At 71.0% G+C, this 49962-nt stretch carries 47 protein-coding genes and 2 tRNA genes; 27 read left to right on the top strand and 22 right to left on the bottom strand.

Translation table 11 applies throughout. The annotated features are described in order from the left end of the window. Positions 1 to 145: 145 nt before the first annotated feature. Positions 146 to 775: a single-stranded DNA-binding protein gene (locus tag ACNQOV_RS12870; protein WP_416394896.1), complete on the top strand. Its 630-nt coding sequence runs from the start codon at positions 146 to 148 to the stop codon at positions 773 to 775. Between the two features lie 28 nt (positions 776 to 803). On the opposite strand, the gene ACNQOV_RS12875 is transcribed toward ACNQOV_RS12870, so the two are convergent. Next, positions 804 to 1526 (bottom strand): hypothetical protein, encoded by a 723-nt coding sequence (locus ACNQOV_RS12875; RefSeq protein WP_022907447.1) that lies wholly within the window; start codon positions 1524 to 1526, stop codon positions 804 to 806. Between the two features lie 157 nt (positions 1527 to 1683). Between ACNQOV_RS12875 and ettA the strand changes: the two genes are divergently transcribed. Together ettA and ACNQOV_RS12885 are read left to right on the top strand one after the other, a co-directional pair. Continuing rightward, a complete protein-coding gene (ettA, locus tag ACNQOV_RS12880; protein WP_416394899.1) occupies positions 1684 to 3369 on the top strand; it encodes an energy-dependent translational throttle protein EttA in 1686 nt (561 codons plus the stop codon). A 29-nt stretch (positions 3370 to 3398) separates the two neighbouring features. Then, positions 3399 to 3854: an acyl-CoA thioesterase gene (locus ACNQOV_RS12885; protein ID WP_031262723.1), complete on the top strand. Its 456-nt coding sequence runs from the start codon at positions 3399 to 3401 to the stop codon at positions 3852 to 3854. Between the two features lie 113 nt (positions 3855 to 3967). On the opposite strand, the gene ACNQOV_RS12890 is transcribed toward ACNQOV_RS12885, so the two are convergent. Continuing rightward, a complete protein-coding gene (locus tag ACNQOV_RS12890) occupies positions 3968 to 4825 on the bottom strand; it encodes an acyl-CoA thioesterase (protein ID WP_402264206.1) in 858 nt (285 codons plus the stop codon). 57 nt (positions 4826 to 4882) lie between these two features. Between ACNQOV_RS12890 and ACNQOV_RS12895 the strand changes: the two genes are divergently transcribed. Together ACNQOV_RS12895 and ACNQOV_RS12900 are read left to right on the top strand one after the other, a co-directional pair. After that, entirely contained in the window at positions 4883 to 5584 is a 702-nt protein-coding gene (locus ACNQOV_RS12895) for a hypothetical protein (protein WP_402264203.1), read from the top strand. Positions 5585 to 5621: 37 nt separating this feature from the next. Further along, a complete protein-coding gene (locus ACNQOV_RS12900) occupies positions 5622 to 6464 on the top strand; it encodes an NAD(P)H-binding protein (RefSeq protein WP_416394902.1) in 843 nt (280 codons plus the stop codon). A gap of 2 nt (positions 6465 to 6466) precedes the next feature. Here the strand turns inward: ACNQOV_RS12900 and ACNQOV_RS12905 are convergent, their stop codons facing one another. From ACNQOV_RS12905 to pepN, 3 genes are all read right to left on the bottom strand, one after another. Beyond that, on the bottom strand, positions 6467 to 6907 hold the full coding sequence (locus ACNQOV_RS12905; RefSeq protein ID WP_022907453.1) for a globin: 441 nt from the start codon (positions 6905 to 6907) through the stop codon (positions 6467 to 6469). Then, positions 6904 to 7977, bottom strand: a complete 1074-nt coding sequence (locus tag ACNQOV_RS12910; protein WP_022907454.1) for a mechanosensitive ion channel family protein — start codon at positions 7975 to 7977, stop codon at positions 6904 to 6906. Before ACNQOV_RS12910 ends, ACNQOV_RS12905 begins: the two co-directional genes overlap by 4 nt. A gap of 77 nt (positions 7978 to 8054) precedes the next feature. Next, positions 8055 to 10634 (bottom strand): aminopeptidase N, encoded by a 2580-nt coding sequence (gene pepN, locus ACNQOV_RS12915; protein ID WP_416394905.1) that lies wholly within the window; start codon positions 10632 to 10634, stop codon positions 8055 to 8057. 125 nt (positions 10635 to 10759) lie between these two features. Between pepN and ACNQOV_RS12920 the strand changes: the two genes are divergently transcribed. Continuing rightward, the gene (locus ACNQOV_RS12920) at positions 10760 to 11404 is read left to right on the top strand and encodes a DsbA family protein (protein WP_416394907.1); all 645 of its coding nucleotides are present in this window, start codon (positions 10760 to 10762) and stop codon (positions 11402 to 11404) included. A gap of 36 nt (positions 11405 to 11440) precedes the next feature. On the opposite strand, the gene ACNQOV_RS12925 is transcribed toward ACNQOV_RS12920, so the two are convergent. Then, the gene (locus tag ACNQOV_RS12925; RefSeq protein ID WP_416394909.1) at positions 11441 to 11968 is read right to left on the bottom strand and encodes a GNAT family N-acetyltransferase; all 528 of its coding nucleotides are present in this window, start codon (positions 11966 to 11968) and stop codon (positions 11441 to 11443) included. On the opposite strand from ACNQOV_RS12925, the gene ACNQOV_RS12930 reads away from it, so the two are divergent. Genes ACNQOV_RS12930 through ACNQOV_RS12940 form a run of 3 tightly spaced genes read left to right on the top strand, consistent with a single transcriptional unit; the run spans position 11967 to position 14055 of the window. Next, positions 11967 to 12596, top strand: a complete 630-nt coding sequence (locus ACNQOV_RS12930) for a helix-turn-helix domain-containing protein (protein WP_416394911.1) — start codon at positions 11967 to 11969, stop codon at positions 12594 to 12596. The genes ACNQOV_RS12925 and ACNQOV_RS12930 overlap by 2 nt on opposite strands. 22 nt (positions 12597 to 12618) lie before the next feature. After that, complete coding sequence (locus ACNQOV_RS12935; protein WP_022907460.1) at positions 12619 to 13116, top strand: ribose-5-phosphate isomerase; 498 nt, start codon at positions 12619 to 12621, stop codon at positions 13114 to 13116. Positions 13117 to 13125: 9 nt separating this feature from the next. Next, on the top strand, positions 13126 to 14055 hold the full coding sequence (locus tag ACNQOV_RS12940) for an Fpg/Nei family DNA glycosylase (RefSeq protein WP_402264186.1): 930 nt from the start codon (positions 13126 to 13128) through the stop codon (positions 14053 to 14055). Positions 14056 to 14061: 6 nt separating this feature from the next. Here the strand turns inward: ACNQOV_RS12940 and ACNQOV_RS12945 are convergent, their stop codons facing one another. Both ACNQOV_RS12945 and ACNQOV_RS12950 read right to left on the bottom strand, forming a co-directional pair. Next, entirely contained in the window at positions 14062 to 15537 is a 1476-nt protein-coding gene (locus ACNQOV_RS12945; protein WP_416394913.1) for an amidohydrolase, read from the bottom strand. Continuing rightward, positions 15534 to 16187 (bottom strand): FMN-binding negative transcriptional regulator, encoded by a 654-nt coding sequence (locus ACNQOV_RS12950; protein ID WP_416394915.1) that lies wholly within the window; start codon positions 16185 to 16187, stop codon positions 15534 to 15536. Before ACNQOV_RS12950 ends, ACNQOV_RS12945 begins: the two co-directional genes overlap by 4 nt. A gap of 34 nt (positions 16188 to 16221) precedes the next feature. Here ACNQOV_RS12950 and ACNQOV_RS12955 point away from each other — a divergent pair, with 34 nt between their 5' ends. Beyond that, on the top strand, positions 16222 to 17625 hold the full coding sequence (locus ACNQOV_RS12955) for a serine hydrolase domain-containing protein (protein WP_416394917.1): 1404 nt from the start codon (positions 16222 to 16224) through the stop codon (positions 17623 to 17625). 74 nt (positions 17626 to 17699) lie between these two features. On the opposite strand, the gene ACNQOV_RS12960 is transcribed toward ACNQOV_RS12955, so the two are convergent. Both ACNQOV_RS12960 and ACNQOV_RS12965 read right to left on the bottom strand, forming a co-directional pair. Then, the gene (locus ACNQOV_RS12960; RefSeq protein WP_416394918.1) at positions 17700 to 18527 is read right to left on the bottom strand and encodes a helix-turn-helix domain-containing protein; all 828 of its coding nucleotides are present in this window, start codon (positions 18525 to 18527) and stop codon (positions 17700 to 17702) included. Between the two features lie 66 nt (positions 18528 to 18593). Beyond that, positions 18594 to 19172, bottom strand: coding sequence for a hypothetical protein (locus ACNQOV_RS12965; RefSeq protein WP_402264161.1), 579 nt, complete (start codon positions 19170 to 19172; stop codon positions 18594 to 18596). A gap of 96 nt (positions 19173 to 19268) precedes the next feature. Between ACNQOV_RS12965 and ACNQOV_RS12970 the strand changes: the two genes are divergently transcribed. Genes ACNQOV_RS12970 through ACNQOV_RS12980 form a run of 3 tightly spaced genes read left to right on the top strand, consistent with a single transcriptional unit; the run spans position 19269 to position 22454 of the window. Further along, the gene (locus ACNQOV_RS12970; RefSeq protein ID WP_416394921.1) at positions 19269 to 20780 is read left to right on the top strand and encodes a sensor histidine kinase; all 1512 of its coding nucleotides are present in this window, start codon (positions 19269 to 19271) and stop codon (positions 20778 to 20780) included. A 40-nt stretch (positions 20781 to 20820) separates the two neighbouring features. Further along, positions 20821 to 21483 (top strand): response regulator, encoded by a 663-nt coding sequence (locus tag ACNQOV_RS12975; RefSeq protein ID WP_416394923.1) that lies wholly within the window; start codon positions 20821 to 20823, stop codon positions 21481 to 21483. Beyond that, positions 21480 to 22454, top strand: coding sequence for an EamA family transporter (locus tag ACNQOV_RS12980; RefSeq protein WP_022907475.1), 975 nt, complete (start codon positions 21480 to 21482; stop codon positions 22452 to 22454). Before ACNQOV_RS12975 ends, ACNQOV_RS12980 begins: the two co-directional genes overlap by 4 nt. A gap of 36 nt (positions 22455 to 22490) precedes the next feature. On the opposite strand, the gene ACNQOV_RS12985 is transcribed toward ACNQOV_RS12980, so the two are convergent. The 3 genes from ACNQOV_RS12985 to ACNQOV_RS12995 form a co-directional block, all read right to left on the bottom strand. Next, positions 22491 to 22643 (bottom strand): hypothetical protein, encoded by a 153-nt coding sequence (locus ACNQOV_RS12985; protein WP_402264153.1) that lies wholly within the window; start codon positions 22641 to 22643, stop codon positions 22491 to 22493. 101 nt (positions 22644 to 22744) lie between these two features. Further along, positions 22745 to 23068 (bottom strand): hypothetical protein, encoded by a 324-nt coding sequence (locus ACNQOV_RS12990; RefSeq protein WP_022907476.1) that lies wholly within the window; start codon positions 23066 to 23068, stop codon positions 22745 to 22747. A 101-nt stretch (positions 23069 to 23169) separates the two neighbouring features. Continuing rightward, positions 23170 to 24201 carry a LacI family DNA-binding transcriptional regulator gene (locus tag ACNQOV_RS12995; protein WP_416394925.1) on the bottom strand — a complete coding sequence of 344 codons (1032 nt, stop codon included), beginning with the start codon at positions 24199 to 24201 and terminating at the stop codon, positions 23170 to 23172. 111 nt (positions 24202 to 24312) lie between these two features. On the opposite strand from ACNQOV_RS12995, the gene ACNQOV_RS13000 reads away from it, so the two are divergent. The 7 genes from ACNQOV_RS13000 (at position 24313) to ACNQOV_RS13030 (ending at position 33668) form a co-directional block, all read left to right on the top strand. After that, positions 24313 to 25608: an ABC transporter substrate-binding protein gene (locus ACNQOV_RS13000; RefSeq protein ID WP_042723887.1), complete on the top strand. Its 1296-nt coding sequence runs from the start codon at positions 24313 to 24315 to the stop codon at positions 25606 to 25608. Further along, entirely contained in the window at positions 25608 to 26486 is an 879-nt protein-coding gene (locus ACNQOV_RS13005) for a carbohydrate ABC transporter permease (protein ID WP_022907480.1), read from the top strand. The genes ACNQOV_RS13000 and ACNQOV_RS13005 overlap by 1 nt, the downstream gene beginning before the upstream one ends. Next, complete coding sequence (locus tag ACNQOV_RS13010; protein WP_022907481.1) at positions 26483 to 27478, top strand: carbohydrate ABC transporter permease; 996 nt, start codon at positions 26483 to 26485, stop codon at positions 27476 to 27478. Before ACNQOV_RS13005 ends, ACNQOV_RS13010 begins: the two co-directional genes overlap by 4 nt. After that, positions 27478 to 28866 carry a glycoside hydrolase 5 family protein gene (locus ACNQOV_RS13015; protein WP_416394929.1) on the top strand — a complete coding sequence of 463 codons (1389 nt, stop codon included), beginning with the start codon at positions 27478 to 27480 and terminating at the stop codon, positions 28864 to 28866. Before ACNQOV_RS13010 ends, ACNQOV_RS13015 begins: the two co-directional genes overlap by 1 nt. A gap of 100 nt (positions 28867 to 28966) precedes the next feature. Then, positions 28967 to 32008 carry an alpha-mannosidase gene (locus ACNQOV_RS13020; protein ID WP_416394931.1) on the top strand — a complete coding sequence of 1014 codons (3042 nt, stop codon included), beginning with the start codon at positions 28967 to 28969 and terminating at the stop codon, positions 32006 to 32008. 84 nt (positions 32009 to 32092) lie between these two features. Next, positions 32093 to 33052 carry an endo-beta-N-acetylglucosaminidase H gene (locus ACNQOV_RS13025; protein ID WP_031262736.1) on the top strand — a complete coding sequence of 320 codons (960 nt, stop codon included), beginning with the start codon at positions 32093 to 32095 and terminating at the stop codon, positions 33050 to 33052. A gap of 325 nt (positions 33053 to 33377) precedes the next feature. Next, on the top strand, positions 33378 to 33668 hold the full coding sequence (locus tag ACNQOV_RS13030; protein ID WP_416394933.1) for a DUF1905 domain-containing protein: 291 nt from the start codon (positions 33378 to 33380) through the stop codon (positions 33666 to 33668). A 61-nt stretch (positions 33669 to 33729) separates the two neighbouring features. Here the strand turns inward: ACNQOV_RS13030 and ACNQOV_RS13035 are convergent, their stop codons facing one another. The 3 genes from ACNQOV_RS13035 to ACNQOV_RS13045 form a co-directional block, all read right to left on the bottom strand. Then, complete coding sequence (locus tag ACNQOV_RS13035) at positions 33730 to 33966, bottom strand: hypothetical protein (protein WP_416394935.1); 237 nt, start codon at positions 33964 to 33966, stop codon at positions 33730 to 33732. After that, complete coding sequence (locus ACNQOV_RS13040; RefSeq protein ID WP_022907486.1) at positions 33963 to 34556, bottom strand: ArsR/SmtB family transcription factor; 594 nt, start codon at positions 34554 to 34556, stop codon at positions 33963 to 33965. The genes ACNQOV_RS13035 and ACNQOV_RS13040 overlap by 4 nt, the downstream gene beginning before the upstream one ends. A gap of 638 nt (positions 34557 to 35194) precedes the next feature. Beyond that, positions 35195 to 35268: transfer RNA gene (locus tag ACNQOV_RS13045), tRNA-Gly, on the bottom strand. Positions 35269 to 35322: 54 nt separating this feature from the next. On the opposite strand from ACNQOV_RS13045, the gene ACNQOV_RS13050 reads away from it, so the two are divergent. The 5 genes from ACNQOV_RS13050 to ACNQOV_RS13070 all read left to right on the top strand — a co-directional run bounded on the left by ACNQOV_RS13050 (position 35323) and on the right by ACNQOV_RS13070 (position 38644). Then, positions 35323 to 35661 carry a hypothetical protein gene (locus tag ACNQOV_RS13050; protein ID WP_416394938.1) on the top strand — a complete coding sequence of 113 codons (339 nt, stop codon included), beginning with the start codon at positions 35323 to 35325 and terminating at the stop codon, positions 35659 to 35661. A 57-nt stretch (positions 35662 to 35718) separates the two neighbouring features. Continuing rightward, positions 35719 to 35795: transfer RNA gene (locus tag ACNQOV_RS13055), tRNA-Pro, on the top strand. A gap of 51 nt (positions 35796 to 35846) precedes the next feature. Continuing rightward, a complete protein-coding gene (tig, locus tag ACNQOV_RS13060; protein WP_416394940.1) occupies positions 35847 to 37154 on the top strand; it encodes a trigger factor in 1308 nt (435 codons plus the stop codon). 171 nt (positions 37155 to 37325) lie between these two features. Then, positions 37326 to 37955, top strand: a complete 630-nt coding sequence (locus ACNQOV_RS13065) for an ATP-dependent Clp protease proteolytic subunit (protein WP_070416573.1) — start codon at positions 37326 to 37328, stop codon at positions 37953 to 37955. Between the two features lie 29 nt (positions 37956 to 37984). Next, positions 37985 to 38644, top strand: coding sequence for an ATP-dependent Clp protease proteolytic subunit (locus ACNQOV_RS13070; protein WP_031262502.1), 660 nt, complete (start codon positions 37985 to 37987; stop codon positions 38642 to 38644). Positions 38645 to 38752: 108 nt separating this feature from the next. Here ACNQOV_RS13070 and ACNQOV_RS13075 read toward each other — a convergent pair whose 3' ends face one another. Both ACNQOV_RS13075 and ACNQOV_RS13080 read right to left on the bottom strand, forming a co-directional pair. Next, the gene (locus ACNQOV_RS13075) at positions 38753 to 39463 is read right to left on the bottom strand and encodes a copper resistance CopC family protein (protein ID WP_416394942.1); all 711 of its coding nucleotides are present in this window, start codon (positions 39461 to 39463) and stop codon (positions 38753 to 38755) included. Next, positions 39460 to 40185, bottom strand: coding sequence for a YcnI family protein (locus ACNQOV_RS13080; protein WP_416394944.1), 726 nt, complete (start codon positions 40183 to 40185; stop codon positions 39460 to 39462). Before ACNQOV_RS13080 ends, ACNQOV_RS13075 begins: the two co-directional genes overlap by 4 nt. 194 nt (positions 40186 to 40379) lie before the next feature. On the opposite strand from ACNQOV_RS13080, the gene clpX reads away from it, so the two are divergent. After that, the gene (gene clpX, locus ACNQOV_RS13085) at positions 40380 to 41660 is read left to right on the top strand and encodes an ATP-dependent Clp protease ATP-binding subunit ClpX (RefSeq protein ID WP_022907244.1); all 1281 of its coding nucleotides are present in this window, start codon (positions 40380 to 40382) and stop codon (positions 41658 to 41660) included. Between the two features lie 210 nt (positions 41661 to 41870). On the opposite strand, the gene ACNQOV_RS13090 is transcribed toward clpX, so the two are convergent. The 4 genes from ACNQOV_RS13090 to valS form a co-directional block, all read right to left on the bottom strand. Beyond that, on the bottom strand, positions 41871 to 43898 hold the full coding sequence (locus ACNQOV_RS13090; protein ID WP_416394946.1) for a M3 family metallopeptidase: 2028 nt from the start codon (positions 43896 to 43898) through the stop codon (positions 41871 to 41873). A 212-nt stretch (positions 43899 to 44110) separates the two neighbouring features. After that, the gene (locus tag ACNQOV_RS13095; protein ID WP_416394948.1) at positions 44111 to 44701 is read right to left on the bottom strand and encodes a TetR/AcrR family transcriptional regulator; all 591 of its coding nucleotides are present in this window, start codon (positions 44699 to 44701) and stop codon (positions 44111 to 44113) included. Positions 44702 to 44971: 270 nt separating this feature from the next. Continuing rightward, on the bottom strand, positions 44972 to 45223 hold the full coding sequence (locus tag ACNQOV_RS13100) for a hypothetical protein (RefSeq protein WP_402264110.1): 252 nt from the start codon (positions 45221 to 45223) through the stop codon (positions 44972 to 44974). A 61-nt stretch (positions 45224 to 45284) separates the two neighbouring features. Next, the gene (gene valS / locus ACNQOV_RS13105) at positions 45285 to 47879 is read right to left on the bottom strand and encodes a valine--tRNA ligase (RefSeq protein WP_416394951.1); all 2595 of its coding nucleotides are present in this window, start codon (positions 47877 to 47879) and stop codon (positions 45285 to 45287) included. Positions 47880 to 48156: 277 nt separating this feature from the next. Between valS and proP the strand changes: the two genes are divergently transcribed. After that, on the top strand, positions 48157 to 49737 hold the full coding sequence (proP, locus tag ACNQOV_RS13110) for a glycine betaine/L-proline transporter ProP (protein ID WP_022907236.1): 1581 nt from the start codon (positions 48157 to 48159) through the stop codon (positions 49735 to 49737). Positions 49738 to 49962 lie beyond the last annotated feature (225 nt).

Raw genomic sequence — 49962 nt, forward strand, 5'->3', positions numbered from 1 at the left:
GGTCGGGGTGGGCGGCCCGCGGTGCGGGGGGGTGGGGGTGGGGGGGGGGGTCCCCGCCCCCCCCCCCCCCACCCCCCCGCTCCCCCCAAACACTGTGGGGGGGGGGGGGGGGGGGGCCCCCCCGGGGCTCGATGACGATCGACCCATGAACGACACCATCACCGTCTGCGGGATCATCGCCACCGAGCCGCGTCACCTCGTGACCGACACCGGCATCGCCATCACGAGCATGCGCCTCGCCTCGCCCTCCCGACGCTGGGACCGGACGACCTCCACCTGGAGCAACGGCGCCACGAACTGGTACACCGTCACCGCCTTCCGGTCGCTCGCGGCCAACGTGCACCGCTCCCTGAAGAAGGGGGACCGTATCGTCGTCACCGGCCGCATCCGCATCCGCACGTGGGAGCGCGACGGCCGGGGCGGGACGTCCGTCGAGATCGACGCCGAGGCGCTCGGGCACGACCTCGCGTGGGGCATCAGCAACTGGGTCCGCGTCCCGCGCCACGCGGGGGAGTCCACAGTGGCTCCGGGCAGCACCCCCGCGATCGTCTCCGTCGTGGACCCGGTCACGGGTGAGGTCGGCGCCGTCCCCACCGACGACGGCCCCGGGCCGGACCACCGGGTCGGACCGGACCACCAGGGCGAACCGGACGCCGTCGAGGAGCTCCCGGACGGCGCCGAGGCGGCCCGCCACACGGCGGCGATCCTCGACCACCCGTTCGACGCGGTCGGCGACGACCCGACGGTGGACGGCGACGAGCGTGCCGCGGCCTGAACCGGCACCCGCCGCCGTCCGGGCGGGGCTACCGCCAGTTCTGCGCGATCATCGCGATGCCGGCGACCTCGGTCGTGTCCCAGTTGCCGCCACGCGGGAGACCCGAGACACGGCCGTCGATCGAGAAGCTCGCGCCCTGGACCTTCGGGCTGTTCGTCTGCTTCGCCTTGAGGCCGTGGAACGTGAAGCTCGTGTCCCACTTGCCGGCGAGCCCGGTGCGGCCCGACGAGTCGCCGACCTTGATCGAGATGTCGTTGACCTGCGAGTGCACTACGTCCCCGTTGACGCGGGCGTTCGCCTCGGCGTTGAAGAACAGCCGTCCGTCGAGGTTCAGGGCGATCGTGCCGACCGTGCGGTTGTTGAGGATGACCGACGCGACGTCGTTCTTGTACCAGCGCAGCCCGACCGAGGTCTTGCTGTGCGACGCGCCGCCCATGTAGCCGTACGTGAACTTGCCGTTCTGCACGCGCTCCCAGATGAACCGCGGCTGCCCCTTGCTCACGGTCGACGCGGTGTCCGACTGGATCCCCACGGCGAAGGCGTTGTTGTGGGCGTCGTGGACGTTGATGTAGGACGAGTACCCGGTGCCGGACCCGTTCTCCACGAGGTGCGCCGTGTACTGCACGTAGGGGCTGCCGTGCGGGACGGGCGACGCCGCCGAGGCAGCGCTCGCCGGCGCCAGGAGCGCGACGGTGAGCGCGGTGGCACCCGCGATGGGGAGCGCGAGGCGGCGCAGACGCTTGGTGAACATGACCTGATCCTCTCCGGTGGTCGGACGACCCTGCTCCCGGTGCGGAGCGGGGAAACCGTACGTCGAAGTCGGCGAGCGCAACAGCCCCCGTGCGGGATACGGCGAACCGACGGCACGGCAGACGCGGGACCCGCACTGTCAGTACACTTGGCGCGATATGGCTGAGTACATCTACCAGATGGTCCGCGCCCGCAAGGCGGTCGGCGACAAGCTGATCCTCGACGACGTCACGATGTCGTTCCTCCCCGGCGCCAAGATCGGCGTCGTCGGGCCGAACGGTGCGGGCAAGTCGACGATCCTGAAGATCATGGCGGGTCTCGACCAGCCGTCCAACGGCGAGGCGAAGCTCACACCGGGCTTCACCGTCGGCATCCTCATGCAGGAGCCGGAGCTCGACGAGTCCAAGACGGTGCTCGAGAACGTGCAGGAGGGCGTCGGCGAGATCCACGCCAAGATCACGCGCTTCAACGAGATCTCCGCGCTGATGGCCGAGCCGGACGCCGACTTCGACGCACTGCTCGCCGAGATGGGCACGCTGCAGGAGGAGATCGACGCGGCGGACGCGTGGGACCTCGACTCGCAGCTCGAGCAGGCGATGGCCGCGCTCCAGTGCCCCCCGGGGGACGAACTGGTCACGCACCTCTCCGGTGGTGAGAAGCGTCGTGTGGCGCTCTGCAAGCTCCTGCTCCAGAAGCCTGACCTGCTCCTCCTCGACGAGCCCACCAACCACCTCGACGCCGAGTCCGTGCTCTGGCTCGAGCAGCACCTGCAGCAGTACCACGGTGCCGTCCTGGCCGTGACCCACGACCGGTACTTCCTCGACCACGTCGCGCAGTGGATCGCCGAGGTCGACCGCGGTCGTCTGTACCCGTACGAGGGCAACTACTCGACCTACCTCGAGAAGAAGCGTGCTCGCCTCGAGGTCCAGGGCAAGAAGGACGCCAAGCTCGCGAAGCGGCTGTCGTCGGAGCTCGACTGGGTCCGCAGCAACACGAAGGGACGCCAGGCGAAGTCCAAGGCGCGTCTCGCCCGCTACGAGGAGATGGTCACCGAGGCCGAGCGCACGCGCAAGCTCGACTTCGAGGAGATCGTCATCCCCGTCGGACCCCGCCTGGGTTCGCAGGTCATCGACGCCGAGAAGCTCCACAAGCAGTTCGGCGAGCGCGTCATCATCGACGACCTGTCCTTCACGCTGCCCCGCAACGGCATCGTCGGCGTGATCGGCCCGAACGGCGTCGGCAAGACCACGCTCTTCAAGACGATCGTCGGCCTCGAGCCGCTCGACGGCGGCACGCTGAAGATCGGTGAGACGGTCGACATCTCGTACGTCGACCAGAGCCGTGGCGGCATCGACCCGAACAAGAACCTGTGGGAGGTCGTGTCCGACGGACTCGACTACATCCAGGTGGGCAAGACCGAGATCCCGTCGCGGGCCTACGTCTCGCAGTTCGGCTTCAAGGGGCCGGACCAGCAGAAGCGTGCCGGCATCCTGTCCGGTGGTGAGCGCAACCGTCTGAACCTGGCGCTGACGCTCAAGCAGGGCGGCAACCTGCTGCTCCTGGACGAGCCGACGAACGACCTGGACGTCGAGACCCTCGGCAGCCTCGAGAACGCCCTGCTCGAGTACCCCGGTTGTGCCGTGGTCATCACCCACGACCGGTGGTTCCTCGACCGGATCGCGACGCACATCCTCGCGTGGGAGGGCCTGAACGAGGACGGCACCCCCAACTGGTACTGGTTCGAGGGCAACTTCGAGGCGTACGAGGAGAACAAGATCGAGCGTCTCGGCGCCGATGCGGCGAAGCCCGGCCGGGCGACGTACCGCAAGCTCACCCGCGACTGACCGTGGTGCGGTTGCACGCTCCGGTCCGCATGCGGTGGAGCGACATCGACGCGTACGGGCACGTCAACAACTCCGCGATGCTGCGTCTCCTGGAAGAGGCGCGCATCGTGGGGTTCTGGGGTCCCGACCCCGAGGAACGTGCGCCGGACGGGTCCGTCCCCGAGCCGATCATCGACGGCCGTCCCGGGTCCGGCACGATGACCGTCATCGCGGCACAGCGCCTCGAGTACCTCGCGTCGATCCCGTACCTGCGGCAGCCGCTCGACATCCAGATGTGGATCGGGCGGCTCGGCGGGGCGAGCATCGACGTGTCCTACGAGGTCTGGTCACCGGTCGGACAGGAGCCCGCGGTGCTGTACACCCGGGCGACCACGGCGCTCGTGATGGTCGACGCGGTCAGCAACCGTCCGCGCCGGTTGACCGAGGCCGAGCGAGCGGCGTGCGCCGACTACGTCGAAGCCCCGGTGGCGTTCTCCCGCCCGTAGCACGGACCGGATCCGGCCCCCAACGACGGATCGAGCGCCGCTGAGGACGGATCGAGCGCCGCTGAGGACGGCTCGAGCGCCGCTGTGGGACGGATCACGCACCGATGTGTGCATCAGCGGGGGACGCGCATCATCCCCTCCTGCGCGACCGATGCGAGGAGCCGTCCGTCCGGCGAGAACATCCGGCCGAACGCGAGTCCCCGACCGCCCTGTGCGCTCGGGGACTCCTGCGTGTAGAGCACCCACTCGTCGGCACGGGCGTCGCGGTGCCACCACATCGCGTGGTCGAGACTCGCGCTCTTCACGCCCGGCGTTCCCCAGGCGACCCCGTGCCGGCGCATGATCGGCTCGAGGATGGACAGGTCGCTCGCGTAGGCGAGGACGGCACGGTGGAGCGCAGGGTCGGCGGGGAGGTCGCCCTCCACCCGGAACCACACCGCCTGGTGCGCGACGTGCTCGCCCTGCACGTCGACGAACACCGGACCCTCGACGTGCCGCAGGTCGATCGAGCGTTCCGCCCAGGCCCGGGCGACCGGGTGGTCGATGGCGGACAGGATCGAGGAGGCCGAGGGCAGCGACTCGGGCTCCGGCACGTCGACGGGGAACGGGTCCTGGTGCTCCACGCCGGCGTCCGGGCGTTGGAACGACGCGATCATCGAGAAGATCGGCACGCCGCGCTGGTACGCCTGCACCCGGCGCGCAGCGAACGACCGGCCGTCGTGGATGCGCTCGACGCCGAAGGTGATCGGCACGTCGATGTCACCGGGGCGCAGGAAGTAGCCGTGCATCGAGTGGATGTCGCGGTCCTCGATGGTGGCCTGCGCGGCGACGATGCACTGCGCGAGCACCTGCCCACCGAAGACTCGGCCCCCTGGCGACCAGTGGCTCGCACCGGTGAGGATCGTCTCGCCCGTGCTCGCGCCCGTGTCCTCGAGTCGGAGGGTACGCAGGAAGTCCGGTTCGCCGTTCACACCGTGCAGTCTACGAACGCCGCGCCGCCGGGTCCTGCCGGTAGGCTTCGGGGTGACATGGGCACCTCGTTCACGCTTCCCGACGCAGCCTCCCTCGGGGACCTGCGCACCTACCTCGGACGGGCCGCCCGCATCGAGGACGGCTCGGTCCGCCTCATCGCGGACTCCGGCGTCCTCGCGGTCTACACCGCGATCCTCTACCCGCTCGGCCTGCTCGACGAGCTGCCGACCGTGCTCGGGCTCCGGACGTTCTCGCTCGCGCAGCCGGCGACGATCGACGCGGTCGTCCCGCTCGCCTCGCTGCAGGAACGTCTGCGGCTGCTCGCCGACGCGCAGGACGCCGAACACGCCGACGGCGCCGACCCCACGCGGGCGACCCCGATCGAGGTGGAGCTGCCGCTCGAGGTCCACACGGTCACCTGGGCGGCGATCTCCCCGCCCCGGGGCGGGTGGGTCCCGCTGCCCGACGTCTCGCCGGAGCTCCTGCGCCGTGCCGCCCGGGACGGCATCGCCGAGGTCGCCGACGCCGTCCCGACGAACGCGGGCGACGCGATCGTCCGCAAGGTCCGCTCCGAGGTGTGGGGGCGTCCGGTCGCGGGCATCGAGCACGTCCCGGCCGGTGCCGGCTTCGCGGGGGAGAGCCTCGGGTTCCTCGGGCACGACCCCGTCCGGCTGTTCGAGACCGGACCCTGGAGCCGCCTGACCACGTCGCGCGGGCACGTGCTCGTCAAGCGTCGCGCCTGGACCCTCACCTCGTAGGCAGCCCGCTCCCGACGGCGGGTGGTTGGCTGGCGCCATGCACGTCTTCCTCACCGGCGCGTCCGGCTACATCGGTTCCTCGGTCCTCCGCGCACTCGTCGCCCACGGGCACGAGGTCACCGCCCTCGTCCGCACCGACGAGAAGGCGCAGGCCGTCCGCGACGCCGGCGGCAATGCCCTCGTCGGTGACGTCACCGACACCGACGTCGTCCGGAGCCTCGCCCACGAGGCGGACGCCGTGGTGCACACCGCCTCGGCCGAGCGCATCGACCCGGACTTCATCCGGACGGTGCTCGCAGCGCTCGACGGCACCCGGAAGCCGTTCGTGCACACCGGCGGGATCTTCACGTTCGGGAACTCCACCGACATCTCCGAGCAGTCACCGGTGTCGCCGCCCGCGCTCACCGCGTGGCGGGTGCCGAACGAGGCCACGGTGCGGGCCAGTGCGGTCCGCACGACGATCATCGCCCCTGGCATCGTGTACGGCCGCGGAGCCGGCATCCCCGCGATGTTCGTCGGCGACGGCGATCACGAGGTCCGGCTCGTCGGCGACGGTTCCCAGCGGTGGACGACGGTGCACGTCGACGACCTCGGCGAGCTCTACGTCCTCGCGCTCCACCGCGGCGAGCAGGACGGCTACGTCGTCGCGGCCACCGGCGACAACCCGACGGTCCGCGAGATCGCGGAGGCGGGCGCACACGGCTCGCCGGTCGTCGCCGAGAGCGTCGACGCCAGCCGCGAGCGCCTCGGCGCCGACTCCGCCGATGCGCTGCTGCTCCACCAGGAGGCCTCCGGCGCACACGCGCGCACCGTGTTCGGGTGGAACCCGACCCGGCCCACCCTCGTGCAGGACCTCGCCGACGGCTCGGGCGTCCGCTGACGTCAGTCGAAGGTGTTCGTCATCGCGTGCGCCGCGCGGTCGAGGTACGCCCACAGCTCGGCCTCGTCGAGGGGTGCGAGGCCGAGCGACTCGACCGCGTCGCGCATGTGGTGGAGCCATCGCTCACGCGCCTCCGGCGTGATCCGGAACGGCTGGTGGCGCATCCGCAGCCGGGGGTGACCGCGTTCGGCGCTGTACGTGCCGGGGCCGCCCCAGTACTGCTGCAGGAACGTCGAGAGGCGCCAGATCGCGCCCTCGAGGTCGTCGGCCGGGTACATCGGCCAGATGACGTCGTCCTGTTGCACGCCCTCGTAGAAGCGGCGGACGAGGCGGTCGAAGGCGGGTGCGCCGCCGATGCGCTCGTAGAGCGAACCCGTGGCCGAGGCGCCGTGCTGGCCGACCCGCAGCGTGATCGGCTGGGCGGGCGGGGTGGGGTCGGTCATCGGGGGTCCTTCCCGGAGTCGGGGTCGTCGGTCCGGATCGGCTGACCGAGGAGGTTCCGGCTGCGCCGCGGCTTCGTCGGTGCCGGTGTGGGCTGGGTGCGTACGGTGCGGAGGCCGTTGATCGAGGTGGCGTTCTCCCACCCGGCGGGCATGATCATCGCCATGGCGGGCAGGGTCACGCCGAGCTCGTCGACGGCGTGCTTCAGGCGGACCCGGAGCTCGCGGCCGACGACGTCGAGCTCGGACGCCCGGGTCTTCACGACGAGGCGGAACACCATGCCGGCGTCGGTGATCGACTGCATGCCCCAGATCTCCGGCTTCTCGACGATGCGCTGGCGCCACCGGGGCTCCTGCGACATCGTGACCGCCGCCTTGAGGAGGGCGTCCTGCACGGCGTCGATGTCGGTGTCGTACGGGACGGTGATGTCGACGAGCACCCGCGACCAGCCCTGCGAGAGGTTCCCGACGCGCAGGATCTGCCCGTTCGGCACGAACCAGAGGATCCCGTTCACGTCACGGATCTGCATGACCCGCAGCCCGACGTTCTCGACGACGCCGGTCGCCTGGCCCGTGTCGACGACGTCGCCGACGCCCGCCTGGTCCTCGAGGATCATGAAGATGCCGGAGAGCAGGTCGCGCACGATGCTCTGCGCGCCGACCGCGAGCCCGGCCGCGACGAGCGAGGCGCCACCGACGATGCCGACCGCGGCGTTCGGGATGACCAGCGGGATGATCACCACGAGCGCGAGCACGACGACGATCACCGTCGCGAGGTTCTCGAGCACGCTGCCAAGCGTGCGCGTGCGCTGGACGACCCGGGCGGTCTGGATCGGTGAGGCGATGAGTGCCTGGGTGTCCGTCGCGCCCTGGCGCTTCTTCACACCGGTCACGACGCGGTCGACGATCCCCTTGATGGAGTGCCGGAGGATCAGCCGCAGGACGAGAGCGGCGAGGATCGTGATGACGATCGTGATCGGGATGTGCCACGTGTCGACGAACTCGCCGAACGACTGCGAGACGGCCTCTGCCGCGCCGGACGGGGTCGGGGAGGGAACTGCAACCAAGGTCATGATCCGGTCGATGCTAGAGGGCGGGGCCCTGGCATCCCCTGGGGAACGCCAGGACCCCGCCGATCCTCATCCGCTGCTCAGGCGTCCGCTGCCTGGACCCGCAGGGCGCGCTCGGTCCCGGCGACGCTCTCGGACACGATGCGACGGAGCGCCGGCGTCTCGGGGTGCGCCTCGAGCCACGCGACCGCCGCGTCCCGGAGCTCGGCCGACGCGAGCGGCGCCGGGTAGAGCCCCGAGACGATGGTGTCGGCCATGTGGTAGCTGCGCTCGGCCCAGATGCGCGTGAGCACGTCGAAGTACTTCGGGACGAGCCCCTCGAGCACGACCGGGCTGTTCACGTGCTGGAACCCGACCGTGGTCTGGCGCACGATCGCGTTCGGCAGCTCGGCCGAGTCCACGAGCGACGAGAACGCCGCGAGCTTGCCCTCGGCCGTCGGGATGGTCGCACGGGCACGCGCGGCGGCCTGTTCGCCCGACGCGGTCTTGTCGGCCGCGAGCTCGGCGTCGATCTCGGCACCGGAGGCGGCACCGGCGAGCACGAGACCCTCGAGCAGCTCCCAGCGCAGGTCGGTGTCGATCTCGAGACCGCTCAGCGTGACCGAGCCGTCGCGCAGCCCGGCGAGCGTCGCCACGTGCTCGGGCGTCGACGCGATCTGCGCGAAGAACTTCACGAACTGGAACTGCGCGTCCGAACCGGCCTCGGCGCTCGAGGCGAGGTTCCAGAGCGTGTCGCCCACGGTGCGGACCGTGGCGTCCACCTTCGCCGGCGCGACGTAGTTGCGCGTCGTCAGGAGGAGCTGCGACAGCGTCGTGCGGATGGTCGTCGACTCGGTCTCGGTGGCGATGTTGCCGAGGACCAGGCGGACGTAGTCGCTCGCGGGGGACTCGGCGTCGCGCGTAGCGTCCCACATCGCCCCCCAGACGATGGAGCGGGCGAGCGGGTTCGCGATCGAGGCGAGGTGCTCGATGGCGGTCCGGCGCGAGTGCTCGTCGAGGCGGATCTTCGCGTAGGCGAGGTCGTCGTCGTTGAGCAGGACGAGGTCGCCGCGCTGCACGCCGACGAGCTCGGGCACCTCGGTGCGGGCGCCGTCGACGTCGATCTCGACGCGGTGCGTGCGCTCGAGCTTGCCGCCGGAGGACGCCGTGTCGGCGCCGAACGGGGCGTCGGTGTGCTCGGTGAAGGCGTACACGCCGATGGCGAGGCGGTGCGGGCGGAGCGTCGGGTGGTCGGCCGGCGCTTCCTGCAGGACGGCGAACGACGTGATCGCGCCGGACTCGTCGACCTCGATCTCGGGGCGGAGCGTGTTCACGCCGGCGGTCTCGAGCCACAGCTTCGACCACTCGGACAGCTCGCGGCCGCTGGTGGCCTCGAGCTCGACGAGCAGGTCGCGCAGCTCGGTGTTGCCGTGGTGGTGCTTCTTGAAGTACGCCGAGACGCCCGCGAAGAACGCGTCGATGCCGACCCACGCCACGAGCTGCTTCAGGACGGAGCCGCCCTTGGCGTACGTGATGCCGTCGAAGTTGACCTGGACGTCCTCGAGGTCGTTGATCGTCGCGACGATCGGGTGCGTCGAGGGGAGCTGGTCCTGGCGGTAGGCCCAGGACTTCTCCATCGCCTGGAACGTCGTCCACGCCTCGGTCCACTCGGTGGCCTCGGCCGTGGCGATCGTGGAGGCCCACTCGGCGAACGACTCGTTCAGCCAGAGGTCGTTCCACCATTTCATGGTGACCAGGTCGCCGAACCACATGTGCGCGAGCTCGTGCAGGATCGTGACGACCCGGCGCTCCTTGATGGCGTCGGTCACCTTCGAGCGGAAGACGTAGGTCTCGGTGAACGTGACCGCGCCCGCGTTCTCCATCGCGCCGGCGTTGAACTCCGGGACGAAGAGCTGGTCGTACTTCTCGAACGGGTACGGGACGTCGAACTTCTCCTCGTAGTAGGCGAAGCCCTTCTTCGTCGTCTCGAAGACGTACTCGGGGTCGAGGTACTCGGCGAGCGACTTCCGCGCGAAGACGCCGAGCGGGATGGTGCGGCCGTCGCTGCTCGTCAGTTCGTCGCGGACGACCTCGTACGGGCCGGCGATGAGCGCCGTGATGTAGCTCGAGATGGTCGCGGTGGGCGGGAAGGCCCACGTGGCGATGTCACCGTCGACGTGCGGCTCGGGCGTGGGGGAGTTCGACACGACCTGCCACCGGGACGGCGCCGTCACGGTGAAGGTGAACTCGGCCTTGAGGTCGGGCTGCTCGAACACGGCGAACATGCGCCGCGAGTCCGGCACCTCGAACTGGGAGTACAGGTAGACCTCGTCGTCGACGGGGTCGACGAAGCGGTGCAGGCCCTCGCCCGTGTTCGTGTACAGCGCGTCGCTGACGACCACGAGCTCGTTCTGCTCCTGCAGGTCGTCGAGCTGGATGCGGACGCCGTCGTTCACCGCGGCGACGTCGAGCGCGGTGCCGTTCAGGGTGACGGAGTGCACGGTCTTCGTGATCGCGTCGATGAACGTGGACGCACCGGCGGTCGCGGTGAAGCGGACGCGGGTGGTGCTGCCGAAGGTCTCGGCGCCGCGGGTCAGGTCGAGCTCGACGTCGTACGTCTGCACGTCGACGATCGCGGCACGTTCCTGGGCTTCGATTCGGGTGAGGTTCTCTCCGGGCACGGACGCTCCATCTTCGCGGTTGCACACGGACGGTCCTTGTCCGTGTGGAGGGGAGTCCCGGCACGGCGTCGTGCACCGGCGGGACGGTCGCCTCCAGCCTAGCGAGCGCGCGTACGCTCGCATCCGTGACCGACACGACTGTGGACAAGACGACCGCCGACCGCACCGCTGTGGAGTTCTGGTTCGACCCGAACTGCCCCTGGGCCTGGATGACGAGCCGCTGGGTCGGCGAGGTCGCCCGGCACCGCGACCTCGACGTGACCTGGAACGTGATGAGCCTGTTCGTCCTCAACGAGCACCAGGACGTCCCGGACACCTACCGCGAGCGCCTCACCGCGGGGCAGGTCTACCCCCGCATCGTGACCGCGGCACGGCTCCGCCTCGGCCAGGAGGTCGTCAAGCCGCTCTACGACGCGCTCGGCGAGCACATCCACCACCGCCAGGAACAGGACCCGGAGCAGGTCGTGCCGGCGGTGCTCGCGGAACTCGGGCTCGACGCCGACCTGCTCGAGGACGCCTGGACGGACGAGGTCGACCAGGCCGTCCGCGCCAGCCACCAGGACGGCATCGACCGGGTCGGTCAGGACGTCGGGACGCCCGTCATCGCCGTCGAGGGCACCGCCTTCTTCGGACCGGTCATCTCTCCGGCACCCACGGGCCAGGAGGCGCTCGACCTGTGGGACGGCGTCGTCGCCGTGGCGAAGTACCCCGGCTTCTTCGAGCTCAAGCGCTCGCGCACGGTCGGCCCGATCTTCGACACCACCGACTGACGGGAGGCGCGGCTCGCCACCGCCTCGTCCGTTCCGTCAGGCGAGGGGCAGGCGCATGAGCGTCAGGTCCAGCCAGCGGTCGAACTTGCGTCCGACCTCGGGCAGCACGCCGACGGTCTCGAACCCGAGCCGTTCGTGCAACGCGATCGACCCCGTGTTCGACGAGCAGATGCCCGCCATCATGACGTGGTGGCCGTCGGCTCGTGCACGGTCCACCAGAGCGCCCATGAGCACCGTCGCGACACCCCGCCCGCGGAACGCCTCGACCACGTAGACGCTGTGCTCGACCGTGTGCCGGTAGCCCGCGTGCGGCCGGAACCCGCTGTAGCTCGCGTAGCCGGCGACGACACCGTCCTCCTCGGCGACGAGCACGGGGAGCCCGGCACCACGGCGCTCGGCGAGCCAGCCGTCGAAGTACGATCGCGGGTGCGGCTCGTCCTGCCAGATCGCGGTGGAGTGCAGCACAGCCTCGACATGCAGGGCGTGCACGACGTCGAGGTCGCGCGGCTCGCACTCCCGGACGGTGACCGGACCCGAACCGTTCGTCGCATATGCTGTCGTCATGTCTCACATCGTAGACGCTCCGGAGTCGGAACCCGGAACCGCGGACGACGCCGACCAGCGACGACTCGGCGAGCGCCTGCAGCGGCTCCGCACCGAACGGAAGTGGAGCCTCACCGAGCTCGCCGAGGAGTCCGGTGTCTCCCGCGCGATGATCAACCGCGTCGAGCGCGGGGTCTCCAGCCCCACCGCGACGATCCTCGGGCGGCTCTCCGGCGCCTTCGGCCTGACGATCTCGCAGCTCCTCGACGAGGCCCTCGAGCACGAGGTGCCCAGGGCGACCGATCCCGACGACGCACGCGGCATCCAACGCGGCGCGACCGCCGAGTCCTGGACCGATCCCGACACCGGGTACCGCCGCCGTCCGGTCTCGAGTGCGGCCTTCCCCGCGGACGTGACCGAGGTGCGCCTCCCGGCCGGCCGCGAAGTGGCCTACCCGGCGTCCGCCTACGCGTTCCTGCGCCACTGCATCTGGGTGGTCGACGGCGTGCTCGAACTCGTCGTCGGCGGTGAGCCGACGCGGCTCGCGGCGGGGGACCGCATCGAGCTCGGCGAGCCCGCCGACGTCGTGTACCGGAACCCGGGCGAGGAGCCCACCCGGTACGTCGTCGTCGTGGTCCGGGGGCAGTAGGCGCAGGAATAGGATCGATGCCATGCGCATCCACCTCGGAACGGACCACGCCGGCCTCGAGTTCAACAAGACCCTCGCCACCCACCTGACCGAGGCCGGGCACGACGTGGTGGACCACGGTCCGACCGAGTACGACGCGCTCGACGACTACCCCTCGTTCTGCATCAACGCCGCGCACGCCGTGGTCGAGGACCAGCGCGCCGGCGTCCAGGCGCTCGGCGTGGTGTTCGGCGGCTCCGGCAACGGCGAGCAGATCGCCGCGAACAAGGTCGAGGGCGTCCGTGCCGCGCTCGTGTGGAACGAGTCGACCGCCCTCCTCGCGCGCCAGCACAACGACGCGAACGTCATCTCGATCGGCGCTCGCCAGCACACCGAGGACGAGGCGATCCGCTTCGTCGACCTGTTCATCGCCGAGCCGTTCTCCGGCGAGGAGCGCCACGCCCGTCGCATCGCGCAGCTCGCGGAGTACGAGACGACGGGGCACATCGCCGGCAAGCAGATCGACGGCTCGGCCGAGTAGACAGGTCCCATGCCCGAGGGTCACTCCGTCCACCGCATCGCCAACCAGTTCTCCCGGCACTTCGTCGGCAAACGCTGCGAGGTGTCCAGTCCGCAGGGTCGGTTCGCCGCCGGCGCCGCCCAGCTCGACGGCACGCGCATGGTCGCCGCCCGGGCGGTCGGCAAGCAGATGTTCCTCGAGTTCGAGGGCGACCGGTTCCTGCGCGTGCACCTCGGCCTCTACGGCGCGTGGGACTTCGCGGGCGTGATCTCGTCGGCCGAGGCGCTGTCCGAGGACGGCGACGGCGAGGAGTCGTTGTCGTCGATCGGCGCGCCCCGGCTCGCCCGCTACCGGATGGCCGAGCAGGAGAAGGCGGAGGACCCGATCGAGGCCTTCCCGCCGGACCCGGTCGGACAGGTGCGCGTCCGGATCCTCACCGAGGACACCGTCGCGGACCTGCGCGGCCCGACGGCGTGCGTCGTCGAGGACCCCGCCGGCGTGCAGAAGGCCCTCGACAAGCTCGGTCCCGACCCGATCAACGACGACGGGCCCGAGGCCGAGAAGACCTTCGTCGAGAACGTCCGGAAGCGGAACGTCGCGATCGGGCAGCTGCTCATGGACCAGGCCGTCGTGAGCGGCATCGGCAACATCTACCGCGCCGAGCTGCTGTTCCGGCAGCGCATCGACCCGTACAAGCCCGGCAAGAAGATCACGGTGAAGCAGGCCAAGGCGCTCTGGCACGACTGGTCGAAGCTCCTGCACGACGGCGTCCGCGACGGCCTCATGCTCACGATGGACGGCCTGTCGAAGAGCGACCACGCGAAGGCCGTCCGGTCGCGGAAGGACCGGCACTGGGTCTACCACCGCGAGGGGCAGCCGTGCCGGGTCTGCGGCACCGAGATCCGGGTGGCCGACATGGCCGGCCGGAAGCTCTACTGGTGCCCGAAGGACCAGAAGTAGCGCCGGTCAGACCTCGCGGTGGGTGAACCGCCCGGCGATCGCGGTCCCGAGGACCCGCGCCCGTCGGAGCGGTCCCGACCCGGTCGCATCGAGCGGGTCCGCCTCGAGCAGGACGAGGTCCGCGACGTCGCCGACGGCGACGCCGACCCGACCGCCCTCGGTGGACCCGCGCCAGGCGGTCAACACGGCGAGCCGTTCAGCCGGGTGCCACGGTTCACGGCCGTCCCGGTCGCGTCCGACGGCCGCGGCCATCGACACCCACGGGTCGAGCGGCGCCACCGGCGCGTCCGAGCCGAGCAGCAGCCGGGCTCCGGCACGGTCGAGGGAGGCGAACGGGAACGCCCGGTCGGTCATCCCGGCCCAGTACCGGTCGGCGACGTCGCGGTCGTCCATCGCGTGCTCCGGCTGCACGGACGCGGCCACCCCGAGTCGGGCGAACCGTTCGACGTCGGTGTCGGCGAGCAGCTGGGCGTGTTCGATGGTGCCGCGGGCGCCGACGGTCTCGAAGACGTCGAGGGCCAGCGTGTTCGCCCGGTCGCCGATCGCGTGGACGGCGGGCACGAGTCCGGCGTCGACGGCCCGGCGGACCATCTCGACGAGGTCCTCGAACGCGTACGCCAGCACGCCCCCGCCCGACGTCATCGCCGCGGTCCGCGTGCCGAGCGACCCGTCGGTGATGACCTTGAACGGCCCCATCCGCACCAGTCCCCGAGTGCCCGGGACGACGTCACCGGTCCGGAGTCCGCGCGCGACGGCGGCGTCGAGGTCGTTCGGGTAGACCCCCGAGTCGACGCGGAGGCCGTCGGTGCCGGCCTGCACGCGCCGGGTCCAGCGGTCCAGTCCGAACACCATCTCGAGGTCCCGCACCCGCGTCACCCCGCGGGCGGCGGCCGCGTCGACCGCGTCGGCGACGAAGCCGTCGAGCACCTCGTCCGGCACCCGCGAGAGCGCGCCGGTCACGTCGAACGCGTCCTGCTCGCGCAGCACGCCGTCGTCGCCGGTGGAGAGCGGGCGTCCGAGGACGCCGGAGAAGTGCTCCAGCGCCGCGGCGTTGCACCAGACCGCGTGCAGGTCGCCGCTGATGACGACGACCGGGAGGCGCGGGTCGACCCGGTCGAGCAGCTCGCGTCGCGCGGGGCGGGGCCACATCCCGTCGCGGTAGCCGTGGCCGATCAGGACACGGTCCGCCACACCGGTGCGGGCCACCGCGTGGAGGAGGTCCGCCGTCGCCTCGGCGGAGTCCGCGGTGGACACGTCGACGCGGCGGCGGACGAGGGCCCACTGGTCGAAGTGCACGTGGTGGTCGACGAGCCCGGGGCCGAGCCACGCGCCGGCGGCCTCGACGACGTCGGTGTCGGCGTCGGTGGCCTCGAGCGTGCCGGCCGGCGTGACGGCGGTGACCCGACCGTCGACGATGCGGACGTCGGACGGGGCGCCGGACGTGCCCACCCGTCGGACGGTGCGGAGCAGGACCTCGCTCACCGCGCCTCCTGGGTCGCCGCGCGTGCCGCGTGTGCCCGGGCCATCTCGTCGGCGAGCGCCGGCGAGGCGTAGGGACCGTCCGAACGGAGGCCCTCGACGATCCGGTCCACGACCTCGGGCGCCTTGTTCTGCGACAGCTTCGCGCGGGCGTCGAACCGGGTGACCCGGATGCGGATCCCGACGGTGCCCTTCGCCATCCGGCGTGCCGTCTCCTCGTCGACCTCGAGCGACACGGGCTCCGGCATCACCCGCTCGAAGTGGTCGACGAGCTCGCCGAGGACGCGGAAGTTCTCGTCGTCGGACAGGATCTCCGGCGTGCCCCAGCAGTGCGCGGTCACGTGGTTCCAGGTCGGCACGAACTGCTCCGGCGGGTACCAGGCGGGGGAGACGTAGCCGTGCGGACCCTGGAACACCACGAGCACCTCGTGTCGTCCGAGTTCGTGGGCCACCTCGTCCGGGCGTCCGACGTGCGACACGAGCACGAGGCCGTCGGGGTCGTCGCCCGGTGCCGGCGTCTCGAGGAGGAACGGGTAGTGCGACGCGACCAGACCGGCGTCGGTGTGGGAGACGATCGTCGCCCACGGGTGCTCCCCGATGAGGCGCCGCACCTCGTCGACGTCGGTCATCAGGAAGTGCGGGGTGTGTCGCATGCACGCCAGCGTGGCACATGCGAGGGTGGACGGCATGTCGAACCGCGCCGCGTACGAGACCGTCCTGCCCTACGTCCGCGAGTGGGTCGCGTACAAGGTGTGGCAGTTGCGCGTCCCCGGGGTGCAGGTCGCCATCGCGTACGACGGTGCGGTCCTGTTCGACGAGGCCTGGGGGTACGCCGACGTCGAAGCGGGACGCCGCCTCACCACGACCGACCTCTTCCGCATCGCCTCGCACTCGAAGACGTTCACCGCGACCGCGCTGCTGCAGCTCGCCGAGCGGGGCTCGCTCCGGCTCGACGACACGGTCGGCACCTACGTCCCCGCGCTCGTGGACGGCGGCTCGCCGCTCGCCGACGCGACCCTCCGCGAGCTCATGGAGATGGGCGCCGGGGTCATCCGGGACGGCCACGACGGGGACTACTGGTCGCAGCGACGTCCATTCCCGGACGAACAGGAGCTCCTCGCGCTCGTCCTCGACCGGGGGCAGAAGGTCCCCGCAGGGTCGTCGTTCAACTACTCGAACCTCGGGTACTCGCTGCTCGGGCTCGTCATCGCCGCGGTGTCCGGGAAGTCCTACGGCGACTTCGTCCGCGAGTCGATCACCGAGCCGTTGGGGCTGCGGAACACCGGTCCCGACTGGGATCCGACCCGCGCGGACGACTTCGTGGTCGGCTACTCCGGGTTCCACACCGCGCGGACCCGGCACCGCCTCGACCACGTCGACACGCGAGCGATGGCGGCGGCGACGGGGTTCCACGGCACGGCGTCCGACCTCGTCCGGTACTTCTCGCAGCACGTCATCGGCCGCGGCACCCTGCTCCGCGACCACTCGAAGCGACTCGCGCAGCGCAAGGCCTGGAGCGCCACGGAGGACCCGGCGGCCCGCGGGTACGGCGCCGGGTTCATCGTCGACCGGATCGGTGGCCGCGAGGTCCGCGGCCACTCCGGCGGCTTCCCCGGGCACATCACGCAGTCGCTGTTCGACCCCGCGTCCGGGCTCGTCGTGTCCGTGCTGACGAGCGCGGCGGCCGGCCCAGCGACCCTCATCGCCACGGCGATCGTGCAACTCCTCGACGCAGCGGCCGACGCCGGTGCCCCGGGCACGCCGGTGCCGGCCGACGTCGACACGAGCACGTTCACCGGTCGCTTCGCGAACCCCTGGGGCGTGAGCGACATCGCCCGGATCGGGGACCGGCTCGTCGAGGTCGACCCGTCGAGCCCCGAGCCGCTCGTCACCCCGACGCGGCTCGAGGTCGTCGACGCGGACACCCTCCGGATGACCCACGGCAACCGCTTCGGATCGATCGACGAGGACATCACCTACCAGCGCGACGCCGACGGCTCCGTGCGTTCGATCCGGGCCGGTGGCGGCATGAGCTCGGAACCGTGGGCGATCCCCTCGGAGTCGCCCGAGGTGGCCGCGGGCCTGGTCTGAGCGGGGAACCGCGCAGGCTTTCCGGCGCGTGACCGTTCCGGTTCGCGGATCCCGGCAATCGCGAACCAGGACGGTCACAGCGCGGGCGGAACACGGACGTCGGGCGCGCGGACACGCCGGAGCGAGCGTCGCATCGAGCCCGTGGTGCTGAACCCGGCGTCCGCAGCGACGACGGCTGGGTCCGCGTCGGCGGCGGCGAGTGCCGCGCGGACCGGCAGCGACCGGAACCACCGCCACAGCTCGTCGGGCGAGCAGCCGGTGGTCGCGCGGAACCGGCGCCGCACGGTGCTCGCGGACAGACCGGTGCCGCGTCGCAGGTCGTCGATCGGCACGGGGCCGGCGCTGTCGAGGAGTCGGTCGATGCAGCGGGTGAGGCTGGCGTCGCGGAGGAACGCGGGCGGGTTGTCCTCGACCACGCTCATCACGACGACCCGGGCGAGCGCATCACGGTGCGCCGCGTGCCACCTGCCGGCCACCAGCGACCGGAGGTGCGCCAGTGCGAGGACGACGTCCGTGCACGGAGCATCGAGCGGCTCGGTGCGGAGGTACGGCGCCAGCCCGAGCGCCTCGTCCACGAACGGACCGAACGTCGCGGTGCCCCAGTGCACACCGGTCGGAGCGGGCCAGTCGTCGCAGGCCGAGGGCGGTGCGGAGCGGTCGGGACCGGTGCCGATCGTCACCGCCGCCCCGGGTGCGACGAGCGCCGCGGTCCCCGGAGCCACCACGCCGACGTCGTCGTCACGGCGGATCCACACCTCGGTGCGGGCGGACGAGGCGACCCAGACGTGGCTGTCGGTCGCCCCCAGGTCCAGCGTCCACCGGTCGTCGTCGGCGAGGACCTCGTCGCCGTACCGGACGTCGAGGCCGACGGCGTCGACGAGTGCTCGGAGTGCATCGGTCACGCAGCGACCGTGCCACGGGGCGCCCAGGCGGCACCGGGCCCGCGGAGGATCTGTGGAGCGTGCGGGTCAGCGGACCTCGGCGGAGGACCAGAGCGCACCGGCACCTCGCCCGACGACGCGGAGGAGGGGCACCGCGACGAGGACGGCCGCGGCGAGGAACGCGACCGCCTGCAGCAGGCCCGGGATCGCGTACACCACGACGAGCACCTCCTGCGCGGTCGACGGCGGTGGCACCGTCTGCGTCAGGAGGGACGCGACGAACCACAGCGCCGCCGCGATCGTCACGATCCAGCCGACCGTGCGCTGCGGCCCGCGCAGGCCGCGGACGGTCAGCACGCCGAACGCAACGAGCGCCGCCGGCGGGACCCAGTACAGGGCGGTGGCCAGCGCGCCGGGGAGGAACCAGGCCAGGGCGAACGCGAGCACGGCGACGCCGAAGGCCCCGGCTCGCCGGTCCCGTGCGCGGAGCGCGGCCACGAGCACGACGACCCCGCACACGCCGGCGACCACCGACGCGCCGAGCCGCACCACCGGCCACCACGGCACCTGCAGCACCGCCGTGTCACCGAGCCCGAGCACCCCGTACACGAGTGCCCCGACCACCGCGGTCGCCGAGACGATCCGTACCCCGTTGTCGTTCCCCATGGCCGTCACGGTACTCCCGGGCGGGGGATAACCCCACCCCGGGTCCGGGAGGGGGCAGGATGGGGGATCGGCCCGGTGATCGCGAGGCTGGGTGTCATGACCGACACCGCCCGCCTCGACCAGGCCGAGACCGTCCCACTGCACGACTCCGTCCCGCCGGGAGCCACCGAACCGATGCCCGCCCAGCCGAACCCCACGCCGTCGAGCTGGTCGTCGACGCCGCCGCCGAGCGGGCAGGGCGCCGCGGTCCCGCCGCCGACCGTGACGACGTCCGGCGGATCGGGATCGGGCACGGGTATGACAGCCGGCGCGTTCTACCGCGAGGCGTGGAAGCGGCTGCCGCGCGACTTCGGGTACATGGCGCTCACGGCGGTGCTGCTCTGCACGCTCTACGCCGCGTTCCCGGCGGCGATCTTCGGCGGGGGCTTCCGTGACCTCTTCAACCCGTTCGTCCTGCTGATGTTCTTCATCGCGCTGTTCGTGGCGCGGTGGCTCGGCCAGTTCGAGAAGCTCCGCATCGGATGGGCCGACAGCCGTCCGATCCGGCCGGTCGACTGGACGCCGAGGTGGCAGCAGAACTGGTGGACCCGCACGGGTTCGGCCGTCGCCAACCCGCACTACTGGCTGTACCTGCTGCACGCGGCGGTCGTGTACCCGATCGCGGCGCTCTGCACCGTGGGCGCGGGGGCGCTGCTGCTCGCCGGCTTCGTGTGGCCGATCGGCCTCGCCGGATTCGCGTTCGTGAACGGCGTGAGCGCGCAGTACTTCGGGTGGGAAACGGCCTCCGTCGTCGGCTTCGGGTTCCTCGGGCTCCTGTCGATGGCCGCCTCGGTCGTGCTGTTCCCGCTGTGGGCCCGCGGTTCGGTCATCGCCCACTTCTGGATCGACTTCGGGCTGCTCGGCGGGTTCCGTGCCGAGCAGCTGGAGCGTCGCGTGGCCGGGCTCCAGGCGTCGCGTGCCGGCGCCGTCACGGCCGAGGGCCAGGCGCTCCGGCAGATCGAGCGCGACCTGCACGACGGCCCGCAACAGCGCCTCGTCCGGCTGCGCATGGACCTGTCCGCCGCCGAGCGCGCCTTCGACAAGGACCCGGTGAAGGCGAAGCAGCTCATCGGCGAGGCGTCGGAGCACGCCCAGGACGCCCTCGACGAACTCCGCGCCCTGTCCCGCGGGTTCGCGCCGCCCATCCTGCTCGACCGCGGCCTCGTCGCCGCGCTCGAGGCCCTCGTCGCCCGCACCCCGATCCCGGTCGGACTCGACGTCCGCCTGCCCGACGGGCTCGAACTCGCGACCGAGATCCAGCGCAACGTCTACTTCACGGTGAGCGAGCTGCTGACGAACACCACCAAGCACGCCGGGGCCGCAGCCGCGGGCGTGTACCTCGGACTCGTGGTCGACGCCTCCGGCCTCTGGTACCTCACGGTCAGCGTCACCGACGACGGCCGCGGTGGCGCCCGCCCGCAGGAAGGGCACGGCATCGAGGGGCTGATGGGCCGCATGCGTGCGCTCGACGGCGAACTGACGGTGTCCAGCCCCGAGGGCGGTCCGACCGAGGCGACGGCGCGGATCCCGCTCGGATCGCTGAACGGCGTGCCGACGGCGCGCGCCTGACACCACGGGGAGCGTCCGCGCTCCCGGTAGGCTGGTCGGCATGAGCGACGGCCCGGATGCAGCACGCATCCGGGCCGTCGTCGTCGACGACGCCGTCCTCCTGCGCGAGGGGCTCGCCCGTGTGCTCGAGGAGGCCGGCATCGACGTCGTCGGCCAGTACGCCGACGCCGACTCGTTCCTCGCGACGCTCACCGACGACGCCCCCGACGTCGTCGTGATGGACGTGCGGATGCCGCCGACGTTCACGGACGAGGGGGTCCGCGCGGCCGTCGAGACCCGACGCCGGGCACCGCGCACGGGTGTGCTCCTGCTGTCCCAGTACGTCGAGGCTACCTACGCCGAGGACGTCCTCGCCGCGGGGGCGACCGGCATCGGCTACCTGCTCAAGGACCGGGTCACCCGGCTCGAGGAGATCGACGACGCCGTCCGCCGCATCGCCGCCGGCGGCACCGTGCTCGACCCCGAGGTCGTCACACAGCTCATGAGCCGTCGCCGCGACCCGCTCGCCGCGCTGACCCCGCGCGAGCGTGAGGTCCTCGGGCTGATGGCCGAGGGTCGCACGAACGCCGCGATCGCCCGCGCGCTCGTGATCGGCACCGGCGCGGTCGAGAAGCACGTCTCGAGCATCTTCGGCAAGCTCGCGCTCGAGGACACGGGCGAGGACCACCGCCGGGTCCTCGCCGTGCTGGCGTACCTCGGGTGACCGAGCCCGCAGGCGGCACCGAGCCCGCAGGCCGCACCGAGCCAGCGCGCGGCACCGAGCCAGCGCGCCGCACCGGGCCCGCGCGCCGGACGGTGCCCGCGCCGCTCCTGGCCCTCGCCGCCATGGTGTCGGTGCAGCTCGGCGCCGCGATCGCGAAGACCCGCTTCGACGAGGTCGGCTCGGTCGGTGCGGCGACCCTGCGGCTCGTGATCGGCGCGGTCGTGCTCGCCCTCGTGGTGCGCCCGCGCGTCCGGCACTGGACCCGGCAGCAGTGGCTCGGCGCCCTCGGCCTCGGGCTGGCGCTCGGCGGCATGAACGTGTTCATCTACGTCGCGTTCGCGAGCATCCCGATCGGCGTCGCGGTGACGATCGAGTTCCTCGGCCCGCTGGCGCTCTCGCTCGCCCACACCCGGCGGTGGCGGGACGTCCTCTGGGCGGTGCTGGCGCTCGTCGGCGTCGTGCTGCTCGGGGTCGGTCCGGCGGCCGTGACCGCGGTCGGCGGCGTCGTGTTCGCCGTCCTCGCCGCGGCGTGCTGGGCGGGCTACATCGTCATGAACCGGCACGTCGGCGCCGCGATCCCCGGCGTGGACGGCCTCGCGGTCTCGATGGTCGTCGCGATGCTCGTGTCGCTGCCGTTCGGTCTGCGGTCGGCCGTCGACGGGGTCGTCCGCGAGCCGGCGCTCCTCGTCGTCTTCGGCGGTGTCGCCGTGCTCTCGAGCGTGCTGCCGTACGCGCTCGAGATGCTGGCGCTCCGGCGGATGCCGACGCGCGTCTTCGGCGTGCTGCAGAGCCTCGGTCCGGCGATCGCGGCCCTCGCGGGCCTGCTGATCCTGCACGAGGCGCTCGCGGCGCTCGAGGTCGTCGCCCTCGCCTGCGTCACCGCGGCGAGCGTTGGGGTGACGCTGACCGCGCGACGCGCGCGCGGAGGCGGGCACGGTGGGCGGACTGGAGGCGCGGCGCACGTTCCGTGACCACGGAACGCGATCCGCGCCTCCTGGAAGACCCGCCTACTCGTCGCGGAGGAAGTCCGCGTACGTGGGTTCCGTGTGCTCACCCGTCAGGAGCGACGGGTCGTTGACCCGCCGTTCGACGTAGGCCGCGATGACCTCGGGCGGGGTGAGCACGTGGGCGACCCAGGACGGCACCTCGCTCTTCTTCATGGTGCCTCCTCCCAGATGCAGCACTCGGATCGAATGTCTCGATCAGTGAGTTACTTGCTGAACCGGTACTGCGTAAACGATCCTCGCCATGTCGGGGGAAGTCAATGCGGTGCGTTCTCCGGACTGCTGCGGCGCGCGTCCGCCCGCAGGGTGCGGTGCTTCACGGCGGACCGCCACACCCACGCTTCCGCCTGCTGCCCGAACTGCGCCCACTCGACGAGCACGGCGTCACGGGTCCAGCTCTTCGCGAAGGCCTTCACCCGGACGTGGAACGTCGGGAACTGGATCCACGCCCACACCGGCACCGGGGTGACGGCGTGGCAGACGTCCGGGCCGCGGGCGTCGTCGGACAGGGAGTAGGCGCGCGGACGCTCGACCTCCGGGTGTTCCGGGGGCTGCCACCGGTTCTCGCGACGCCGTCCCACGACAGTATTCGAACGTGTGTTCGAACGGACGTCAAGTCGACCGCGTGCTCCGTGCGCGCCGACGACCCGGGATCGGCGTGTCGACGGACCCGCGGCACGTGTCAGGCGTGCGCGCGACCGGTGGACTCGCGCACGCTGAGCGTCAGGGAGGGCCCCGGTCGCGACGGCAGCGGGGTCCCCGCGTCGATCTGCTCGCGGAGGAGCGTCGCCGCCCGCTGCCCGAGCTCGACCGTGTCGCGCGTGAGCGAGGTGATCGACGGCCGCACGAGCCGCACCATCGCCGAGTCGTCGAACGACACGATCGACACGTCGGCCGGCACGCGGACGCCCATCTCGCTCGCCACGCCCAGTCCGGCGACCGCGAGCACGTCGTTGTCGTACACGATCGCGGTGGGTCGGACGGTCCGCGAGAGCAGGGTCCGGGTCGCGCGCGCCCCCGCGTCGGCGGAGTAGTCGGTGGGGATCGACTCGGCGCCGTCCAGCCCCTCGGCCGCGGTGAACGCCCGGACGCGGTCGATCCGCATCGCCGTGTGCTCGAACTCGGGTCGCCCGGCGACGTGCGCGATCCGTCGGTGCCCGAGCGCGTGCAGGTACCGCAGCACGGTGTCGGTCGCGTCCGAGTCGTCGATCCAGACGGTCGGCGCCGCGGGCTCCGACGAGGGGTGCGACCCGACGACCACGGTGGGCATCCCGAGCTCGGCGAGCAGCGCGAGCCGGTCGTCGTCCCGCCGCGGGTCGATCACGATCACGCCGTCGACCCGGTGCCCGCGCCACCAGTCCCGGTAGGTCTGCAGCTCCTCGGCCGCGTCCCGGGCGACGAGCAGGTTCATCCCGACGTGGCTGCCGGCGAGCCCGAGCTGGATCCCGGAGATGAGGTCGCCGAAGAACGACTCGGTGCCGAGCGTGCGGGCCGGCCGGTTCAGCACGAAGCCGATCGAGCCGGCCTTCGCCCCGCCGAGTGCCCGTGCCGCGGTGTGCGGCTGCCAGTCGAGTTCGCGGGCGACGGCACGCACCCGTCTGCGGGTCTCGTCGGACACCCCGGGTCGGTCGTTGAGCGCGAACGAGACCGCGCTGATGGACACGCCGGCCCGGGCGGCGATGTCGGCGATCGTCGTGCGACGGTTCGTGGCCACGGGCTTGACTATAACGCTTTAGTTCGCAAACATCACTGCCACCGAACGGTTCGCCACACCCAACTGAACCGGTTCAGCAGCATCCGCAGCACGACGAAGGAGTCACGAGCGATGAAGAAGACCACACGCAGGACCACGGGACGCGCCGTGGCGCTGCTCGCCGGAGCGGCCGTCACGGCGCTCGCGCTGACCGCCTGCTCGAGCGGCAGCGGCGCCGACAGCGGCAGCGGCAGCGGGAAGATCGACGGGTCGATCACTCTGCAGACCTGGGCACTGACGCCGACGTACACCGACTACCTCAACGGCGTGATCAAGGACTTCGAGAAGCAGTACCCGGACGCCAAGGTCAAGCTCGTCGACCAGCCCGGCGACGGCTACGCCGACAAGGTCCTCAGCCAGGCCTCGTCGAACTCCCTGCCGGACGTCATCAACCTGCCGCCGGACATCGCCCTGCCCCTCGCCAAGCGCGGGTTCCTGCAGGACGTGGCGAAGGACGACTCGAAGCTCTCGAGCACCTACGTGAAGGGCGCGCTCGCCGCCTACAACTACAAGGGCGTCGACGGCACCTTCGGCTACCCCTGGTACCTCAACACGGACGTCGACTACTGGAACAAGTCGATGTTCGAGCAGTGCGGCCTCGACCCGGCGAACCCGCCGAAGACGACCGACGAGCTGTTCGCGCAGGCCGAGACCATGCACCAGAAGTGCCCGGACGACTACCTGATGAGCCGCAAGCCCGGCCTGTCCGACTTCTCCCTCGCCGGCGTCAAGATCATCAACGACCAGGGCACGAAGTTCACCTTCGCGAACTCGTCGAAGGCAGCCGACCTCATCGCGAAGTACGCCAAGGCCTACAAGGAGGGCCTCATGCCCTCGTCGGTGCTCAACACCGACTACCTCGGCAACTCCACGCTGTTCACGCAGGGCAAGGTCGCCTGGACCACCGGTGGCGCCACGGCGATCAGCGACTTCGAGAAGAACAACCCGTCGCTCAAGGGCAACATCGTGGTCTCCCCGGCCCTCGACAACCCGCCGCTGTACGTCCAGGGCCTCAGCGTCAGCGCCAAGAGCAAGCACGTCGCCACGGCCGAGGCGCTCGCCGCGTTCATGACGAACGCGAAGAACCAGGAGGCCTTCGCCCACCTGGTGAACATCTTCCCGTCGACCACCTCGTCGCAGTCCGACCCGTACTTCTCGAAGGACGACGGCACGGTCGAGGCCAAGGCCCGCGTGCTCGCCAACGACGCCCTGAAGACGGCGAAGAACCTCAACCCGGTCGAGGCGAACTCCGCGATGACCGACTTCCTCGACCAGCAGATCGCGCTGGCGATGAAGGGCGGCACGACGCCCGAGCAGGCGCTGCAGACCGCGCAGACCAAGATGAACAGCCTGCTGGCGAACAGCTGATGCGCGCCAACCGCTGGTTCACGCCCTGGCTGCTCGTCCTGCCGGCGCTCGTCTGGTTGCTCGCGTTCAGCCTCTGGCCGTCGATCAACACCGTCCGGCTGTCGTTCACGAACGCCAGCCCGCTCGGGGGCGTGAGCCAGTGGGTGGGCCTCAAGAACTTCGAGACGCTCCTCGCCGACCCGCAGGTCTGGGAGGCGCTCCTCAACAGCGTCATCTACATGGCGGTGTGCCTGCCGCTCCTGACGGTCCTGCCGCTCCTCATGGCGGTGCTCGTCGAACGGAAGCTCCCCGGCATCGCGTTCTTCCGGACCGCGTACTACACGCCGGTGATCGCCAGCGCGGTCGTCGTCGGGCTCATCTGGAACTGGATCCTCGACGACCGCGGGGTCATCAACGAGATGGCGCAGCACCTCGGGATCGTGCAGCAGTCGATCCCGTTCCTGACCGACCGGTGGCTGCTCGTCTTCAGCGCGATCAGCCTGACGGTCTGGAAGGGCCTCGGCTACTACATGATCATCTTCCTCGCGGCCCTCGGGAACGTCGGGAAGGACCTGCACGAAGCGGCCGCGCTCGACGGCGCCGGGTCCGTCCGGCGGTTCTGGTCGGTGACCATGCCGGGTGTCCGGGGGACCATGACCCTCGTCGGCATCCTCGTGTGCGTGAGCGCGCTCCGGGTGTTCAGCGAGCTCTACATCCTCACCAACGGCACGGGTGGCCCCGGCGGGCAGGACAACTCGCTCGTCATGCTCATCCAGCAGTACGCCCGCGGCTTCACCGGCAACCTCGGCTACGCGTCCGCCCTGAGCCTCCTGCTCTTCGTCGTGACGCTCATCCCGATGCTCGCCCTCGCCCGGATGAACAGCAAGGCGGAGAAGTGACCAACACGACCTCGACCACCGAACCCGTCCTCGGGGGCGCCGCCGGCGCGGCCGCACCCGCGCCGGACGTGACCGGCGCGACCGGCCGGACTCGCGCCTCCCGGCCGAACGGACGCAACGAACGCGACGGACGCACCGGACGCAAGCGGCGCCGCGCCGCGTGGGGCGTCATGTCCACCCGCGAGAAGGTCCTCCGCTACGTCCTGCTCGTCGTGGTGCTCTTCATCACGATCGGGCCGTTCCTCTGGCAGCTGTCGACCTCGCTCAAGGGCACGGGGGAGGACATCTACACGGCGAACCCGTCGTTCATCCCGACGCAGCCGACCTTCGGCAACTACCTGCGGGTGGGCGAGGCGATCCCCGTGTTCGGGTACATCGGCAACTCCCTCGTCGTCGCCGCGATCGACGTGCTCGGCAACATCGTGTTCGCCACCCTCGCGGGGTTCGCGCTCGCGCGCCTGCAGTGGCGCTTCCGCAAGGCCGTGCTCGGGCTCTTCCTCGCCACCCTGGTGCTGCCGGGCGAGGCGACGATCATCTCCCAGTTCGTCACCGTGAAGGACCTCGGGCTCGCCGACTCCCTCGTCGGCGTCGCGCTCCCGGGCATGATCGCCGCGCTCAACGTCCTGCTCATGTTCAACGCGTTCCGGCAGATCCCCGAGGAGATCGACCAGGCCGCCGTGATGGACGGCGCGAACGCCCTGCAGCGGCTCCGGTACATCTCGCTGCCCGCCGTGCAGGGGACCATCGCCGTCATCGCGATCTTCTCGTTCATCGGCGCGTGGGACGACTTCCTCTGGCCGCTCATCGTGCTGCAGTCGCCGGACAAGCTGACCCTGACAGTCGGCCTGCAGTACCTGCAGGGCACCTTCGCGACCGACCAGCGCATGATCGCCGCCGGCACGATGATCGCGTTCATCCCGATCGCGGTGATCTTCTCGATCCTGCAGCGCTTCTTCTTCAAGGGCGTCGAAGAGGGCGGGGTGAAGGGCTGATGCGCTTCGGCGTCAACCACACCCCCTCGGTCGGCTGGTTCCACTCGTGGCTCGACTTCTCGCCGTCGGACACGGCCAGGGACATGGAGCAGATCGCGTCGCTCGGCGCGGACCACGTGCGGATCTTCCCGCTCTGGCCCGTCGTCCAGCCGAACCGGACGCTCATCCGGCGCCAGGCACTCGCGGACGTCGCGACCGTGGTCGACATCGCGGGGTCGTTCGGCCTCGACGTCAACGTCGACGCGCTGCAGGGGCACCTGTCGAGCTTCGACTTCGTGCCCGCGTGGCTCGAGAGCTGGCACCGCCGCAACATGTTCACCGACCCCGCGGTCGTCACGTCGACGGCCACCTACGTCGAGGCGCTCGCCGCGGCCGTCGCCGACAAGCCGAACCTGCTCGGCATCACCATCGGCAACGAGGTGAACCAGTTCGCACACGCGCCGCACCCGACGCCGCACGACATCACCGCGGAGCAGGGGCACGCCTGGGCGGCGACGATGGTCGCGGCGGCGCGGGCCGGGCTGGCGTCCGGCATCGACCTGGAGGCGCGGCTCGGCTCGGCGCCGTCGGCACGCCCCGGCACGGGGTCGCGTCCGCGGCCGCTGGTCACCGTCGCGCAGTACGACGCGGCCTGGTACGACGACGCCCAGCCGTTCGGCCCCGAACACGCGGCCGACCACGGCGACGCGACCGTCACGCACTCGTGGGTGTTCAACGGCTCGGCGGCGCTGCACGGGGCGCTCGGTGCCGGATCGGTCCGGCACGGGGAGTACCTGCTGCAGCTCGCCGCGGCCTGGAACCACGACGCCGGGCGGCCGAACTGGCTGCAGGAGGTGGGCGCCCCGACGAACGTCGTCGACCCCGCCGACGCCGCGTCGTTCACCGAGCAGACGATCCGGCACGTGCTCGACGCGCAGGACGTCCTCGGCGTCACCTGGTGGTGTTCGCACGACGTCTCCCGGTCCCTCGCGGACTTCCCGGAGCTCGAGTACGACCTCGGCCTGTTCACGAACGACGGTCGGCTGAAGCCCGCCGGCGAGGCGTTCGCCGCCCTCGCCCAGGAGCACGGCACCCGCGGCCGGGCCGACACGACCGGTGCCGTGTCCGCACCACCGCCGGCCACCGCGCTCGTGCTCGACGACGTGCTGGCCGACGGCACCGTACGCGGCGGGCTCCGGGCCGACTGCGCGCCGGGCGGCCGGTTCGCCGCGGCCTGGCTCGACCTCGCCTCGGCCGCCGCCGACGGACGCGGGCCTCAGGTGGTCCTGCGCTCGCGACTCCACGACGACGCGCTGCTCGCCGCGCGGGGCATCACCCGGTGCGTCGACGTGCCCGAGGGCGCCACCACCGCGCTCCTGTCGGTCGCCCACCCCGCGACGATGGCCTGAGCCGACCACCACCCCGCACGACCCGCACGACCTCGCACGACCCGCACCACCGTCCGACCCGCCGGCACCGACGCCGGCCCTCCCACCAGGAAGGCCCCCAATGCACGACGACATCCCCCTCACCACCGGCCGAGCGCGACGCGTCCTCGACGAGCGCATCCTGCCGGCGGTGCACGCCACCGCGACGCCGCTCGACACCGCGTGGCACGAGCTGCCGGGCGAGCCGATCCCGCCGGCGTCGGGCCTGGCGCTCGACTACTCGCCGTACGAGGTGGGCACGACCTGGGGCGCCGCGTGGGGGACGACCTGGTTCCGGCTGACCGGGACCGTGCCGACCGAGTGGGCCGGGAAGCGCGTGGAGGCCGTCGTCGACCTCGGCTTCGACAAGAACATGCCGGGGTTCCAGTGCGAGGGCCTCGTCTACCGCGCGGACGGCACGCCCGTGAAGTCGATCAACCCCCGCAACCAGTGGGTGCTCGTCGCAGAGGAGGCCGTCGGCGGCGAGACCGTCGAGCTCTTCGTCGAGGCGGCCTCCAACCCCGTCCTGCTCGACTACCACCCCTTCCTCCCGACGCAGGAGGGCGACGTCCAGACCTCGTCGTCGGTGCGCCTCTACACGTCGCGCCGGATGGACCTCGCCGTCTTCGAGTCCGAGGTGCACGAACTCGCGCTCGACATCGACGTCCTGCTCGAACTGCAGGCCGAGCTGCCCGAGGGGCCGCGGCGCATGCGGATCCTGCAGGCGCTCGACGACGCGCTCGACCGACTCGACCTGCAGCACATCGCCGCCACCGCCGGTGACGCGCGTGCGGCGCTCGCCGAGGTCCTCGCCGCACCGGCCGAGGCGTCGGCGCACACGATCTCCGCCGTCGGGCACGCGCACATCGACTCCGCCTGGCTCTGGCCGGTCCGCGAGACGATCCGCAAGGTCGCCCGCACCACCTCGACGATGACCGAGCTCATCGACCAGACCGACGACTTCCTGTACGGCATGTCGAGCGCGCAGCAGTACGCGTGGATCAAGGAGCACCGGCCCGAGGTCTACGCCCGGGTCACGGCCGCCGTCGAGGCCGGGCGCTTCCTGCCGATCGGCGGCATGTGGGTGGAGTCCGACACCGTGATGCCGACCGGCGAGAGCATCGTCCGCCAGTTCTCACAGGGGCAGCGCTTCTTCGAGCGCGAGTTCGGCATCCGGCCGAAGGGCGTCTGGCTGCCCGACAGCTTCGGGTACTCGCCCGCCCTGCCGCAGCTCATGCGCCGCGCGGGCTTCGAGTGGTTCTTCACGCAGAAGATCTCGTGGAACCAGGTCAACAAGTTCCCGCACCACACGTTCCTCTGGGAGGGCATCGACGGCTCGCGGGTCTTCTCGCACTTCCCGTCGATGGACACCTACAACTCGCGTCTGTCAGGCAGCGAGGTCGCCAAGGCCTCCCGGCAGTTCCGCGAGAACCGTCTGGCGACCGGGTCGATCGCGCCGGTCGGTTGGGGAGACGGCGGCGGCGGCACCACCCGCGAGATGACCGGCACGGCGAAGCGCCTCGCGGACCTCGAGGGGAGCGCCAAGGTCCGCTGGGAGCACCCGGACACGTTCTTCGACCGCGCGAAGGCCGAGCTGCCCGACCCGCCCGTGTGGGTGGGGGAGCTCTACCTCGAGCTGCACCGTGCCACGCTCACCAGCCAGCACCAGACCAAGCAGGGCAACCGCCGGTCGGAGCAGCTCCTCCTCGAGGCCGAGCTCTGGGCATCGACCGCCGCCGCCCGCACCGACTTCGCGTACCCGTACGACGAACTCGACGCCCTCTGGCAGCAGGTCCTCCTGCAGCAGTTCCACGACATCCTGCCGGGCACCTCGATCGCCTGGGTGCACCGTGAGGCGGTCGCGAAGTACGCCGAGACGGCCCGAGCGCTGACCGCGATCATCGACCGGGCGCTCGCGGCGCTCGCCGGTGTCGGAGCGGCGGCCGTCGTCGTGAACCCGGCCCCGTTCCTCCAGGCCGGTGCACCCGCGCAGGGTGCGGTCCTGGCGACCGACCTGGCGGAGCCGACCGCGGTGGCACTGACCGAGCAGGACGGCGGGTACGTGCTCGCCAACGACCTCGTCCGGATCGTCGTCGACCGGCGCGGACTCGTGACGAGCGCGGTCGACCTGGCGAGCGGGCGCGAGGCGATCGCCCCCGGGCAGGCCGCGAACCTGCTGCAGCTCCACCAGGACTTCCCGAACATGTGGGACGCGTGGGACGTCGACCGCTACTACCGCAACCGGGTCGAGGACCTCGTCACGGTGTCGTCGCTCGACGCCTCGGTCGGGACGGACGGGGTCGCCCGTGTCGTCGTCGAGCGGGCCTTCGGCGACTCGACCGTGCGCCAGGAGATCCTGCTCGCGCCCGGCTCCCGCACCCTCGAGTTCGACCAGACGACCGACTGGCACGAGACCGAGAAGTTCCTCAAGGTGGCGTTCCCGCTCGACGTCCGTGCCGAGCACACCGTCGCCGAGACGCAGTTCGGGGCGCAGAAGCGGGTGACGCACACGAACACCTCGTGGGAGGCCGCGAAGTTCGAGACCTCGATGCACCGCTACGTCCTGGTCGCCGAGCCGGGCTTCGGCGTCGCGCTCGTGAACGACTCGATCCACGGGTTCGACACCACCCGCGACGCGGTCGACGGGCACGTCACCACCACCGTGCGGCTCTCGCTGCTGCGGGCACCGCGGTTCCCCGACCCCGAGACCGACCAGGGCGTGCAGACCCACCGGTACGGCATCGTCGTCGGGACCGACCAGCTCGGCGCGACCTCGGCGGGTGTGGTCATGAACGCCCCCGCGCGGACGGTCACGGGCGCGCACGGCTTCGCGCCGCTCGTGCGGGTGTCCGGGGGCGTCGTACTGTCGAGCGTGAAGCTCGCCGACGACCGCTCCGGCGACCTGGTCGTGCGGGTGTACGAGCCGTCGGGGCGCCGGGGGAGCGGCGGCATCGCGGTGGCCGAGGGCGACGGCAACGCCTTCGGGCCCGGCGCCGAGGTCACGCTGCTCGAGGAGCCGCTGTCGGCGGCAGGCGACGCGGCCTCAGACCCCGTCGCCGCGTCCTCGTTCGCCGTCGACGCCTACGAGGTGCGCACCTTCCGGTTCCCGCGCGTGCGCGGCTGAGACCCCGGCGCCGGGACTTCGGGTGTCCCGGCGCCGGCCCCGGTCGGCGACCGCCGGCCGGTTCGTCACTCGAAGAGGAGTGCCATGAAGAAGTCCATGCAGTTCGGGATCGTGGCGGCGATCGCCGCGATGGTGGTCGCACCGCTCGTGCCGGCGGCAGCGTCCGCCGCACCGTCGCCCACCGGCCTAGCACACGGCGTCGGGGCCTACCACGGGGTCGGCCACGGCGCGCAGCCGCACGCCACCCCGACGAAGTCCGGGCCGACGAGCATCGCCTACGTCGAGGTCAACAACGACCAGCTCGCCAACGTCGGTCGCTACCAGTTGGCGAACGGCGCGAACGCGTTCGACGTCGCGATCATCTTCGCGGCGAACATCAACTGGAACGGCTCGAAGGCCGTCCTGTACAACAACGAGAACGTGCAGGCGACGCTCGACGACGCGGCCACGCAGATCAGGCCGCTGCAGGCGAAGGGCATCAAGGTCTCGCTGTCGATCCTCGGCAACCACCAGGGAGCCGGGATCGCCAACTTCCCGACCCAGGCAGCCGCCGAGGACTTCGCCGCCCAGGTCTCCGCCACCGTGTCGAAGTACGGGCTCGACGGTGTCGACCTCGACGACGAGTACTCCGACTACGGCACGAACGGCACCCCGCAGCCGAACCAGCAGTCGATCGGCTGGCTCATCAGCGCGCTCCGTGCCGACATGCCGGGCAAGCTCATCTCGTTCTACGACATCGGCCCGGCGTCCTCGGCGCTGTCCTCGTCGAGCAGCACCATCGGCTCGAAGCTCGACTACGCCTGGAACCCGTACTACGGCACCTACTCGGCGCCGTCGATCCCGGGGCTCGACAAGTCGCGTCTGTCCGCTGCCGCGGTCGACGTCCAGAACACTCCGCAGTCCACGGCCGTCTCGCTCGCGCAGCGCACCAAGGCCGACGGGTACGGCGTCTTCATGACGTACAACCTGCCGGACGGTGACGTCTCGCCGTACGTGTCGTCGATGACGCAGGTGCTCTACGGGCAGGCCGCCACGTACCACTGACGTCGCCTCCGGTGCGGCGACTCGCGCCCCGCGTCTCCTCGGCTCCGGCCAGGAGGCGCGGGGCGCGCCCGTCCCGTCGCGCGCCTCGTTGCCGGAGCGGGTCCCGCGCGCCCGCTGGCCGGAGCAGGTTCCGCGCGCTTCGTTGCCGGAGCGGGTCCCGCGCGCTTCGTTGCCGGAGCGGGTTCCGCGCGCCCGCTGGCCGGAGCAGGTTTCGTGCGTGCGCGCTGACCGTTCTGGTTCGCGGAACCCGGCGATCGTGAACCGGAACGGTCACGAACGCGGCCGACCCCACCCGTCCGCGTGCGGCGCGCCGTACGATCGCGACGTGGAACTCGAGTTCAGCGGCGAGGTGATCGAGTGGCGCGGCCCGGCGCCCTACTTCTACGCGGTCGTGCCTCCGGACGCCGCCGAGGTCATCCACGAGCTCGCGCCGATGCTCACCTACGGCTGGGGTGTGATCCCGGCGCGCGTGACGATCGGGTTGGTGACCTGGACGACCTCGCTGTTCCCGAAGGACAGCGGGTACCTCGTGCCGTTGCGCGCGGCGGAACGGAAGCGTGCGGGAGTCGAGCTGGGTGACGAACCCGTGCTCACCCTCGAGCTCGGCGGCCCCTGAGCTCCGCGGACGGAGATGGTATGCGCGGACATCGTGCGCGCGGACACCGTGCGCACTCCGGTCACCAGCGCCGTCGGAGTTCCGCCGCGACGAGGTCGGTCGTCGTGCTCGTGATCGCCGGAGCGTGTCCGCCGACCGCGCGGCGGTGGGCGCGTTCCCGGGCGCTGACCGCTCGGAGTGCGCGGCGCTCGGCGTGCCGGAGGCTCCAGCGGACGAGCGCCAGACCGAGCCGATTCGTCAGGACCTCGACCGGCGAGATCGGCGGGACCGGGAGTGTGCGGGGCTGGTAGGTGGTCACGGTGTCGGCTCCTCGTCGATGATCGGGACGCTGCGGACCTGGGCGAACACGCGGCGGACGCCCTCGGGGAGGTCGGCGACCTGCCCGCGGATGGCTCGGTACCGCTCGATGACGCCCTCGAACTCGCGCCACATCGCGCTGTACTCGTCGGCGGTGAGCGCCACGTAGGTCGACGACCCCGAGACGCCGCGCCAGTCGGCGGGGACGGACTCGGGATCGCGGGTGGTCCAGTCGCGGACCAGGTCGTTCTCGGCCTCCATGACCGCCAGGCTCGCGAGCTGTGTCGCGGTCTGGTGTGCGGGGGAGGGCGCCGGACCCTCGTCGGGGTCGCCGATGCTGATGCGTCCGGCGGTGCGCTCCCACCAGCGTTCGCGAGCGTTGCCCCGGTCGGGGAGCTCGTGCACGAACCCGTGCCGCTCGAGCTGCCGGAGGTGGTAGCTCGTCGATCCACTCGACTCGCCCAACTTCGCGCCGAGCGAGGTCGCGGTCGACGGGCCCTGCTGGGAGAGCAGGTCGAGCAGCCGCGCCCGGAGCGGGTGCGCCAACGCCTTGAGTGCGGCGACGTCGAGGATGCGGGTCTCGTCGGTCATGGCACGACCGTACACCGCAAAGAACAGTTTGCAAACACTTCTTCGCAAATTGTGCTTTGCGGTGCCTTCGGTTGACTGGTGCTCCGTGCTCGTTCCGCACCGTGCGGACTCCTCCAGTCGGTGCGGGGTTGGTCGCTCGGTGCGGCGCTACAAGCTCGCACCGAGCGTGCAGCCCGCCACCCGGTGAGCAAGACAGCACGGTGCGTGCGCCCGGCGCGGAAGCCGGCACCGTGCGGACTCCGCAAGTCGGTGCGGGGTTGGCCGCTGAGTGCGGCGCTACAAGCTCGCACCGAGCGCGCAGCCCAGCACCGGGTGAGCAAGCCGGCACCATGCGCGCGCCCGGCGGGCGGGCCGGCACCGTGCGGACTCGTCCGGCCGGTGCGGGGTTGGTCGCTCGGTGCGGCGCCACAAGCTCGCACCGAGCGAGCAGCCCGGCACCGCTTGGGCAAGCCGGCACCGTGCGCGCGCCCGGCGCGGAACCCGGCACGGTGCGAGCCTGTCCAGCCGGTGCAGGGTTGGTCGCTGGGTGCCGCGCTACAAGCTCGCACCGAGCGTGCAGACCGGCACCGCTTGGGCAAGCCAGCACCGTGCGCGCACGGCAGCCGGGAGACGCGACTGCGGAGACGCAACCGGAGGAGTGGAGGGGATGACGGGAATCGAACCCGCGTGGCCAGTTTGGAAGACTGGGGCTCTACCATTGAGCTACATCCCCGCGCCCGCGCACCAGGCGCAGCCCGACCATCGTAGCGGACGAACGAGCACCGACATGCCACCACGCACCGTGCCGTCCCGGGTCGTGCTCCCGCCGAGCGATCGGGATGCCCGGCGGATCAAGCGGTCACGGGTCCTCTCGTACGTGCTGGTCGTCCTCGCGGCGACGGCGTTCTCGCTGCGCCCGGAGCTGTTCGGGGACCCGCAGACCCAGCCCGCGCACGCGGTCCTGCACGGCTGGCGCATCGTCGCCGGCATCGTGCTCGCGGTCGCCGCGCTCGGCGTCCAGGTCGTGGTCGGCGTCCGGTGGCGGGCGGGCCTGCGCCGGCGCGCGCACGACGACTCCGGAGACGACTCCGAGCCTTCCGGGAACCGCGCACCCGGGGACCGCTAGACTCATCGGCGTCGCATGCGCCTGCCGGCGTGAGCGGACACCCCTGGCCCAGTCGAACGGGGCGTAGCTCAGCTTGGTAGAGCGCCCGCTTTGGGAGCGGGAGGTCGCAGGTTCAAATCCTGTCGCCCCGACCAGGTCCACCAGAACACCGACCACACGAACGTCAACCAACAGGAGTACTCCCCTTGGCCACCAGCACCGTCGACAAGGTGAGCGACACCCGCGTCAAGCTCACCGTGAACGTGACGCCGGAAGATCTCAAGCCGAGCATCGACCACGCGTACAAGCACATCGCCGAGCAGATCAACATCCCCGGCTTCCGCAAGGGCAAGGTCCCGCCGGCGATCGTCGACCAGCGTGTCGGCCGCGGCGAGGTCCTGAACCACGCCGTCGGTGACGCCATCGACAACTTCTACCGCCAGGCGGTGGAGGAGCAGGAGCTGCGCATCCTCGGTCGCGCCGAGGCCGACGTCGCCGAGCTCCCGAACGTGAAGGACTTCACGGGCGACCTCGTCCTCACCTTCGAGGTGGACGTGCGTCCCGAGTTCGACCTGCCGGAGTACGACAAGTACGAGCTGACCGTCGACGCGGTCGAGGTCTCCGACGACGAGATCGAAGAGGAGCTGCAGAACCTGCGCACCCGCTTCGGCACCCTCGTGACCGTCGACCGCCCGGCCACGACCGGCGACTTCGCCCAGATCGACCTCACCGCCACGATCGGTGACGACGAGGTCGACTCGGCCACCGGCGTCTCCTACGAGATCGGCTCGGGCGACCTGCTCGAGGGCATCGACGAGGCGCTCGAGTCCCTGACCGCCGGCGAGTCCACCACCTTCGAGTCCAAGCTCGTCGGTGGCGACCGCGAGGGCGAGACCGCCCAGATCGCCGTGACCGTCACCGCCGTCAAGGAGCGCGAGCTCCCCGAGGCCGACGACGAGTTCGCCCAGATCGCCAGCCAGTTCGACACGATCGACGAGCTCAAGGCGGACCTCAAGGAGCAGATCGCGAAGTCCAAGACCTTCGGTCAGGGCGCCGCGGCTCGCGACAAGCTCGTCGAGAAGCTCATCGAGGACGTCAACATCCCGATCTCGGAGCAGCTCATCGAGGACGAGGTGCACCGTCACCTCGAGCAGGAGAACCGCCTCGAGGACGACGAGCACCGCAAGGAGGTCTCCGAGTCCAGCGAGAAGGCCTTCCGCTCGCAGATCCTCCTCGACTCGATCGCCGAGAAGGAGGAGATCCAGGTCTCCCAGGAGGAACTCACGCAGTACCTCATCCAGGCCGCCGCGCAGTACGGCATGGAGCCGGGCGAGTTCATCAAGGTCATCGACCAGAACGGGCAGATCCCGGGCATGGTCGGCGAGGTCGCCCGCTCGAAGGCCGTCGCGACCGTGCTCTCGAAGGTGACCGTCAAGGACACCAACGGTGACGACGTCGACCTCTCCGCCTTCACGGCGGGGGTCGCGCAGACGCCTGCGGAGGACGCCGAGTAACGATCTCGACGCCACCGGCACGACGGACGGGAGGCGGGGGGGCCCCAGGGGCCCCCCCCCCCCCCCCCCCGTATTTCGGTACCACCGCATTGCCGACAGCGAACAGACGAGAAGTGGTGCGTTGCACCCGATAAGTTCGACAACAAGCGACAACTGAACGGGAGCTTTTCCATGGCCGAAGCGACACTGAACCCCAGTGTTTTTGACCGCCTTCTGAGAGACCGGATCGTGTGGCTCGGCTCCGAGGTCCGCGACGACAACTCGAACGAGATCGCAGCCAAGCTGCTGATGCTCGCCGCCGAGGACCCTGAGAAGGACATCTACCTCTACATCAACTCGCCCGGTGGTTCGATCACCGCCGGCATGGCGATCTACGACACGATGCAGTTCGTGCCGAACGACATCGTCACGGTGGGCATCGGCCTGGCCGCCTCGATGGGGCAGTTCCTGCTCTCGTCGGGCACCCCGGGCAAGCGCTACATCACCCCGAACGCGCGCGTGCTCCTGCACCAGCCGTCGGGTGGGTTCGGCGGCACCGCCGCCGACATCCAGACGCAGGCGAAGGTCATCCTCGACATGAAGCAGCGGATGGCCGAGCTCACGGCGGAGCAGACCGGCAAGTCGATCGAGCAGATCCTCAAGGACAACGACCGCGACAACTGGTTCACGGCGCAGGAAGCCCTCGAGTACGGCTTCGTCGACCACCTCCGTGCATCGTCGACCGAGGTCATCGGCGGCGGTGGCACCGTCGGCGACGGCGAGACCCCGACCGACGCGGCCGAGCCCGACGCCCAGTCCTGATCCCACCCACCGAAGAAAAGGAAACGAGAATGCATCTCCCCATGCTCGGTGGCGCGCAGAACGTCCCGGCCCCCACTGATCGGTACATCCTGCCGAGCTTCGAAGAGCGCACGGCCTACGGCTACAAGCGGCAGGACCCGTACGCGAAGCTGTTCGAGGACCGCATCGTGTTCCTCGGCGTCCAGGTCGACGACGCGTCGGCCGACGACGTCATGGCCCAGCTGCTCGTGCTCGAGTCGATGGACCCGGACCGCGACATCGTGATGTACATCAACTCGCCCGGTGGCTCGTTCACCGCGATGACGGCGATCTACGACACGATGCAGTACATCCGTCCGCAGATCCAGACGGTCTGCCTCGGCCAGGCTGCATCGGCGGCGTCGGTGCTCCTCGCTGCCGGCACCCCCGGCAAGCGTCTGGCGCTCCCGAACGCCCGTGTGCTCATCCACCAGCCGGCGGTCCAGCAGGGTGGCGGCCAGGCCTCCGACATCGAGATCCAGGCGGCGGAGATCCTCCGCATGCGCACCTGGCTCGAGGAGACCCTGTCGAAGCACTCGAACAAGACGGCGGCCGAGGTCAACAACGACATCGAGCGCGACAAGATCATGTCCGCCGAGGAGGCGCTCGAGTACGGCCTGATCGACCAGGTCCTCACGAGCCGCAAGAACCTGCCGGCGCTCGTCAAGTAGCACCGCACCACGAAGGCCCCGCACCGTCCGGTGCGGGGCCTTCGTGCGTCGCCGGGCCGGGCCGGGTCGCGGGTCCTGGAGGCGCGGTGCGGGTCCGGTGGGTCGGCGTCAGTCCTCGGCGGGGTCGTCGTCGGCCGCGGGGGCGGGTCGGCGACGCACGAGCAGCAGGAGCGCGACGACGAGGCCGACGAGGACGATGCCGCCGGCGCCGATCCAGAGCGCGTCGGACGCGGCGGAGTCGGCGCTGCCGGAGGCCGTGCCCGTGGTGTCGGCGGGGGTGCTCGCCGTGCTGCCGGCGGTGGCGCAGACGGGCGGCTTCGCGGATCCCGTCGCGGGTTCGAACCCGGCGGGGGCGTCCCACCGGAACCGGTACTCGTCGGAGACGGTGTGGCCGTCGGCGGAGACGATCTGCCACTCGACGGTGTACTCGCCCGAGGCGCCGAGCGCGGCCGTCGTGGTCATCGACGGGCCGTCGACGGCGACGCAGCCGTCCTCGTAGTACTTCCCGTCGGGACCGACGATCCGGTAGGCGAAGCCGGAGTTCGTGTCGTCGATGTCGAGCAGCTTGTCGTTCGTCGTGATCTCGAAGGCCTTCGGCAGCGCCGTGAGGGTGCCGTCGACCTTCGGGGTCGAGGCGATCATGTAGTTGTGCGCGCTGGCGGGGGCGGCGAGGCCGAGGACCGCACCGCCCACGACGGCGAGGGTGGCGGCGATGCCGGCACCGCGCCTCCAGACCCGCCGGAGGCGCGGTGACCGTCTCGTCGACGCGTCCCGCGCCGTCGACGTGTCCCGCTTCGTCGACGTGTCGCCGTCCGTCACTTTGAGGCGCTCCGGCGACGGGTGTTCGCGACGGCGACGACCAGGGCGACCGCACCGAGGACGAGGCCGCCGAGGCCGAGGAACCGACCGACGAGGTCGGGGTCGGCGGGGGTGGTCGAGGCCGCTGCCGCCGCCGTCGGGGTGGCCGCGACGGGGTCGCCGTCGTCGTCCGTGGCGGTGGCCGCGGTCAGGGTGATCGAGGGCGCCGGGTGCTCCGGCTCGGCCTGGCCGGCCTTCTGCTCCTGGTCCCAGTCGACCGAGCCCTTCTCGCAGGTCTGCACCGCGGGGAACTCGACGAGGTCGCCGGCCTTGCCGTCCGGCAGCGAGAAGGACAGCGAGAACGTGTCGCGCTCGTCGGCGGGGAGCGGGGTCTTCGCCGTGTAGGTGACGCTCGTGACGCGTTCGCCGGCGTCCTCGGTCGACTCGTCGTCCGCGGCGGCCGACGCGCTCGTGTACGGCGCCGTCGTCTTCGTGATGGTCCAGTTCGGGTTCACGGTGGGCGTGACCTCGATGATGGACTTCGGCACCTCGAACGTGATCTTCGTCGTGGGGGAGCCGTCGCAGCCGTGCGGGAGCGAGAAGGTGGTCGTCGTGTACGAGTTCGCCGCGGTCGAGGTGGCCGTCGCCGAGACGTGGGCGCTGGCGACACCCGCGGTGCCGAGGACGATCGCAGCGGTGACGCCGAGGGTCGCGGTGCCGACGACGGCGAGGCGCTTGGACATGGGGTTCCTTCCGGGACTGCGGGTTCTACAACTTGTAGAGAAGTCGTGGACACGCTAGCAGGATCGAACGCCCTGGGCGAACGCGCCGGAGGAAACCGGCCTGGCGTCGCCGTCGGTGTCACCGGTTGCGATTAGGCTCGGTACGAGTCGGGCAGGTCGTCGACCTGCATCGGTCAACCAGGGAGGGCACCGACATGGCACGCATCGGAGAGAGCGCTGACCTGCTCAAGTGCTCCTTCTGCGGCAAGAGCCAGAAGCAGGTCCAGCAGCTGATCGCCGGTCCCGGCGTGTACATCTGCGACGAGTGCGTCGAGCTGTGCAACGAGATCATCGAGGAGCGACTGGCCGAAGCCGGCGAGGACACCGCCAGCGGTGACTTCGAGCTCCCCAAGCCGCGCGAGATCTTCGACTTCCTGCAGGAGTACGTCATCGGGCAGGACCCGGCGAAGCGTTCCCTGGCCGTGGCCGTCTACAACCACTACAAGCGCATCCGCGCGCAGGGGCAGATCACCGCAGCGGAAGACCGCGACGACATCGAGATCGCGAAGTCGAACATCCTGCTGATCGGGCCGACCGGCTGCGGCAAGACCTACCTCGCGCAGACCCTGGCGAAGCGGCTCAACGTCCCCTTCGCGGTCGCGGACGCCACCGCCCTGACCGAGGCCGGGTACGTCGGCGAGGACGTTGAGAACATCCTGCTGAAGCTCATCCAGGCAGCCGACTACGACGTGAAGCGTGCCGAGACCGGCATCATCTACATCGACGAGGTCGACAAGATCGCGCGGAAGGCCGAGAACCCCTCGATCACGCGCGACGTCTCCGGTGAAGGCGTGCAGCAGGCGCTGCTCAAGATCCTCGAGGGCACGGTCGCCTCGGTCCCGCCGCAGGGCGGTCGGAAGCACCCGCACCAGGAGTTCATCCAGATCGACACGACGAACGTGCTGTTCATCGTGGCGGGGGCGTTCGCCGGGCTCGAGGACATCGTGTCGTCGCGCGTGGGCAAGCGGGGGATCGGCTTCGGTGCGCCCTTGCACAGCCCGCTCGACCAGCAGGACCTCTACGCCGACGTCCTGCCGGAAGACCTGCACAAGTTCGGGCTCATCCCGGAGTTCATCGGGCGTCTCCCCGTCGTGACCACGGTGTCGCAGCTCGACCAGTCCGCGCTGATGCAGATCCTCACCGAGCCGAAGAACGCGCTCGTGAAGCAGTACCAGCGGATGTTCCAGATCGACGGCGTCGAGCTCGAGTTCGACCGTGGTGCGCTCGAGGCGATCGCCGACCTCGCGGTACTGCGGCAGACGGGTGCTCGTGGGCTCCGGGCGATCCTCGAAGAGGTGCTCGGCCCGGTGATGTTCGACGTGCCGTCCGACGACGACGTCGCACGGGTCGTGATCACCCGCGAGTCGGTGCTCGAGAACGCTGCGCCGACAATCGTGCCGCGGCCCCGGGCGAAGCGCGTCGAGAAGTCCGCGTAGCCCGCAGCCCGCAGCTCGCGACGAAGCCCCGCACCGGATCGGTGCGGGGCTTCGTCGTGGGCGGGCGGCGGGCGGTCGCCGCGCCCCGCGGATCGACGTCTGGTTCTTCCCATGACGGCTGCGATGGAAGGTGAGATCGGGCGTACCTGGACGGAAGTTCCGACCAGGTACGCCCGATTCGACGCGGTACGCCCGGAACCGCCCGGTCGCCTACTCGAGCCCGCGGCGCCGCAGCAGTGGCCCGACCTCGGCGTCACGCCCGCGGAAGTCCCGGTACGCCTCGAGCGGGTCCTTCGCCCCGCCGACGCCGAGCAGCCGTTCCGCGAAGCGTCGACCGGCTGCACGGTCCAGCCCGCCGTTCTCGCGGAACCACTCGACCGTGTCGGCGTCGAGCACCTCGGACCAGATGTACCCGTAGTACCCGGCGTCGTACCCGCCCGCGAACGTGTGCGCGAAGTACGTCGACGAGTACCGCGGCGGCACGGCCTCGACGGCGATGCCCGCGTCCGAGAGGGCCTGGCGCTCGAAGTCCTCGACCGAGGTCACCGCAGCGGCTGAGGCTGCCGAGAGCCGGTGCCACGCCTGGTCGAGCAGCGCCGCCGCGAGGTACTCGGTCGTCGCGAACCCCTCGTTGAACCCGGCGGAGTCGCTCAGCCCGAGGACGAGCTCCGGCGGCAGGGGTGCCCCGGTCTCGTGGTGCTTGGCGTAGTTCGCCAGGACGGACGGCCACGACATCCACATCTCGTTCACCTGCGACGGGAACTCGACGAAGTCCCGCTCGACGTTGGTGCCGGAGAAGCGCGGGTAGGTCGTGCGGGCGATGAGGCCGTGCAGCGCGTGCCCGAACTCGTGGAAGAGCGTCTCGACCTCGTCCTGGATCAGGAGTGTCGGCGACCCGGCCGCGGGCTTCGCGACGTTGAGGTTGTTCACGACGACGGGCAGCGTGCCGAGCAGCGCGGACTGCTCGACGACCGGGTTCATCCACGCTCCGCCGCGCTTGCCGTCCCGCGTGTACAGGTCGAGCAGGTAGAGGCCGACCTCCTCGCCGTCGGACCCGCGCACCTCGAACACCCGGACCTCGTCGTTGTACCCGTGCAGGTCGGGACGTTCGGTGAAGGTGAGGCCGTACAGCTCGCCGGCCGCGTGGAAGACGCCGTCGTGCAGGACCCGGTCGGCCTCGAAGTACGGGCGGAGCGCCGAGCTGTCCGCCGCGAACTGCTCGCCGCGCAGGAGCTCGGTCGCGTACGCCCAGTCCCACGACTCGACCTCGTGCCCGAGCACCCGGGCGCGGACCGCTCGTTCGTCGTCCGCGTTGCGCGCAGCCGCGCCGACGAGGGACGACAGCAGTCCGTCGACCGCCTCGGGCGTGCCGGCGGTCTCGTCGGCGGTGACGACCGCGGCGTGGTTCGGGAAGCCGAGGAGCTCGGCCCGCTCGGCCCGGAGCCGGACGATGCGCAGGAGGACGTCGCGGTTGTCGTGTTCGTTGCCTCGACGGCCACGAACGAGCGAGGCCTCCATGATCCGCGCGCGCAGGCCGCGGTCTGTCAGGGACGCCAGCCACGGGTGCCCCGTGTAGAGCGGCAGCGTGATGAGCCAGCCGTCGAGCCCACGGTCCGCTGCGTCTGCGGCGGCGGCGGACTTCGCGCCGTCGTCGAGGCCGGACAGTTCCGCCTCGTCGGACACGTGCACGGCGAGGTCGTTGGTGTCCTCGAGCAGGTTCCGCTCGAAGGTCGTGGTGAGCGTCGAGAGCTCCTGGTTGATCGCGGTGAGGCGTTCCTTGCCTGCGTCGTCCAGCCCGGCGCCGGCCAGGGTCATCTCGGTGTACGTCCGCTCGACCAGTCGACGGTCCTCGTCGGTGAGGTCCGTCCGGTCGGCGAGTGCGGCACGGACCGCTGCGACCCGTGCGTACAGGCGGCTGTCGAGCGTGATCGCGTCACGGTGCGCGGCGAGGAGCGGGGAGACCTCAGCCTCGAGGTCGTGCAGCTCCGGCGTCGAGTCCGCCGACGACAGGGTGAAGAACACGTGGCTGACGCGGGCGAGCAGCTGCCCGGTGCGCTCGAGCGCCACGAGGGTGTTCTCGAACGTCGGCTCGTCGGGGGAGGAGGCGATGGCCTCGACCTCGGTGCGCTGCTCGGCCATGCCGGCGTCGAACGCGGGGCGGTGGTGCTCGAGCCGTACCTCACGGAACGGCGGGAGGGAGTAGGGAAGCGTGCTCGGTCCATCGAACGGGGTTGCCATCGCTCCACCCTACGGACCCTGGTCGCTGTGGGACGGGAGGCGCGGTGCGGGCCCGACCCGCGCCTCCCGTCGGGCCGCTGGGTGCGTTCCTTCCCACAGCGACTGGACTGGAAAGCGGGAACGGGCGTACCTGGTCGAAATTATCGATCAGGTACGCGCGATTCGACCCGGTACGCCCGGAAGGGCCTGGCCCGGAACTGCAGGGCTCGCGCTCAGCGCGTCGCTGCGTCGATCAGCGTCTCGGCCGCCCGCCGCGCGTGCCGCGCGGGCGTCGACGACCCGGCGATGGCGGCCGTGGTCTGCGCACCCTCGGCGAGGAGGGCGAGCTGCGCGGCGAGTTCCTCGGCAGTGGTGGGATCCGCGACGACCGACGCCGCGAGGTCCTGGACGAAGCGCTGGAACGAGTCCTTGTGTGCGCGCGCGATCTCGGCGACGGCGGGGGAGGTGGCCCCGAGTTCCCCGAAGGCGTTGATGAAGCCGCAGCCGCGGAAGGCGTCGTCGCCGAACCACGACTCGAGGAAGTCGTAGACCGCGAGCAGCTTGTCCCGCGCGGTGGCGGCGCTGTCGACCGCACCGTGGACCCCGTGTTCCCAGATGTCGTGGCGTCCGGCGAGGACCGCCGCGATCAGCTGCTCCTTGCCGGGGAACGCGGCGTAGAGCTTCTTCAGCGACACCCCGGCACCGGTGCGGATCTCGTCCATGCCGACGGCCTGGATGCCGCGGGCGTAGAAGAGCTGGTCGGCGACGTCGACGATGTGTGCCCGGACGTCGGGGTCGACGGTCGGGAGGGTGCTGGCTGCCATGGGCGGACCTCGTTCGCTGCGTGTTCACCGTTCTCGACCCGCGCCGGGAACGACCGTTCTCTACTGTAGGCCACATCGGCGGAGAACGACCGTTGCGTCCTGCCGCACGCCGAGTACGTCGAGATCGAGGGCGCTCCGCACGGCCTGCAACGAGATCCTGCTGAGCTGGCTCGCGAAGGAGCGTGCGTGCTCGCATCGTGAGCAGAAATGGTCGGGTTCCCCAGCGGGACCCGACCATTTCTGCTCACCAAGCGATGCGCGGGCGCGCGCTCAGTCCTCTTCGGCGGCGTCGTCCGGGTTCGTCACCTGGGCACGCCCGGCGTCGTCGAGGTGGATCGAGGTGCCGTCGTCGAGTGCGACCATCGGCTTGCCCTCGAGGAACGTCAGGGTCCAGCCCCACCCCGCCGTGTCGACGGACTCGTCCACGAGCTCGGCCTCGACGCCCCGCACGGCGACGACCATCGCCTCGGGGAGTTGCCCGGGTGCCTCGGCACCCACGTTCCAGCGTCTGCCCAACTGCATCCGTGCCTCCAGTCCGTGTGCCGGGCCGCGTCGGTGACGCGACCCGGCCGGTGTGCCGACGTTACGCCTGCTGCTCCGCCAGCTCGATCTCGGTGACCGCGAGCTCCGCGCCGTCCTCGAACGACAGGTTCTCGACGCGTCCGACGGCCGCCAGGTCGACCGCCGCGCGCTCGATCAGCGCCCGGGTCTCGGCCGGGGCCTGCACGACGGCGCGCGTCACGGGCGTCTTCTGCGAGGCCTTCGCCGCGGTCTTCGCGCCGCGGATGCCGATGAGTGCCTGCCCCACCGCTCCGAGGAGCCCGGTCGGCTCGGCCTGCGTGGGCAGCTCGGCCACGGTCGGCCAGGAGGCGCGGTGCACGCTGGTCTCGTGGGTCCAGGCCCACACCTCCTCCGTCGCGAACGGGAGGAACGGTGCGAGCAGGCGCAGCAGCGCGTCGATGGCGGCGCGGAGCGCGAGGACCGCGCTCGCCTGCGTCTCGTGCGTCGCGTCGGACGCGGTGCCGTACGCCCGCTCCTTGACGAGCTCGAGGTAGTCGTCGCAGAAGGTCCAGAAGAAGCGCTCGATCACCTCGAGGGCACGGGCGTGGTCGAAGGCGTCGAACGCCGTGGTGGCCTGGTCGATGACCGACCCGAGCTCGGCGAGCACGTCGACGTCGAGCGGCTCCGTGACGCTCGTGGCGCCCTCGGGCAGCGGGAAGCCGTAGACGAACTTCGCGGCGTTCAGGACCTTGATCGCCAGACGGCGGCCGACCTTGATCTGCTTCGGGTTCTGCGGGTCGAACGCCGCGTCGGTGCCGAGCTTCGACGAGGCCGCCCAGTAGCGGACCGCGTCGGCACCGTGCTGCTCGAGGATCGACAGCGGCGTGACGACGTTGCCCTTGGACTTCGACATCTTCTTGCGGTCGGGGTCCACGATGAAGCCGGAGATCGACGCGTGCTTCCACGGCACGGTGTCCGCTTCGAGCTGGCTGCGGAGCACCGTCGTGAAGAGCCACGTGCGGATGATGTCCTGCGCCTGCGGGCGGACGTCGTACGGGTACACGAGGTCGTACAGCGCCGGGTCGGTCTCCCACTTGCCCGCGAGCTGCGGGGTGAGCGACGAGGTGGCCCAGGTGTCCATCACGTCGAGCTCGCCCTGGAACCCGCCGGCGACGCCGCGCTGGTCCTCGGTGTAGCCCGGGGCCGGCTCGGACGCCGGGTCGACGGGGAGCTGGGCCTCGGTCGGGACGATCGGCCGGTCGAAGACCGGGTTGCCGTCACCGTCGAGCGGGTACCAGACCGGCAGCGGCACGCCGAAGAACCGCTGGCGCGAGATGAGCCAGTCGCCGGACAGGCCGCCGACCCAGTTGTCGTACCGGACGCGCATGAAGTCCGGGTGGAACGCGATCTCGTCGCCGCGGCGCCGGAGCGTCGCCTTGAGCTCCTCGTCGCGGGCGCCGTTCACGATGTACCACTGCCGTGTCGAGACGATCTCGAGCGGCTTGTCGCCCTTCTCGAAGAACTTCACCGGGTGGGTGATCGTCTTCACGTCGCCGATCAGGTCACCGGACGCGGTGAGGGCGTCCACGACGACCTTCTTCGCCGAGAACACGGTCTTGCCGGCCATCTCGGCGTAGAGGGCCTTGCCGCCCTCGGACTCGATCCAGGCCGGCTCGTCGGAGCGCACGCGGCCGTCGAAGCCGATGATCGCGCGGTTCGGCAGCTGCAGTTCGCGCCACCAGACGACGTCGGTGGTGTCGCCGAACGTGCAGACCATCGCGATGCCGGCGCCCTTGTCCTGCTGCGCGAGGTGGTGCGCGAGCACCGGGACCTCGACGTCGAACAGGGGGGAGCGGACCGTGGTGCCGAAGAGGTCCTGGAAGCGCTCGTCGTCCGGGTGCGCGACGAGGGCGACGCACGCGGGGAGGAGCTCGGGCCGGGTGGTCTGGATGACGACGTCGTCGCCGCCGTCGGTGCGGTGGAAGGCGATGCCGTGGTACGCGCCGGGCATCTCCTTGTCCTCGAGCTCGGCCTGGGCCACGGCCGTGCGGAACGTCACGTCCCAGAGCGTCGGGGCGTCGGCCTGGTAGGCCTCGCCGCGCTCGAGGTTCCGGAGGAACGCGCGCTGTGCGCTCGCCCGCGAGGTGTCGTCGATCGTCCGGTACGACTGGGTCCAGTCGACCGACAGGCCGAGCGTGCGGAAGAGGTGCTCGAACTGCTGCTCGTCCTGCACGGTCAGGCGCTCGCACAGCTCGATGAAGTTGCGGCGCGACACCGGGATCTGGTCGGCGGCCTTCGACGATTTGCCGTCCCCGCCCTCGAACGGCGGCACGAAGGTGGCGTCGTAGGGGAGCTGCGGGTCGCAGCGGACGCCGTAGTAGTTCTGCACGCGGCGCTCGGTCGGCAGGCCGTTGTCGTCCCAGCCCATCGGGTAGAAGACGTGCTTGCCGCGCATGCGCTCGTACCGGGCCTTGAGGTCGGTGTGCGTGTACGAGAACACGTGCCCGATGTGCAGCGAACCCGAGGCGGTGGGCGGCGGGGTGTCGATCGAGTAGACGTTGCTGCGGTCGCCGGCGGCGTCGCGGTCGAACCGGTAGGTGCCGTCCTGCTCCCAGACCGGGCCCCAGACGTCTTCGAGTCCGTCCACCGTGGGCTTCTCGGGCATGGGCTTCGACATGGCGGGCCTTCCGTTCGGCGCGGTGCTGCGACCGCTGTGTGCGGCACCGAGTCCGTGGTGAGGTGCCTGAATGTCCACGCACGTGCGGCGCGGTACTCCCGATGGTAGCGGCTCGCACCGTCATCGCTGACGGTCGGTACCACACGGTCCTGACGGACACGCCGGGTGTTTGCTAGGCTGTCGGAGTTTGTCCGGCGGGCGCGGGGTTCGCGAGGACTGCATCGTCGCCGTTCGCCGGGCGCCCGAAGGCAAGACGCAGCACTACCGGAGGAACGATTTGTCACCGAACCAGACCAGCCCCGCGAACGGCGATCGGCCGCTCCGGACGAAGGGCGCCGTGAAGCGGGCCCGCCGCAAGCTGACGAAGGACGACGTCACCGTCGTCGAGGAGTCGCTCCTCAAGCGCGCCGTCGCCGCAGCAGCCCTCGGCAACGCGATGGAGTGGTTCGACTTCGGCATCTTCGCGTACCTCACGGTGACCATCTCGCAGGTCTTCCTGCCGAAGGGCGACCCGGCCGCGAACATCGTCGCGACCTTCGGCTTCTTCGCCGCGGCGTTCATCGTGCGCCCGATCGGTGGTGCCGTCTTCGGCCCGATCGGCGACAAGATCGGCCGCCAGAAGGTCCTCGCGCTGACGATGATCCTGATGGCCGCCGGCACGCTCATGATCGGCCTCATCCCCTCGTACCAGACCATCGGGTTCTGGGCCCCGGTCCTGCTGCTCGTCGCGCGGTTCGTGCAGGGCTTCTCGACCGGTGGTGAGTACGGCGGCGCCGCGACCTTCATCGCCGAGTACTCGCCGGACAAGCGCCGCGGCTTCATGGGCTCGTGGCTCGAGTTCGGCACGCTCGCGGGCTACGTGCTCGGCGCGTCGATCGTCACCGGCCTGCAGTTCGGTCTCTCCGAGGACGCCCTCCTCAGCTGGGGCTGGCGCATCCCGTTCATCGTCGCCGGTCCGCTCGGCCTCATCGGGCTCTACCTCCGCCTCAAGCTCGAGGAGACCCCGGCCTTCCAGAAGCAGCAGGAGCAGGCCGCCGAGCGCGAGTCGCAGAAGACGCCGTTCCTCAAGCTCTTCGCGGAGAACTGGCGCGGGCTCATCATCTGCATCGGTCTCGTCCTGGTCTTCAACGTGACGGACTACATGCTCCTGTCGTACATGCCGACGTACCTCGAGCAGAACCTCGGGCAGAACGCGACCTTCGGGCTCATCCTGATCGTCATCGTGATGATCCTCATGATGGTCGTCATCACGTTCGGCGGCCGGCTGTCCGACAGGTTCGGCCGGCGCCCGGTCCTCGCGACCGGCTGCATCGGCTTCCTGCTGCTGTCGTGGCCGTCGCTCAAGCTCGTCCAGAGCGGCACCGGGGTCGGCGTGTTCTTCGGGCTGCTCATCCTCGGTCTCGTGCTCGTGACCTTCACGTCCACGATGCCCTCGACGCTCCCCGCGCTCTTCCCGACGATCATCCGCTACGGCGCCCTCGCCATCGCGTTCAACGTGTCGGTGTCGCTCTTCGGTGGGACGACCCCGCTCGCGACCGCCGCGCTCATCAACGCCGCGAAGGACGCCGGCTACGGCTGGGCCGAGGACATCCCGGCCTTCTACCTGATGGCCGCCGCCCTCATCGGGCTCGTCGCCGTGTACTTCACGAAGGAGACCGCCGCGACGCCGCTCATGGGGTCCGGACCGACGGTGGCGCACGAGGACGAGATCGCGGACGTCATCAAGGACTACAACGACCCGGAGTCCGACCTGGCGCAGTCCGACTGGGCGAAGGACTTCTCGACCAGCGAGATCCCGATCATCTCGGGCGACGTGCCGTCGTCCGGTGCGGGGTCGAAGGAACCAGCGGGCTCCTAGTCGCAGCCTGCTGCTCCGTACGAGCGGCCGGCCTGGAGGCACGGTGCGCGTCCGCCACGGACGTCGCCCCGTGCCTCCGCTCGTCCGGCGCGCGGGGCGCGGGCGGTCCGCGCCGTTTCGCGCTGTGCGACAGTTCACGGCTCCGCGCGCCCGTGACGTGTCGCTGAACGCGTGAGAACGCCGGCGCCCCGCGTCCGCGCAGGGGCGGCCCGCGCGGGCGCGCTA

It is taken from the genome of Curtobacterium sp. LFS084, from assembly GCF_047977705.1.
Taxonomy (GTDB): Bacteria; Actinomycetota; Actinomycetes; order Actinomycetales; family Microbacteriaceae; genus Curtobacterium.

Excerpts from the sequence above, each read along its gene's own strand:
- ACNQOV_RS12870 (WP_416394896.1), top strand. The coding sequence starts at position 146 with ATGAACGACACCATCACCGTCTGCGGGATCATCGCCACCGAGCCGCGT.
- ACNQOV_RS12875 (WP_022907447.1), bottom strand. The coding sequence starts at position 1,526 with ATGTTCACCAAGCGTCTGCGCCGCCTCGCGCTCCCCATCGCGGGTGCC.
- ettA (WP_416394899.1), top strand. The coding sequence starts at position 1,684 with ATGGCTGAGTACATCTACCAGATGGTCCGCGCCCGCAAGGCGGTCGGC.
- ACNQOV_RS12885 (WP_031262723.1), top strand. The coding sequence starts at position 3,399 with ATGCGGTGGAGCGACATCGACGCGTACGGGCACGTCAACAACTCCGCG.
- ACNQOV_RS12895 (WP_402264203.1), top strand. The coding sequence starts at position 4,883 with ATGGGCACCTCGTTCACGCTTCCCGACGCAGCCTCCCTCGGGGACCTG.
- ACNQOV_RS12900 (WP_416394902.1), top strand. The coding sequence starts at position 5,622 with ATGCACGTCTTCCTCACCGGCGCGTCCGGCTACATCGGTTCCTCGGTC.
- ACNQOV_RS12905 (WP_022907453.1), bottom strand. The coding sequence starts at position 6,907 with ATGACCGACCCCACCCCGCCCGCCCAGCCGATCACGCTGCGGGTCGGC.
- ACNQOV_RS12910 (WP_022907454.1), bottom strand. The coding sequence starts at position 7,977 with ATGACCTTGGTTGCAGTTCCCTCCCCGACCCCGTCCGGCGCGGCAGAG.
- ACNQOV_RS12930 (WP_416394911.1), top strand. The coding sequence starts at position 11,967 with ATGTCTCACATCGTAGACGCTCCGGAGTCGGAACCCGGAACCGCGGAC.
- ACNQOV_RS12925 (WP_416394909.1), bottom strand. The coding sequence starts at position 11,968 with ATGACGACAGCATATGCGACGAACGGTTCGGGTCCGGTCACCGTCCGG.
- ACNQOV_RS12935 (WP_022907460.1), top strand. The coding sequence starts at position 12,619 with ATGCGCATCCACCTCGGAACGGACCACGCCGGCCTCGAGTTCAACAAG.
- ACNQOV_RS12940 (WP_402264186.1), top strand. The coding sequence starts at position 13,126 with ATGCCCGAGGGTCACTCCGTCCACCGCATCGCCAACCAGTTCTCCCGG.
- ACNQOV_RS12950 (WP_416394915.1), bottom strand. The coding sequence starts at position 16,187 with ATGCGACACACCCCGCACTTCCTGATGACCGACGTCGACGAGGTGCGG.
- ACNQOV_RS12955 (WP_416394917.1), top strand. The coding sequence starts at position 16,222 with ATGTCGAACCGCGCCGCGTACGAGACCGTCCTGCCCTACGTCCGCGAG.
- ACNQOV_RS12965 (WP_402264161.1), bottom strand. The coding sequence starts at position 19,172 with ATGGGGAACGACAACGGGGTACGGATCGTCTCGGCGACCGCGGTGGTC.
- ACNQOV_RS12970 (WP_416394921.1), top strand. The coding sequence starts at position 19,269 with ATGACCGACACCGCCCGCCTCGACCAGGCCGAGACCGTCCCACTGCAC.
- ACNQOV_RS12975 (WP_416394923.1), top strand. The coding sequence starts at position 20,821 with ATGAGCGACGGCCCGGATGCAGCACGCATCCGGGCCGTCGTCGTCGAC.
- ACNQOV_RS12985 (WP_402264153.1), bottom strand. The coding sequence starts at position 22,643 with ATGAAGAAGAGCGAGGTGCCGTCCTGGGTCGCCCACGTGCTCACCCCG.
- ACNQOV_RS13000 (WP_042723887.1), top strand. The coding sequence starts at position 24,313 with ATGAAGAAGACCACACGCAGGACCACGGGACGCGCCGTGGCGCTGCTC.
- ACNQOV_RS13005 (WP_022907480.1), top strand. The coding sequence starts at position 25,608 with ATGCGCGCCAACCGCTGGTTCACGCCCTGGCTGCTCGTCCTGCCGGCG.
- ACNQOV_RS13015 (WP_416394929.1), top strand. The coding sequence starts at position 27,478 with ATGCGCTTCGGCGTCAACCACACCCCCTCGGTCGGCTGGTTCCACTCG.
- ACNQOV_RS13020 (WP_416394931.1), top strand. The coding sequence starts at position 28,967 with ATGCACGACGACATCCCCCTCACCACCGGCCGAGCGCGACGCGTCCTC.
- ACNQOV_RS13025 (WP_031262736.1), top strand. The coding sequence starts at position 32,093 with ATGAAGAAGTCCATGCAGTTCGGGATCGTGGCGGCGATCGCCGCGATG.
- ACNQOV_RS13040 (WP_022907486.1), bottom strand. The coding sequence starts at position 34,556 with ATGACCGACGAGACCCGCATCCTCGACGTCGCCGCACTCAAGGCGTTG.
- ACNQOV_RS13050 (WP_416394938.1), top strand. The coding sequence starts at position 35,323 with ATGCCACCACGCACCGTGCCGTCCCGGGTCGTGCTCCCGCCGAGCGAT.
- ACNQOV_RS13065 (WP_070416573.1), top strand. The coding sequence starts at position 37,326 with ATGGCCGAAGCGACACTGAACCCCAGTGTTTTTGACCGCCTTCTGAGA.
- ACNQOV_RS13070 (WP_031262502.1), top strand. The coding sequence starts at position 37,985 with ATGCATCTCCCCATGCTCGGTGGCGCGCAGAACGTCCCGGCCCCCACT.
- ACNQOV_RS13080 (WP_416394944.1), bottom strand. The coding sequence starts at position 40,185 with ATGTCCAAGCGCCTCGCCGTCGTCGGCACCGCGACCCTCGGCGTCACC.
- clpX (WP_022907244.1), top strand. The coding sequence starts at position 40,380 with ATGGCACGCATCGGAGAGAGCGCTGACCTGCTCAAGTGCTCCTTCTGC.
- ACNQOV_RS13090 (WP_416394946.1), bottom strand. The coding sequence starts at position 43,898 with ATGGCAACCCCGTTCGATGGACCGAGCACGCTTCCCTACTCCCTCCCG.
- ACNQOV_RS13095 (WP_416394948.1), bottom strand. The coding sequence starts at position 44,701 with ATGGCAGCCAGCACCCTCCCGACCGTCGACCCCGACGTCCGGGCACAC.
- ACNQOV_RS13100 (WP_402264110.1), bottom strand. The coding sequence starts at position 45,223 with ATGCAGTTGGGCAGACGCTGGAACGTGGGTGCCGAGGCACCCGGGCAA.
- valS (WP_416394951.1), bottom strand. The coding sequence starts at position 47,879 with ATGTCGAAGCCCATGCCCGAGAAGCCCACGGTGGACGGACTCGAAGAC.